Consider the following 56,105-nt stretch of genomic DNA (forward strand, 5'->3'; position numbering starts at 1 on the left):
AGGTTGCAGACCTTCTTGGCATTATTCAGACCATCGAAACTTCAGAGCCGCCGGTGCTGATGCTGCATCCTTCTGGTCCTTTGGGGGCGGCGCGTTCAGCGATGATGCTGGCGGAGGTGACACCGGGGGTGCAGGCGCGGGTGGATGCGCTGAAACGTGACCTTGATGAGGTGAAAACCCTGCGCCTCTTGCAGCAAAATGCGCTGGGCAGCCTGCAAGAGGGGCTGCAGGGTGTGCAGGACGCGCGTACCTCGCTATCAGAAGCCATTGCCGATCGTACTGATTTGCCGCGTCGTTTCACCGAGGATCCGGTGCGCACCGCGATCCTGATTTCATCAACCGAGACGCTTTCTGGCTTTGCTGATGGGCTGTCAGAAATCGCCGGTGGTGAGATCGCAGCTGAGACCGGTGACATCAGTGATCTGCGCGGAGAGCTGCCCTTGCCGGTGCAGGGGCTGGTGCTGCGGGGCTATGGTCAGCGCGATGCAGCGGGGATTGCGCGACCGGGGTTGTTGGTTGCAGCGCGGGCGCGGGCGCTGGTGGAAAGCCCCACCGCGGCCACGATTCGCTATCGCGGGCCGCTTTTGGATCTGGGCAATGTGGTGATTCTGGAGCCGCAGCCGGACACGTTGTTTGTGTTGTCGGGGCTTGCGGAAGTGTTTGGTGAGACCGGGCAGGTCATTCCTGCGGGCACGCCTGTGGGTTTGATGGGCGGGGAGCTGCTGCAAGCGGACGCTATTTTGTCACTAAGCGGTGAAGGGGCTGGAACTGATCGTTCAGAAACGCTCTATATAGAAGTGAGAATGGATAATAGTCCGGTGGACCCGGAAACCTGGTTCCAAACCGGCAAGAACGGATGACATTCATGAAGAAAATCGCGATGGCCGCCGTGGGCGGCACGTTGGCAGGGATCTTGGCAACCGGCTATGTGGCTGGCCCCTTGCTGGCACAAGAAGGCGCACGCGAAACCAGCGTCTATGAGCAGTTGGATCTGTTTGGTGACATTTTTGAGCGTATCCGCGTGCAATATGTCGAACAGGTTGAGGACGAAGAGCTGATTGAAGCGGCAATTTCTGGCATGCTGCAATCGCTGGATCCGCATTCCTCATATCTGCCGCCACAGGATGCCGAAGCCATGCGGGTACAGACCCGTGGTGAATTTGGCGGCCTTGGCATCGAAGTGACCCAGGAAGAGGGTTTTGTCAAAGTTGTCTCGCCAATCGATGGCACCCCAGCGGATGAAGCGGGCATCGAGGCGGGTGATTTTGTCACCCATGTGGATGGCGAAAGCGTGCTGGGCCTGTCGCTGGATCAGGCGGTTGAAATGATGCGCGGCCCGGTGGGGTCTGAGATTGTCATCACCGTTGTGCGCGAAGGCGAAGATGAGCCGTTTGATGTGTCGATCATTCGCGACACCATCAAGCTGACGGCGGTGCGGGCGCGTACCGAGGGTAAAACCGCGGTTCTGCGAGTGACCACCTTTAACGATCAGACTTTCCCCAACCTGAAAGCAGGTCTGGATGAGCAGATCGAAGCCGCCGGTGGTGTTGATAACGTCAATGGCATCGTGCTGGATCTGCGCAACAACCCGGGTGGTCTGTTGACGCAGGCGATCAAAGTGTCGGATGCTTTCCTTGAAAGCGGTGAGATTGTGTCCACCCGTGGCCGCAACCCGGAAGATGGGGAGCGGTTCAACGCAACACCTGGTGATCTGGCCGAAGGTCTGCCGATTGTGGTGCTGATCAACGGGGGCTCTGCCTCGGCGTCGGAAATTGTGGCGGGTGCGTTGCAAGATCACCGTCGTGCGATTGTGGTGGGCACCAAATCCTTTGGTAAGGGTTCGGTTCAGACCGTGATGCCGTTGCGCGGAAGTGGTGCCATGCGTCTGACCACCGCGCGCTATTACACCCCGTCGGGTCGTTCGATCCAGGCGCTGGGTGTTTCGCCTGACATCGTGGTTGAGCAGCCCCGCCGTCGCCCAGACGCCGAAGAGGAAGACGAGACCCGCAACCGTTTCCAGCGTTCAGAGGCGGATCTGCGTGGCAGTCTCAACAATGACAGCCTCACCGAGGATGAAGTGCGCCAGATCGAGGAAGATCGCGCCAAGGCCGAAGCGGCTGCGGAACTGCGGGAGCAGGATTACCAGCTGGCCTATGCCATCGATATCCTGACCGGTCTGACCGCGCTGGGGTCAGATAAGTAATCTGGGCATTAAACCGGGCAGCCCGATATAACATCAGCTGTGCACTGGCTGCACGAGACCACCCTTTGGGGTGGTCTTTTTTGTTGGAAAAGGCGCGCAAAAAAATGGTTGCCCGATTTTCGGCGTAGGAGATCCGCGGCTTGGGTTAGGGTTGGGCATGATGTTTGACCTGCCTGATTCTCAGATCCTGTATGAGGCCCTCCTGCGCCGCGACCCTGCTTATGAGGGGCGCGCCTGGGTGGGGGTGACTTCAACCGGGATCTTTTGCCGCCTGACCTGCAGCGCCCGTAAGCCGAAGTTCGAAAACACACGGTTTTATGGCTCTATTGCCGAATGCATTGATGCGGGGTTTCGTGATTGCAAACGCTGCAAACCGCTGCATCAGGCGGCGGGGGATCACCCGTTGGTCGCGCCATTGCTTGCGGCGCTGGAACGGTTTCCGGGGCGACGTTGGGGGGAGGCGGATATTGTCACCATGGGCTATGATCCATCGACCGTGCGGCGGGCCTTTAAGCGCCAGTTTGGCATGACATTTCTGGAAATGGCGCGGCAGCGGCGGCTGCGCGAAGGGTTTACCAGCCTGAAAGAAGGTGAGCCGGTGATTGCAGCGCAGATTGATGCGGGCTTTGACAGTGCCAGCGCCTTTCGCGCGGCCTTTGCCAAACGGGTGGGGCTCGCGCCCGGTGTGTTTCGCCAGGATGCGCTGCTCAAGGCGGAGTGGATCGACACGCCGCTTGGGGACATGGTCGCGATCAGCTGCGCCCATAAATTGCACCTGTTGGAGTTCTTTGATCGCAAGGCCTTACCCACCGAAGTCAAACGGTTGCAGGCCAGCCAACCCGGCGGGCTGGGGTTTGGCCGCACCGATGTCGGGGCGCAGATCAGCGAAGAGCTGCAGCGGTTCTTCAAAGGGAAGGGCGCGCGATTTGAAACGCCCTGCGCGCTGCATGGCACCCAATTTGAGCGCGAGGTCTGGCAGGTTCTGCAAGAGATCCCCGCCGGTGAAACCCGCAGTTATAGCGCCCTGGCCGAACAGATGGGCCGCCCCAATGCCACCCGTGCGGTGGCGCGCGCCAATGGGAAAAACCAGCTGGCGATCATTGTGCCCTGCCATCGGGTGCTTGCGGCCAATGGAGATCTCACCGGTTATGGCGGTGGGCTTTGGCGGAAGCGGCGGCTGATCGACGTGGAAAGAACTTATCAGGAAAGGAATGTCGCATGAGTTATGCGGATCGCGCAAAAACCTTTGCAGCCCTGCACCAACCGGGCGCGCCAGTGGTGATCTACAATATCTGGGATGCGGGCAGCGCGCGCGTCATTGCAGCGGCAGGTGCACAGGCGATTGCCAGTGGCAGCCACCCGTTGGCGGCGGCGCAGGGTTATGACGATGGGGAGAAAATCCCGCTGGAGCGCCTGTTGCAAACGGCAAAACAGATCGTCGACAGCACCGATCTGCCGGTGAGCATTGATTTTGAAGGTGGCTATGCCAGCGCCCCCGAAGAGCTGAGCCAAAACGTGGCTCGTCTGGCTGAAACCGGTGCAATTGGTCTGAATTTTGAAGATCAGATCGTGGGCGGCGCAGGGCTTTATGACATCAAAACCCAGCAGGCGCGGGTGGCGGCGGTGCGAGCAGGGCATAAAGACATTTTTATCAACGCCCGCACTGATCTGTTTTTGAAAGAACAAGACGTGGACAAACACGACGCCCTGGTTGGTGAGGCGTTGGAGCGTGCCGCAGCCTATAATGAGGCCGGGGCCAATTGTTTCTTTGTGCCGGGGCTGCGCAACCGGGATCTTTTGGCGAAACTCTGCGCCGAAAGCCCGCTGCCGGTGAATGCGTTTATGCGTGGTTTTTCACTTGAGCAGGCGCGCGACGCGGGGGCAGCGCGGGCAAGCTATGGCCCAATCCCCCATGCCAAGCTGATGGCCGTGCTTGAGGAGCATTTCAAAGCGCTGGATTAGAACACCGGATCAAAGCGCAGGCTTAGCTTGTTTCCAGACAATGGCGGCGAAACGCGCGTTTGAGCATATCAAGCTCGGCGCGCAGCAATTCCACCTCGGCCCGCAGATCATTGCTGGTCGGGGTGTCACCAATCAGGGCAAATTCACCCAGTTTGCTTTCGGTTGCTGTGTCATAAATCACAAATGTCTGCACGCCATCTGCAATGGCGTGGGGCGGGATCGGCACGTAGATGTTCCAGCTGTTGGCTTCGTCCCCTTCGGTGAGGCGCGCGTCTTTGACCAGTTCATCAAACAGGCGCACCTCAATATTGGGGCGGCCACCATAGGCGGGCTGCCCTTCGATCAGGCCTTCCCATTGGCCATTGGCAAAGCGGATTTTCTGCAGGCTGAGATCGCTCATGGCTGGCTCCGGTTAATAGGGGGCGCGCGGCAGGCGCAAAAAGGTCAGATCGCGCAGCACCACCTGATTGAGATCAGGGGTTTCAAAGATCAGATCAAGCCAGAGCTTTTCGATACGTTTTTCATTGATCTGGCTGTAGGCGAGTTCAAATTCGATGGTCTGATCTTTTTGGCCTGAATTGAATTCACGTACCAATTGTTCGGTGTTTGGGCCGTGCTGCACATTGAGACGGGCAAAGATTTCAATCGGTTGCTCGCTTTCGATGTTGCAGTTCATCCGGATCAGGTGATCGCGCGTCAGCCCGTTCGTGACATCTGCGGGCAGATCGATCACCAGGCTGAGGAAGGAGCCGCTGAATTGAAACACATCCATGCGCAGTGCAAAGGGGGCCAGATCGGCTTCGCGCAGGTTGCGCAGCTGGCGCAGGGTGATTTCGGAATTGGGGCAGTCGTGAAACAGCTGCACCTCTGAGCCCAGTTTGGCCTTGTTCTGCACCGATGACAGGCCCGGTTTCGCCAATGGGCCACGCCAGAGTTCCGGCCGCCAGGACCAGTCAGTGCCATGGGGTTTGGGAAAGCGGGTGGAGCCGATTTTGGGCAGGGCCAGACGGGATTCGCCAATGTGGATCACCTGATCCAGCTCCTGACGCAGACGATGCGCCTGAGACAGGTTGCGGCGCAGATCACCCACCGGTGCCTGACGCGCGGAGCGTGCAGCATTGCGCCAGAAACGCCAGCTTCTTTGGTGCAATATCCGGGAGAGCAACTGCCCCATCTCGACCTCAATCCGTTTTCAAATTGGGCGTTCTGCCCGGTTGGGGCCAATCTAACCAAGGTTGTGCGATGTGACAAACCACCAATCGCGCCCTAGGGGCGTCGTTTGGGGAATTTAGATGCGATATCAGAGCGTGTTTTGCGCGGGCGGCAGGCTGGGGCGCAACTTCGGGCGCAGCGCGGTTGGCAGGGGTGTACCTGCTGCGGCGGCTGTGTCTGGTTCGGAGCTGGGGCGCGAATTTGGGCCTGTTGCAGGTTGCAGCGCAGAGGTTTTGACCGGCGTTGTTGCGCGCGAGCGGGCGTGAGACTGGCGCGCCATGTCACGCAGCAATGCAGCCCCCGCACTGCCAAGGTAGTCGCTATCAGCCGGGGCATAAAGCGCCAGCGCAACCAGCCGGTCATTCAGGGCCAAAGCCCCGCGCCATTGGGTGCTGCTGGAGCCGGGAACAGCAGCGGCGGGCAGATCCAATTTGGCCAGCGGCAACAGGTTGTCGGGGTGTTTGGAAATTACCTCGGCGTTGGAAAACGCCCCAAGAATGAGATCGAGATCAGCAACCGGTGGTGTCTCCAGCGCATCCGAGATCGTGGCGGTGATCAGTGCGGTTTCGCCCGGTTCTGAACGGCGAAAAAACGAGCGCCGCTCCAACGGGTTGAGACTGTCGCAGCGCACCAGAAGCGCAAAGGCACCGCTATCGCTGCGTTCAAGGCTGCGCTGATCAAAACAAAAACCCTTGGGCGCGGCCAGAACCACGGGGCTGGCACCCAGGTTTGTGTTCAGGCGGATCTCTTTCAGCCCGTTCTGGGCGCTGCGTCCGAGATCCGCAGAACGCGACGCAAAAGACAGCCCATCAGCGGTTGAACAGCCCGCAACAGCGGCAATGGTCAGCAATGCAAACAGGCCTGTCAGTCGGCGGCGCAGGGTCTTGATCGATGCAAAAAATATAGCGCGCGCCACGTCGGTTGTCCTTCTGGTCAAATCCTTATGCCCTCTGCAATAGACGGCGGTTTGGCGCGGATCAAGCAACAGCTGCACCGGAACAAAGATCGCAGCGTCGTTTCGGCGCGGGCTTGCTCATTTGCAGCAGTTTGCGCTTGCATCAACGCGGGGATGTGGCCTTTCATGCGGGCATTATGGCTCCATCAATTTTGCTTCCCAGCCCTGAGGCCTATGCGCCCCACGAAGATCTTGTGGCCCCTGCGCGCCGTCAGCCTGCGCTGTGGCGTTTGCTGATCGGGCTGGTTCTGGTGGCGGCGATGTTGATGATCGGGGCCAATCTTTTATTTGTGCTGGCCCTATGGAGCGGTGCGGATCCGGTTACTCTGTCTGCGGGTCAAACGCCGGGCAGTATGCTTGCGGTGCTGGGTGGGTTTGCCTTTGTAAGCCTTGGGGTGATTTTTGCCGCCCGGCTGATGCAATGGCGCAGCGCGGTGAGCCTGCTGGGGCCGATGCCGCGGGTGCTGTATCAATTCCGCCGCACCTTGGTGTTTGTTGGGCTGTTGATGGTGGTGTTGATGGCGCTGCCGCCCTTTGGCATTGGCACCCCGCTAGAGCCTAATCTGCCGCTGGGGCAATGGTTGCACTATCTGCCGCTGGCGCTGATCTGTGTGCTGATACAGGTTGAGGCCGAAGAGCTGCTGTTTCGCGGCTATCTGCAACAGACATTGGCGGCGCGGTTCAATGCGCGCTGGGTCTGGATGGGGCTGCCCTCCATGCTGTTTGCCTATGGGCATTACCTGCCGCAGGAGGCGGGCGACAATGCGGTGCTGATTGCGGTTTGGGCCGGGATCTTTGGCCTGCTGATGGCAGATCTGACGGCGCGCGCGGGCAGTCTTGGCCCGGCGATCGCGGTGCATTTTGCCAACAATATCGTGGCGCTTTTGATCGTTGGCAGCCCCAGCAGCCTGGGCGGGCTGGCGCTTTATCTGCTCCCATATGAGATGAGTGACGCAGAACAGCTTCGCCCCTGGTTGATGGTGGACTTTGCGGTGATGCTGGTTTCTTGGCTGACAGCGCGTTTGGCGATCAGGGCCTGATTGCAATTGGTGCAAACTCACCTTATTTGATGGTCCAAACCGCCCCTTGTGAAGGCATGATATGAACTGGATCACCAACTACGTCCGGCCGCGGATCAATTCGATCTTCTCGCGCCGTGAAGTCCCTGAGAACCTGTGGAAGAAATGTGATGAATGCGGCGTGATGCTGTTTCATCGCGAGCTGAGCGACAACCAGATGGTCTGCACCAGCTGCAACCACCATATGCACATCACCCCGCGCGCGCGGTTTGAGGCGCTGTTTGATGGTGGTGTCTTCACCGAAGTTGAGGTGCCAGAGCCGGTTGCCGACCCGCTGAAATTCCGCGATCAGAAGAAATACCCTGATCGGATGAAAGCGGCGCAGAAAAAGACCGAAGAGACCGAGGCCATGTTGGTGGCGCGTGGTGAAATCGGGCGCACGCCAATTGTTGCCACGGCGCAGGACTTCTCGTTCATGGGTGGCTCTATGGGCATGTATGTGGGCAATGCGATCATTGCCGCTGCCGAAGAAGCCGTAAAGCTGAAGCGCCCGCTGGTGCTGTTTTCTGCTGCTGGTGGTGCGCGTATGCAGGAAGGCATCCTGTCGTTGATGCAGATGCCGCGCACAACGGTTGCAGTGCAGATGCTGAAAGAGGCCGGGCTGCCCTATATTGTGGTGCTGACCCACCCCACCACCGGGGGTGTGACCGCATCTTATGCGATGCTGGGTGACGTGCATATTTCTGAACCCAATGCGTTGATCTGTTTTGCCGGTCCGCGGGTGATTGAACAGACCATTCGTGAAAAACTGCCCGAAGGGTTCCAGCGCGCAGAATATCTGCTGGATCACGGCATGTTGGATCGGGTGATTTCACGCACCGCGATGCGCGATGAGCTGATCAAAATCATCCGTATGCTGATGAAACAGCCGCCGCAGGTGGTGGGAGATCTGCCCGCACCCACGCCAGATGAAGCGCAAAATGACGAAAGTGCAGCAGAAACTGCCGCCGACACGGCAGAACAGACCAGCTAGCGCGTCTAAACTGAGATGATTAAAGGGCCCGCCTGATTTTGGCGGGCTTTTTTGTAAGAAAGGCGGATTGCCATGACCAAACGTTCTGATGACATTCTGGCCCAGATGATGGCGCTGCACCCAAAGATCATTGATCTGACGCTGGATCGGGTCTGGCGGCTGCTGGGGGCCTTGGGTAATCCGCAGGAAAACCTGCCACCAGTGATCCATATTGCGGGCACCAATGGCAAAGGCTCCACTCAGGCGATGCTGCGCGCGGGGCTTGAGGGCTGGGGTAAATCGGTTCACGCCTATACGTCGCCGCATCTGGCGCGGTTTCACGAACGTATCCGCCTGGCGGGCACGCTGATTTCAGAGCCTGATCTGGTGGCAACGCTGGATGATTGCTACGCCGCCAATGCGGGTGAAAACATCACCTATTTCGAAATCACCACCGTGGCGGGCCTATTGGCGTTTTCACGTGTGGCTGCGGATTACACCCTGCTGGAAGTGGGGCTTGGTGGGCGATTGGATGCCACCAATGTGGTGACGCCCGAGGTTTCGGTGATCACGCCGGTCTCCATCGACCATGAGCAGTTTCTGGGCAATACGCTGGCCAAGATTGCCGCGGAAAAAGCAGGTATTATCAAACGCGGCGTGCCGGTTGTGGTTGGCCCGCAGCCGGATGAAGCCCTAGAGGTGATCGAGGCAGAGGCCGCGCGTCTTGGCGCGCCGGTGATTGCCTATGGTCAGCACTGGCACGTCTGGGAAGAGCGCGGCCGACTGGTGTTTCAAGATGATCGGGGTCTGCTGGATCTGCCTTTGCCTGCGCTTCTGGGCGCGCATCAGATCCAAAACGCCGGTGCGGCGCTGGCGGTGCTGCGCCATATGGGTGCGGATGACGTCGCCTGTGAGGCGGCGGTGGTGGGTGCCGTCTGGCCAGCGCGGATGCAGCGGTTGAAAACCGGCCCTCTTGTGGAGCGCACGGGTTCCGCTGAGCTGTGGCTGGATGGCGGCCATAACGCGGCCGCAGGCGACGCAATTGCGGCATTGTTGAAAACCCTGCCGAAACGACCGACCCATTTGATTTGTGGCATGCTCAATACCAAAGACACGGCAGGCTATATGCGCCCGCTGGCGGAGGTGGCGGAGAGCCTGATTGGTGTGTCTATTCCCGATGAGGTGAACACGCTGAGTGCAAAAGAAACCTGTGCTGCGGCGCAATCGGTTGGGTTGGACGCGCATGTGGCAGATTCTGTAGAAGACGCGCTTGCACAGATCACCGATCCTGAGGCGCGTGTCCTGATCTGCGGCTCTCTGTATCTTGCAGGCCATATTCTGCGCGAAAACGGATGACACGGGCAGGGGGAGCACTCCCGCCCGTCTTCGATCTAAAGATCTCATCCCGTTGGGCGTAGCGCCGCTTGCGCGGCGCGCCCCTCTTCACCTTTTCCGAAATACTCTGGGGTGAATTGGCGCAGCCAAGAGGGGCAAAGCCCCTTAAGCGTCCTGTCCCCAGTCCTTGTCCTGCATTTCGCGCAGACGACTGGCGGTGCGTTCAAATTCAAACACGCCTTCGCCTTCGCGGTACAGGAATTCAGGCTCGGAAGCGGCGGAACAGATTACCCGCACCCGTGCCTCGTAGAGCGCGTCGATCAGGGTAACAAAGCGTTTGACCTCATTGAAGTTTTCCCGCCCGAGGCTTGGGATGTCTTCGAGGATCAGTACTTTTACCTCAGCCGCAATGGCGAGATAATCGCCCGGGCCCAGCATTTTGCCGCACAGATCAAAGAAGCGCGCCCGTGCCACCCCATTGCGAAACGCCGGAAGTTCCACCAGACGGCCCTTAACCTCAAGCTGCAGCGGATCTGCGCTGCCGCCGCCGGACAGATCTTCCCAGATTGCCTGGATCTGCGCCCGTGCCGCGCCGTCGATCGGGGTAAAGTATACCTGCGATCCTGTAAGGCGATCCTGACGGTAGTCGGTGGGCGACACCATTTCCCAGACCTCAAGCTGTTGTTTGATCAGCTCAATGAAGGGCAAAAACAGCTGCCGGTTCAGCCCGTCCTTATAGAGATCATCGGGCACCCGGTTTGAGGTTGTTACCACCGTCACCCCGGCTTCAAACAGCGCTTCAAACAGGCGGCCCACAATCATCGCATCGGTAATATCGGTGATCTGCATCTCATCAAAGGCCAGAAGCCGCACCGATTGTGCCACTTCCCGCGCCACCGGGGCCAATGCATCTGCGGTGTTTTTCTGCCGCGCCACATGCATCTTGGCGTGGATTTCCTGCATGAAGGCATGGAAATGCACCCGGCGGCAGGGGATATCGCCCAGGCTTTCCACAAAGAGATCCATCAGCATGGATTTGCCGCGTCCAACCCCACCCCATAGGTAAAGGCCTTTTACCCTTTGCGGCTGTGCTTTGCGAAACAAGCCGCGTTTTACCGGGGTGGCTCTCAGCTCTTCGCCGATGCGATCAAACAGCGGAATAACGGCGGTCTGGGCTGGATCCGGGCGAATTTCGCCCGCGTCCAATTTGGACTGGTAGAGTGCATGAAATGTGGTCATGGCAGTGCCATAGCCTCTCGTTGCCGAGTTGAAAAGAAAGCGATGGGTTCGCGTAAGGAATTTTTAGATCACATCTTTATTTCAAAGAGGTTTAGCGTGCTAAATGTGCACAGAAGTGGGCAGCACAGACGGCAAAAGCTGCGGTGACGCGCGCATAATTGCGGCGGCACGCAGCGTCAGTTCAATTTTCCTGACTCTCACCCGCATTTTTTCTGATTTGACTGGCCGCATGTGCCGCTTAGTTTGAGCGCAAGCTTTGAAAGGACGCCAGATGACCCAATCTGCCAGCGCAGAGCGCGCCCCCTTGCCCCTGTTTACCCCGGTTTTGATCGTGGGCTGCATCATTATTATGGTCAGCTTTGCGGTGCGCGCCTCATTTGGAGTGTTTCAGATCCCCATTGCCGAGGAATTTGGCTGGGCGCGGGCAGAGTTTTCGCTGGCGATTGCCATTCAGAACCTCGCCTGGGGGATCGGCCAGCCCATTTTTGGCGCGCTGGCCGAGCGGATAGGAGACCGTAAGGCAATTGTACTGGGGGCGATTGTTTATGCAACTGGTCTGGTGCTGAGCGCAGGCGCCACCACGGCCGAGGCGATGCAGGCCTATGAATGGCTTGTGGGGTTTGGCATTGCGGGCACCGGGTTTGGCGTGGTGCTTGCGGTTGTTGGGCGCGCAAGTTCGGATGAGAACCGTTCGATGTCGCTGGCAATTGTAACTGCGGCCGGGTCTGCGGGGCAGATTTTTGGTGCGCCGACGGCGGAATGGCTGCTTTCGTTTCTCAGCTGGCAGATGGTGTTTATGATCTTTGCAACTGTTGTGCTTGCGCTCATTTTGACGCTGCCTTTGATGCGTGCACCTGCGATGGCGAGTAAGGCTGAGCTGGAAGAGAGCCTTGGCGGGATCCTGCGCAAGGCGATGAAGGATCCCAGCTATACGCTGATCTTTTTGGGGTTTTTCAGCTGTGGCTATCAGCTGGCGTTTATCACCGCCCATTTCCCGGCCTTTGTGACCGAGATGTGTGGGCCGATTTTGCCCGGAAGTATTCTGCATGGAATAGGGGTCACCAGCACCTCAGCGCTGGGGGCGGTGTCGATAGCGCTGATCGGGGCGGCCAATGTGGGTGGCACGCTGATGGCGGGCTGGGCCGGGAAGCGGTTTTCCAAGAAATACCTGTTGGCGGGGATCTATCTGGCGCGCACCGTGGTGGCGGGTGGCTTTATCCTGATGCCGATCACGCCGATGTCGGTTGTGGTGTTTTCGATCCTGATGGGATCACTGTGGTTGGCCACGGTGCCGCTGACCTCGGGGCTGATCGCGCATATCTACGGGCTGCGCTATATGGGCACGCTTTATGGGATCGTGTTTTTCAGCCATCAGCTTGGTGGGTTTTTGGGCGTGTGGCTCGGCGGGCGCATGTATGACACCTATGGCGATTACACCTTTGTGTGGTGGATTGGGGTGGCGGTTGGTGCCTTTAGCGCAATTGTGCATCTGCCGGTGCGCGAACGGCCGCTGCAGGCGGCGGCTGCGTAACGCCGGGGCGCTGCCCCGGACCCCGGAGTATTTTTAAAAAGGTGAAGAGGTTGCGTTTGCGCACAAAGTGGGCTGCGTCGCGCGAAGCGATCCCGGAACGGTTCGCCCGCGCCGCGTTAGCGGCGCGAGGCCCAACCAGATGAGATCTTCAGATCGAAAATGGGCGGGAGCACCTGGCCCTATTGCGCGTCCTCAGGGCTGAGCAGCCCTTCTGCAACCAGCCGATCCGCCCAACCTTTTGGGGTGGTGAACAGATGCGTGTGCCAGCCCCGCGCCGCGGCGGCGTCGATGTTTTCGGGGCGATCATCAGCAAAGATCAGCTCGGCACCGCGATAACCGCTGCCCTGTTCCAGATGGGCATAGATCTCAGCGTCGGGTTTGATGCATTTCAGATGGCCCGAGACATAGGCCTCGTCAAATTCAGATAGAAACTCATATTCCCCCTTGGCGATTTCAAAGGTCTCAACCCCAAAATTGGTCAGCGCCAGCACCGGAATACCCTTGGCTTTCAAGGCGCGCAGCAGGCGTACGGAATGCGGGATGCGCGGGCTGGCCATTTCCAGCCAGCGATCGTGCCACATGCGGATTTCGTCTGCCCATTTGGGGTGCGCCTCTGCCAGGGCGTAGATGGTTTCTTTCAGCGGTGCGCCACGATCCACGTCGAGATTGGCCTCATGAATGGGAACCTCGTCAAAAAACGCTGTGCGGCGTTCTTCGCCGATCTGGGTGTCATAGAATTGCTCCGGCTCCCAGGTGATCAGCACGCGGCCGAGGTCAAAGACCACCGCTTTAATTGTATCCGTCATCAAATGTCCTTTGATCGATCTGTCAGGCAGGTTGTGTTTGCCCGTGTTTGCTTTCGCGCCAGACTGAAACAAGTCCGGCGCCAATAATCAACAGCGCGCCGATCCAGACTTGCGGTTCGGGCCAGTCCTGAAACAGCAGCACCCCCCAGAGGATCGCCAGTGGCAGCGCAATATATTCAAACGGTGCAATCAGCCCGGCTTCGGCGGTTTTATAGGCGTGGCTGATCAGATAGCCGCCCATGGAGCCCGCAAGCCCCGCGCCAATAAACAGCGGCCATTCACCCGAACTGGGCCAGCTCCAGGCGCGCAGTAGAAACCCCGCGATCTCACCACCATCGCCCTGCCAGTGGCCATCACCAAACATGAGGCCGGCCAGCGCGCTCAGCAGCAAAAAGGCGCAGAGCGGATAAAATGACAGCGCCACGGTTGCATCCACCGGACCAATGCGGCGGCTGAGCACATGCATGCCCGCATAGCCGCAGGCCCCGATCAGCGGCAGCAGCGCGGCCCATTGGAAACTGTCCCCACCCGGGCGCATGATCACCAGCACGCCGAGAAACCCCACTGCAACCGCGCTCCAGCGCCAGGGGCCGACGTGTTCGCGCAGCACAAAGACCGACAGCACCGTGACAATCAGCGGGGTGGCAAAGCTGATCGCAACCGCTTCGGCCAGGGGCATGATCGCAAGCCCGGTGAAAAACGTCAGATTGGCCCCCAAAACCAGACCAGCCCGCAAAAGCTGCAGCCGGGGCCTACGGGTTCTGAGCTGGTTCATCCCGCCCGCGAGGGGTGTCAACACCATGAGCAGCAGTGCCATTGCCACCAGCGAGCGGATGAACACCACCTGATACAGCGGATAATCCGAAGACAGAAACTTGAACAGCATATCAATGATCGAAAAGCTGACCGCGCCGCCGACCGCTGCCAAAATGGCGATGAGTTTTCCTTGGTTTTCTGGGGCCATCGCAGCTGTCTTTCACCATAGGGGTGGTACACTTCATCGAAGTGGTAGGGGCTTTGCGGTGATGCATCAAGCCCTGTGAATGTGTGGGGCAAAGATCATCATTATTCCCGCGCGCCGGGTCGCTGTATCCTTGGCCCGTCAACAGCACAGAAAGACATGCGGCCATGATCACCTGTTACCTCACCTATGAGATCGACCCGGACAAACTGGCGAAATTCGAGATCTATGCAAAGGCCTGGATCCCGCTGGTGGCGCGGTTTGGCGGCACCCATCTTGGCTATTTTCTGCCCCATGAAGGTGCCAGTGATCTGGCGGTGGCCCTGTTCAGTTTTCCCTCGCTTGCGGCTTATGAAACCTATCGGGTGCAAAGCCTGCAGGACGCGGATTGCCAGGCGGCTTTTGCCTATGCGGCCCGCCATAAAATCATCCGCCGCTATGATCGGCAGTTTCTGCGTCCGGTGCTGGAGGGGGATCTACAGGCCCTGCGTGACGATCAGGATTGAGCCGCGCGCAATTCGCGTTCCAGCGCATCAAGAAACCGGGAGCGGTCGGCCTTGGTGAAACCTTTGCCACCGCCCTGTGTGCCCAAAGGGTTGGCGGCGCGCAGATCTGCCATCAGATCGCGCATCGCCAACTGCTGGCCGATATTGGCTGGCGTGAACCGTTCGCCATTGTGGCGCAGCACCCGCGCGCCTGTTTCAATGCATTTGGCCGCCAGCGGGATATCACCGGTGACAACCACATCCCCTGCGCCGCAGCGCTCAGCGATCCATTTGTCGGCCTCATCCGCGCCCTCTGACACAATCACTGTTTGCACCAATGGGTTTGGCGACGGGCGCAGCCCGCCGTTGGAGACCACATACATCTGGATCTTGTGGCGTGTGGCGACACGCTCTGCCTCGGCTTTCACCGGGCAGGCGTCCGCATCAATATAAAGCGCGCTCACTCAGCCGCCTTGGTGCTATCGGCAGCCGGTTTATCAGTGTCGCGCTTTGCATCTGATTTTTTGGCTGCGGCCTTTTTTGGCTTCGCTGCAGAGGGCACTTTGTATTCTTCCGGAATGGGCATCCGGTTGAACGCATCAAGGCCCGCGATTTTATAGGCTTCGGCCAGGGTGGGGTAGTTGAAGGTGTTTTGCACAAAGTAATCCACCGTGCCCTGCAGGTTCAGCACCGCCTGGGCAATGTGGATCAGCTCGGTTGCGCCTTCGCCAACGATCTGCACACCCAGCACTCGGCGGGTTTTGAGCGAGAACAGCATCTTCAACATGCCATGTTCCAGCCCCATGATGTGCCCGCGTGAGGTTTCGCGGAAACGGGCGATGCCCACTTCATAGGGTACATCGCGCTCTTTCAGCTCTTCTTCGGACATGCCGCAGGTGGACATTTCCGGAACCGAATAGATGCCATAAGGGAACCAGGGGCTTTCGGGGACGGTTGGGGTTTCCAGCGCGTGGCAGGCGGCAACCCGGCCCTGTTGCAGCGAGGTCGACGCCAGCGACGGGTGGCCGATCACATCCCCAGTGGCATAGATATGAGGCACTTTGGTTTGGTAGGTCTTGCGCTCTACTTCTAGGCGGCCGCGGTGATCTGTTTGCAGCCCGACCGCATCAAGGTTCAGCCGCTCGGTGTTGCCCATCCGGCCCGCTGCAAACAGCAGCATATCACCCCGGATATGGCGGCCATTGGCGAGCGTGATTTCAATATGGTCACCTTCGTCGTCAATCGATTCAATCGCAGAGCCCAGACGCAGATCCACGCCGTTTTCGCGGATCTGGTGGGTGAATTCTTCGATCAATGTGCGGTCGATGAAATCAAGGAAGGTCTCGCGCGGTTCAACCAGCGTGACGCGCACATCAAGCGCCGAGAACATGGTGGCATATTCCACCCCGATCACGCCGGCGCCCACAACAATCAACGAGCGTGGGATTTCGGCCATTTCGAGGAATTCATCCCCATCCACCACGGTTGTGCCGTTAAAGGGCACATAATCCGGGCGATAGGTGCGGGTGCCGGTGGCGATCAGGAATTTCTCGCCGGTGACACGGGTGGTGTCGCCCGCTTCGATTTCGACCTCAACCTCATTGGGCCCAACAAAATGCGCCATACCCGCAAGGGTTTCCACGTGATTGCGGTTGAACTGATGTTCCAGCACATCGACCTCATAGTCGAGCGTCATATGCAAACGCGCCTTGAGATCTTCGGCCTTGATCTGATCTTTCACCCGGTAGGAGCGGCCATAAAAGCTGCGCTCGCGCCAACCGGTGAGGTTCAATACGGTTTCGCGCAGGGTCTTTGACGGGATCGTGCCGGTGTGCACAGAAACCCCACCCAGACGATCTTTGCGGTCGATCACCAGCACCCGGCGTTTGAGCTTAGCCGCTTGAATGGCGGCGGTGCGCCCGGAAGGGCCGGAGCCGATGACAATCAGGTCGTAGTCAAAATCGCTCATATCAGGGGCTCCTTGTTAGCTGGCGTAGAGCGCGTCGGCGTGGAAGGCGACGTGCTCTTCGATAAAGGTGGATACAAAGTAATAGCTGTGGTCATAGCCCGGCTGCAGGCGCAAAGTTGCCTGTTGGCGACGGGTATTGACGGCTTCGGCCAAGGATTCAGGTTTCAGCAGATCCAGAAACTGATCCTCGGTGCCGGTATCAACCAGAACCGGCCCGGCAAAACCCTCGGTGCGCATTTGCAGCGTTGCATCATGGCGGGCCCATTTGCTTTCGTCGCTGCCAAGATAAGCGCTGAGCTGCTTGCGGCCCCAGTCGCTTGCGCTGGGGTTGCAGATTGGCGCAAAGGCAGAGACTGATTTGAACCGCCCCTTCAGGCCCATCGCCAGTGTCAGCGCACCATGTCCGCCCATCGAATGGCCGGTGATTGACTGACGCGTCATATCCAGCGCGAAATTCTCAGCAAGCAATGCAGGCAGATCCTCGGCGATATAGTCCCACATGTTGAAATGGGGGGCCCAGGGATCTTGGCTTGCGTTCACGTAAAACCCGGCGCCCTGGCCCAGATCATAGGCTTCATCATCGGCCACACCTTCGCCACGGGGCGAGGTGTCTGGAAATACAATTGCAATGCCTTGCTCGGCACACCAGGCCTGTGCGCCCGCTTTGGTCATGGCGTTTTCATGGGTGCAGGTCAGGCCCGACAGATACCAGAGCAGCGGCACCGGGCCATCGCGGGCTTCTTCGGGCAGAAACAAACCAAAGGTCATGTCGCAATTGGTGGCCGCGCTGCGGTGACGATAGACGCCCTGGGTGCCGCCAAATGCTTTGTTTTCTGAAAGGGTTTCCATGAATCGCCTCCTACCTTGGTGCCATACCGCTAACGGGCCAAAGGTGACCCGTCCAGCACATGCTTACTGACGCGGGGAGTTTTTGCGTGGAATGATTGCTTTTGTCTGAATTTGGCGGCTTAAAGCGCGGAAACCCAGGCGATCACCAGCGGCAATGTCACAATCGACGCGGCGGTTGAAAGGAAAATCGCAGCTGATGCGCGTTGTGGGGCAACGCCATAGTACTGCGCAATCATAAAGATATTGCCCGCCGCGGGCAGGGCGGCAGCGGCGATGGCAACCTGCGCCCGAAACGCGTCAACCGGAAACAGATATAGCACGCAGACCGCCATTGCGATTGGATGCACCACCAGTTTGCCAAAGCTGAGCCAGGCCGCGGTTTGCATGCGCTCGGTTGATTTCACCGCCAGCGACGCGCCAATGGCAAACAGCGCACCGGGGGTGGCGGCACCGGACATGATGTTCAGGAAATCCGCCATTGGCGCAGGCATCGGCAGCGCCCAGGCTGACCACATAAGCCCCGCGCTGATCGACACAATCAATGGGTTGGTCAACACACTGCGCAGAATGCGCCAGACCCCCGCAGGGCTGAAACTCTGCCCGCGTCCGATGGTGATCAGCACCACAATCAACGAGGAAAACACCACCATATCAATGCTGACAATCAGCATCATCGGGCCAATTGCGGCCTCTCCAAACAGGATCGCCATCATCGGCAGACCAAGAAACCCGGTGTTGCCGGTGGCAAAACACTGCGCTTCGACGGCGGCGACCGGCAGGCTGAGCTTGCGCCGATAGGCCACCAGCTGCGCCAGACCATAGGTGGCAAAGGTTGCCACCAGATAGGCCATCATCAATTCAACGTTGAAGATCTCATCAATGGATAGATTGGCCGCAAAGCGAAACAGCATCGCGGACAGGGGGAAGAAAAAAACAAATTTTGTCAGCACTGCGGTGGCCGACGCAGGCAGAAACCCGCTGCGCGCAGCCCCAAAACCCAATCCGATGATAATAAAAAAGGGCAGCGTTCTGAGAAAAACATCCAACATACCCGAGTGCTAGCGGCAAATGTGCAAAAGGCAAAGCGAGATCGTGAACTGGTTACAAAAAATGACCAATTCGGGTGAAAACACTGTGCGACCTATGCGTCTGTGCAACGCCAGAGGGGCAGAAAATAGCGATTTCAGGCTGCATCAATACAAGTTTCCTTGAGCCAGCTTGTCCCTTTTGCCTGCCTTGGCCTAAATTGGGAAAAAACGGATCAAAACGGAACACGCTATGGTCACTGACGACAGTACCCCCAGCCAGGCAGCCAAACAGGCACCATCCATCCAGCGACGGGGTCGCAAATTCGATCAGGTGCTAGAAGGCGCAAGTAAACTCTTTATGTCACAAGGGTTTGAGGCAACCAGCGTCGACGATATCGCGCGTGAAGCCTCGGTGTCCAAGGCAACGATCTATAGCTATTTCCCCGACAAGCGGCTGATGTTCAGCGAGGTCGTGCGCACCGAATGCCAGCGCCAGACCGAAGCCGCCGGTGAGCCGGTTGCACCGGGATCGCCGCCGGAAAAGGCGCTTTATCAGATCGCGCGCCAGATTATGGGCACATATATTTCAGAAGTATCGCAACAGATGTTTCGCATCTGCGTGGCAGAAGCCGCGCGGTTTCCCGAGCTGGGCAAGCTGTTTTACGAAAGCGGTCCCCTGTCTGTGCGGGCCGAGGTGCTGGCCTATCTGCAAGAGGCGCAGGCCGCGGGTCAGTTCACAATCGGCGACCTTGAATTGGCGGCGGAACAATTTGTGGAACTGTGCAAAGCGGATCTGCTGCTGAGGGCAGTGTTTCTGCATGAACGTGATTTTTCTGAAGAAGAACAAGACCGCGTGGCCCGTGCCGCAGTGGGAATGTTTCTGGCCCGTCACAGGCCAAACGCGGCGCTCTGAACTGGTGCGGTTTTGGGAAAAAGCTTGATTTATCGGCGCGGCCACCGCAGGCTAAGCATATGAGCTTTCAACAGATTGGAGCCTCTGCGCCGGATGCGCAGGTGGCCTTTGACAAGCGTGAACTGCAGGTCATTTTATCGCTCTACGGCCGGATGGTGGCCGCAGGTGAATGGCGTGATTACGGCATTTCAAACCTCAGGGATCTGGCGGTGTTTTCCGTGTTTCGCCGGACCGCTGAAACCCCACTTTACCGGATCGAGAAACGCCCCAGGCTGCGCCTGCGTCAGGGCCAGTATGCGGTGGTAGGTATGGATGGTCAGACCCTGAAACGTGGGCAGGATCTGCGCGCGGTGCTGCGGGTGCTGGAACGCAAACTCATTCGCGCGATCGACTGATCAACCAGCAGGCTGTCACGGTATAGATGATGCTGTGCATGGATGCTGGGGGGCGCGGGCCCGCAGGGCCCGCGCTGGTCGGATCGCGCAGCGATCCGAAACCCCTAAATCAGCGCAAACGGGCGAATATGCGACGTCACATCGCCATCGCCCTGCGTTTTGATGCGGGTGATTGCGGCCTCGACCCCTTCGATGGCTGTGGCCATGTGATACGCATTGGCGTGGATCAGCGTGGCTTGATCGCGCACCAGTGCCACATGGCCTTTCCAAAACAAGAGATCACCGCGCTGATATCCCTGCGTCGCGGCCGCGCCACAGGCCCGTTCCTGCTGATCACTGTCGCCCGGACAGGCCCAGCCACAGGAGAGATAGGCCGCCTGCACAAGGCCCGAACAATCGATGCCAAACCGGCTGTTGCCGCCCCAAAGATAAGGCGTGCCGAGAAAGCGCTCGGCTACTGCAACCGGATCCTGCTCTAGCGCGCTCAGCGGCCTGAGATGGGCGCGGGGCACATAGCCAAGGCTGGTCTCAACAAACCGTGCATCCGCATCATTCACCACAGTCAGCTGGCTACCAAAGCTCAGCGCCAGCTGTTCGCGGGTTTTGAAATCAGGCGCATCATAGACATGGGTCGCAGCCGCGCTGACGCAGTGGGTTGCGGCCGTATATGCGCCCAAAGTGTCCTCGCGCAGATAGCCCACATAGCTATCGCGCGCGGCCTGCACAAAGGCCCAGCCCGCGCGACGTTCATAGACGCAGACTTCTTCCCCGAGCAACAGCTGACGATCGCGCGCGCCATCAGGGTCGCGCAGCAGATCCGCCACCGGCACGCGCACGGTGGCGCGTGTGCCTGCCACGCGGGTCTGCGTGGTGATCAGCTCTTGCGGCAGCGCCGCCGCCGCCACCCGCGCGTTTCGCGGCAGCAGGCGGCGGTCTGTTATGGGCGCGCTCACAGTTTCAACATATCCGGCAGCGCGGCAAAGATCGCGCGCACCCCCTGGCCAAGCCCACCTTTAGCAAGGCCGGGCTTGGCGCTTGGGCACCAGCCATAGATATCAAAATGCATATAGCGCGCATCACCTGCAAACCGACGCAAAAACAGCGCCGCCGTGATCGAGCCCGCAAACCCACCAGCGGGCGCATTGTCGAGATCGGCAATCTGTGGCTCGATCATAGCCTCATATGGCGTGTGAAACGGCATCCGCCAGACCGGATCGCCCTGCAGGGGCGCGGCTTGTGCCAGCGCTGCTGCATCCGCATCACTATCGGTGTAAAACGGTGCCAGATCCGGACCAACGGCAACCCGCGCAGCGCCGGTCAATGTGGCCATTGAAATCACCAGATCACTGTCTTCTTCGCGGGCAAGCGCCAGTGCATCCGCCAGCACCAGACGGCCTTCGGCGTCGGTGTTGTTGATCTCAACCGTTTTGCCATCGCGCGCGGTCAAGACATCACCTGGGCGGAAAGCATTGCCTGCCACCGCATTTTCGACCGCAGGGATCAGCACCCGCAGCTGCACTGGCAGTTCTGAGGCCAGGATGAGATGCGCAAGCCCCAGCACATTGGCCGCGCCGCCCATATCCTTTTTCATCAGCCCCATGCTGCCACCGGGCTTGAGGTTGAGCCCGCCCGTGTCAAAACACACGCCCTTGCCCACCAGTGTGAGCTTGGGCCCGCTGTTGCCTTTGCGCAGTTCAATCAGCCGTGGCGCCTGTGCGGCTGCGCGCCCAACCGTGTGGATCATCGGGAAATTCTGCGCCAGCAGATCGTCCCCGGCCACCACGGATATGTCTGCCTGAAACTGATCGGCGAGCTTGCGCGCGGCTTCTTCCAACGCATCTGGCCCCATATCCGCTGCGGGCGTGTTGATCAGATCGCGGGTCAGGCATTCCGATTGCGCCTGACGTTCCACCGCCGCCGCATCCACCCCTTCGGGTACAACAAGACGGGCAGAGGTGCCGCTTTGATTCTTATAGCGATCAAAGGCATAGCCGGTCAGCAACCAGCCAAGCGATTCGCGCGCGGCATCTTCGGCGGGCAGGCCAGATTGGATCTGATAGCTGCCCGCAGGCAGTTTTGCGACCGCCGCCGCCAGGGTGAAACGCGCCCGCGCCCGGCTTTTGTCGCTGCCATAGCCCACCAGCGCCTGCGCAACTTCGCCATCTGCGTTTGACAGCAGCAGGGCCTGTCCCAACGCGCCGTTAAACCCATTGGTGGCGGCCCAGTTTTGCACCAGCTGCGGCTGGGTTTCGAGCCAGCTGGCACAGCCGTCTTGATCAACCACATGAAGCGGAATTGCGGAGGTTGCATCCGCGGCAAAGGCACAGGTCATAAAGAGGCTCCGGTCTGAAATTCTATTGCGCGCCAGAGTAACGTGCTGACGCCACGCCGCAAGGCCCCGCGGCCAGAGCCCGAGACACATCGCCGATCCCGGCGTTTTGGCGCAACCTCCCATGCCCTGACAGATGTCAGGGCGTCGGATTACCACAGTGTTTTGAATGTTACCCCACAGGGAAACGGTTTAGACCGACAGGTCGTGCTGATCCCAGATCGCGGTCAGGGAACGCTCCCCGACCCGGATCAGGCGGAACAGGGTTGCAGCCACCGCTGCCCCATCTTCGCTGTCAATCGCGCTGGTGACATCTGATGCAATGTTTGACATTGCGACCATGCCGACCTGCTCTGAAATTGCTATCAAAGAGCGCGCGCTTTTGCGCAGGTTTACCATATCATCATGCCGCCAAAGGCGTTCACAATGGGTCAGACGTACCGCCAGTTCCTCTATCGCACGGCAGACAACATCTTCTGCGCCGCGTGCTCCCAATTCCTTGTAGAGGTCTGACAGTTTGTCAGGATCTAAGTGCACATTTTCTGTGTGCACAACAGTGAGAATATTAGCCACCACATTTACCCCAAATTCATGTGCCCCCACGGCACGAAACCAATTTGGGCCTTAAGCGTTTGCAAAAGGTTTCTATCCACATGTGAAATCTTTCGAATTTACTGACAATGCACCTTATTGGAGCGGATGATTCCGATATGAAACCTCTTGCAAAGCAGCGGTTTTCTGTGCTGGCAGCGCTGAATTTTGGAATTTTGGGTTCCGTAAATTGAATGTATTACAGATACTTAGCCGGGGTTTTGCGGCGTGATCTGAACGCGGGCGCGCGCTTTCGTGCAGCACAATCAAACGGTTTGCGTGCCCGCGTCTGTTCCCATTGGTCACAAAGCTGAGACGGTGGCGCGCGCCCTCTCAGAGGCGCCGCAATGCGCGCGCCGCTTCGGCATATCCACCCGCAGCACCATCAACAAAGTGGATGTGATCATCGCGAAAGGCCGAGGGCACGATACAGGTCACCTGAGCTTCATCCTGTTCGTGCCAGCCAAATCGCACCACCCCGGCGTCACGCGCCTGATTGAGCAGCGCCTGCAGACGGTTGCGCGTCTCAAGGTCACAATCGAGCGTCATTTTCAGCCCATCGTCGAATTTGCGAAAATCTGCATTTAATGACAGCGTGCGCAGATAATGGGCAGGGTCAAAGCCTTTGACCGGCAGTTTGAACCGCAGCACAATCCAGGTGAAGATTGACACCAACAGCAGCCGCAGCTTGGCCCAAAGAAGCGGCACAGTCATGCGACTGATCCGCGCCTCAACCGACAACCCTTTGAGCGAGAACGCGATCTCTGGCCCTCGGCTGGGCAGCGGGTGGCCTTCGCGTTCCAGACCCCGCGCCAGCTCCAGCAGTTCGCTGGCTACCGCGCCAAATCGATCCGGATGCACGTCCTCTGCTGGCAGCACCAGCAGCGAAAGGATAACGCCATTGTGGGATTTGATCCGCTTCCAGCGGCAAGACAGTCCGCTAAGATCCGGTGCCTCAGCATCACCACTGGGGCGGATTTCATAGGCGCCCTGTTTCATCTGATGCTCAGCCCAGGCCAGACCGCCGCCGCGAAACATTGCGTATTCCACATGGGGCGTCACCGCATAGCGCGCCACCTGCACATCCTGGCCTTCGTCCCGGATCCATTTCACCGGCAACATGGCCGCGCGCAATGTGATGGCAAATTCCCGGTCGACCCAGGCGCGCAGTTTGGCCAAGGTTTCGTGCGCCAGATCCGCCTGATCCGGCGGCACTGCAAATGACGCGCCATCGCCGCCAAACACATAGGGAAACTGCACCGAGCTGAGCGCGTTTGTCATTGCGCTGATCACTGCCGCGCCTACGGTGTTGACGGTTTTATACTCTCCGCGCGCGCTTAAGCCGGTGCTGTCAACAATATCGCTGCAACAGATCACCCAATCATCGGGCAGGGGCGTATAGCTTGCGGCATCCGCCAGCGCATCAAAGGCGCGGATCGGCGGCAAATCTGCATAAAAGGATGAGGTGGGCTGTGGCATGGTAAAACCGGCTCAGTCAGGCGGATACAGTCAGGCGGATACAGTCAGGCGGAAACAATCAGGCGTATACTGTCGGGCGGATACAGGTGACAGGCGGCGAGACGCCCAGCGTGCTCCATTATAGTGGGGATCGTCCCCGCTGTCTGCCAAGAGTGGGAATCGCAGTTTTGCCAATTGTGTCGCGAAATGTGCCGTTTTATGTGTGGATTTCTGCATGCATTTGGTACGATTTGCCCAAAAGCGATACAATTATGTGTGCATACCCCGGTTTCCCCCCTGTGCGCACTCTTTAACTGCTGTTGGATTGTCAGTAAGACAAGCGCGCCGACCATGAGGTCGGGCATATCTGGAGAAACAAAATGGGTTATCGTATCGTTGTCGTAGGTGCCACAGGCAATGTGGGCCGCGAAATGCTGAACATTCTGGCCGAGCGCCAGTTTCCGGTCGAAGAAATTGCAGTTCTGGCGAGCCGCAGATCTTTGGGCACCGAAGTCACATTTGGCGAAACGACCCTAAAGACCCAGGATCTGGCGACCTTTGATTTCACCGGCTGGGACATGGCGCTGTTTGCTGTGGGCTCTGCTGCAACCAAGGAATTCGCGCCCAAAGCGGCTGCGGCTGGCTGCGTGGTGATCGATAACTCGTCGCTCTATCGCTACGATCCTGATATCCCGCTGATCGTGCCAGAAGTGAACCCCGAAGCGGTTCATGGCTACAAAAACAAAAACATCATCGCCAACCCCAACTGTTCAACCGCGCAGATGGTTGTGGCGCTGAAGCCGCTGCATGATCGCGCCAAGATCAAACGGGTTGTTGTCTCGACCTACCAGTCAGTGTCGGGCGGCGGCAAAGAAGCGATGGAAGAACTGTGGGAACAGACAAAAGCGGTTTATAACCCCACCAAAGATGTTCCGCCGACCAAGTTCACCAAAGAGATTGCGTTCAACGTGATCCCGCATATCGATGTGTTCCTGGATGATGGTTCCACCAAAGAAGAGTGGAAAATGGTCGCCGAGACCAAGAAGATCATCGACACCTCGATCAAAGTGACCGCAACCTGCGTGCGTGTCCCTGTGTTTGTGGGCCACTCAGAATCGGTGAACATCGAGACCGAAGAGTTCCTCGACGAAGACGAAGCGCGCGACATCCTGCGCGAAGCGCCGGGCATCATGGTGATCGACAAGCGCGAAGACGGTGGCTACGTCACCCCCAAAGAATGTGTGGGTGATTTTGCAACCTTTATCAGCCGCCTGCGTCAGGATTCGACCGTTGAAAACGGCCTGAACCTGTGGTGCGTCAGCGACAACCTGCGCAAAGGCGCGGCGCTGAATGCGGTACAGATCGCGGAACTCCTGGGCCGCGAAGTGCTGAAAAAAGGCTGATCTGGCGGCAAAGGCCAGCTCGACACAACCAAAAGGATAGGGGGCGCTCCAGAAGAGCCGCCCCCTCTTCTTTTGCGGATCTGTGTTTTCATCCGGGGGTCAGCCAAGGTGGGGTCATCAACGATCGGCTCAAACGGAGAAACGCAATGTTCAGCAACCTCGCCATCCTGGAACGCCCCTCAAAGGAATCCCATTCCATGCGCCAGACCGCCTATGCGGCAGCGCGGGTAGGCAATCGCCTGGATACCGAATTGGCCACACAGCTGCGTATCTACCTGCGAGCCGATTTTGAAAACGCTGACAGCTGGAGCGCTTTGCGTCGAGCCCTCCGCAATAAGGGTTTCAGCTTGAAGGTAGAGCAGGGTCGTCTGCGACTGGTGGACAGTTTGAGCCGCGTCGACATCTGCTCTACCGGGTTTCTTGGGTTTCCACTGGCCCAGCTAGAGCGCGAGTTTGGAGCCTCGCTCGAAAGCAATTTGTGGAACAGCTGGGTGATCGGCTAACTTCGCCAAACGCTCATATGTGCCGATCGTTGGGGAAAGGTGTCGCTTGCGGCACCTTTTTCTTTTTTGCCCAGTCGCTATCCTGCCCCCATAACAGGAGCGCGATTATGTTGAGATGTCTTGCTGCGATTTTGATGGCCTGGGCGGCAACCGCCGGGGCCGATGAATTTGAAACCCTAAGCACACCGCAGTCCGTGGTGCTGTTTCCCGGATTTGCCGAAATAACCCGCAGCGCCGAGATTGCGCTGCCTCAGGGGCGCCATCAGCTTGTTGTGTTGGGTCTGGCCGAAGAGGCGCAAGCGATGCGTGTTGATATTGGCGGCGCGGATCTTTTGACAATGCGCTGGGGGGCTGGCCTGCGTGCGGTGCCAGAAAGTGCGGCCTTGAGTGCGGCGCGTGAAAACCTGCAGCAGGCAGAAGAAAACATCGCGACCCTCACAGATGAAATTGCTGCCATACGTGCCATTGCCGAAGCTGCCGCAAGCCAAATGCGGTTTCTCGATCGTCTGGGGGAGGGGGTGGAAACGCCCGCCTTTGTGAGCGAAATCAGCGCGCTGGTGGGACGCGAGGCCACAGCGGCCCGCAGCCGTCAAATCAATGCTGAGGCGCAGGCGCGCACCCTGGCTGAAGGGTTGCCGGCATTGCAGCGCGCCCGCGAGGATGCGGCGCTGATTTTGCAGGAGGCGTCAAATGAACGCCGCCAGCGCGCCTATGTGGTGTTGGAACTTGATGTGGCGCAGGCGGGTCTTGTGTCTGTTGATCTGCGCTATTTTGATGACCGCGGCAGCTGGCAGCCAAGTTACGCGCTTGAGCTCAAAACAGAGCCTGAGGTGCAGCTGACCCTGAAACGCGGGGTGCGGGTTGAGCAAGATACCGGTGAAAACTGGCGCGATATTGCCCTGACCCTGTCAACCCAGCTGCCCGATGCGCAGAACGCGCCTTCACTACTTTATCCTCAGTTGCGCCGGTTTGAAGATCCGCAACAGGTTCGCAGTCTGAGCAAATACGCGGCTGATGCAATGGCGCCTGCTATGGCAGAACCGATCATTGTTGAAAGCGCAGAAGGCTTTGTCACCCAGCACAACAGCGTTGGCGTGACCTATCATCTGTCTCATCCTGTCAGCGTCCAAAGCGGCGGCGATCAGGTGGAGATTGCGATGGATACACGCGTCCTGCCCGCGCGCCTTAGTGCCGTGGCGGTGCCTTTGCGCGATGAAAAAGCCTACCGCGTGGTTGAGGTGGAAAACACCCTGGGTGAACATCTGCTGGCGGCGGATGAGGTTGGCTATTTTGTTGATGGATCGCTGGTGAGCTTTGCTGATTTTGCAGAACTTCCCGCGGGCGGCATCGCCAGCCTTGGCTTTGGGCCGATACATGGTCTCAGCCTGAAACGTGACGTGGTGCAGCAGACAGAGGGTGACCGTGGGGTGATTTCGCGCCAGAACCTGCAGGCGCAGCAGGTGGAGATTGAAGTGATCAACCAGACCGCGCGGGCCTGGGATCTGCGGGTGATTGATCGGGTGCCTTATGGCGAGCAGGAAGATCTGGAGATCAGCTGGCAGGCCGAGCCACCAGTGAGCGTTGAAAACCTGGACAAACAGCGCGGCATTCTGGCCTGGGATCTGGTGCTGAAGGCGGGGGAGCAGCAGCTGATCACGCTGGAGCACAGCCTGCGTTGGCCCGATGGCAAGGTGCTAAGATAAGGCAGGCGCTCCCGCCCGTTTTGGATCTGTGATCCAAAACCCTTGGGCCGGGCGCCGCCCCTAACGGGTCGGCGCGGTTGCATTTTGCCTAGCTGTACGTCAGCTCTGGCTGCGCGCAGCGGGGGCTATATTGGCCGGGCAGCAGTGCATCTGTTGTTCCTTGTTGCGCAATTTGGCCTTTGCGCAGCAGCACAACGTGATCCGCTACGGCGCGGGCCACATCCAGCGGCGGGCCAAGCAGCAGCAAAACGCGGTTGCAACGTGTCTTGAGCGCCTTGAGCAGTGACACCACCACCGAGCGATCTTCTGGCCCCAGATCCCGGGTGGGATCATCAAGCATGTAAACCAGCGGATCCAGCGTTAGCAGCATTGCCAGCTCTGACTTACGCTGCTCGGCTTGTGACAGTTCTGAAACCCTGACATTGCGCCTGTCACGCAGCTGAAGCTGCTCAAGCAACTGATTGGCACGGGCAACCATGGCCTTGTGATGGCTCGTCTGGCGCCACATGCAGGCATGGGGCAACGACCGCGCCTGCATCATCAGGTGCAGATTGTCCCAAAGTGAAAGTTCAGCCACCATTGCCCCCGGTGCCCGCATGATCCCCGCCCGCCTGCGCAGCGATGCGGGCAGCGGGCTCAGATCACGTCCTGCAAGGCAGATACGGCCCGCACTGGCGCGCCGTTCACCGGAAATCAGCCGAAACAGGGTCTCTTTCCCGGCCCCCTCTGGCCCCAGAACCGCCGTCACACTGCCCACCGGAAACTCACAACTGATCTGGTTCAAAGAGACATGCTCGCCAAACCGCGCTGTAAGTTTATTGATGCTGAGCAGTGCTGAAGTCATGGGGTCTCCTTCTGAGACGCTGCGCAGAGTAGGCTTTATTCTACGCGCAATTTTATTGCGGTATTGGCGGGTTAGGCGAAAATGGGCGTTGTGAAACGCGTTGGGTTTTTAATGGTGGTTTTGTCTGCGCGCTCATTTGGAGCGTTGTTTTGCCTTCTGGTGAAGTTCTGAAATTGGCTTTTGCTTTTGCAGTTTACTTTGAATTGGAAGCTTCTATGTGGGATTTTCCCGGAGGGAGTTTACTGAAAGGAATGTTCGCGACATGCTCCGCAAAACGTAATGTGTCCTCCAGAAAGATGCGCGGTGTTGGCAAGGTTGGGTCGTTTGATACTGATATTGCGCCATAATTTCCGGCCGTGATCGCCGTTGATCTGTTGTGGTCCGGCGAGGTTCAAACGTGTCGCTTTGCGTATTATTGCTTCTGTTAGTGTGATTATTATCAAGGGTTGATTTTTGATCTTTACTTTCAATCAGATTAGAAGGGCTGCGAACATAGGGTCAATTGCGCGAAAATACGTAGTTAAAATTTTATTATCAGTTTGTTTTGTTGGTTTTGGAAATGGCGCATTTTGGATTTGGGTTTAATTAAGGGGGGTGGTCAAAAAAGTATCGACACGGTGTTTAATTGAATTGCCATTGCCGAACAAACTGGCAATAATTACCTATGCCTCATCGTTTACCCCGTACGTCCCGATCACTTCCCATTGCTTTGTTGCGCGCACGTGAACATGTGATGGGACCGATGCGCGCCATTTTGAACAGTTCAGGTGTCACCGAACAGCAGTGGCGCGTTTTACGCGTTGTTGAAGAGAATGCAGCAATTGACCCGACGCAGATTTCTGAACGGGCCTGCCTCTTGATGCCAAGCTTGACCAGGATCTTGCAGAAGCTGGAAGAAAAACATCTAATCACGCGTGAGAAACACAACGTCGATCGCCGCCGTCAGATGATCAGCATCACTGATGAAGGGCGCGCGTTGATCGCCGAGAATATCGATGCGGCGCTCGCGCTTGCAGCTGAGAGCAAACAAAAGCTTGGCCCCAAACGCTATGATCTGCTGCTGGATCTGCTCAATGAGCTTTATGAAGAGCCAGAGGGCGAGCATTAAATAGCCCGCGTTTCAAACGAGGCACCGCTCGTGCCCCGTTGGGGCACAGATCGTTTCTGTATCTTAGTCGGGCAGGCGTAGGAAAATCTGCAGATCTGCCACATTGGTTCCGGTGCCGCCAGTTATCACCAGCGCACGTGCGGCAGCCAGTGCTGCATTGCTGTCATTATTGTCCAAAAGCGCCTCGGGATCCTGACCTGCATCTTTGATGTTTTGCCAGCTGCGCCGGGTGACAATACCGCCGGCCGCATCGGTTGGACCATCGCGGCCATCGGTGCCCGCCGACAGAAACACCCAGTTGCCCGGAATTAGATCTGCGCCCATCTGCGCCACCCGCAGCGCCAGCTCCTGATTGCGGCCACCCAGCCCGGTGCCACGCAGCTGCACCGTTGTTTCGCCACCCCACAGCAGGGCGATTGGGCGGTTTTCGGGGCTGTTCTGGGCCGCCTTTACAATCTCGCGCGCCGCATCCTTCACATCGCCCTCCAATGCATGAGAAACGATTGTGGTCTCCCAATTGGCACGTGCCGCTGATGCCACCGCCTCCAGGCTGAAACGGTTGCTCCCCACCAGCATATTGCGTGCGCTGGGGCGGAGCGCGCTGCCCACGGGGGCAGATAGATGTGCGCAAACAGCCTCTGGCGTGTCATTCCAAAGGTCAGCACGTTCCAGCAAATCGCGCGCGGCCTGGCGATCCGCAATCGCCGCCACCGTGGGGCCCGAGGCAATAGCGCGCAGATCATCACCCACCACATCCGATAGAATATAGGCCGTCACCGGCGCGGGTGCGGCCTGGCGCAGCAAGCCGCCGCCTTTCAGCTCCGAAAGCTGCTGACGCACCAGGTTCATCTGGGTGATATCAAGACCCGCCCCCAGCAAGAGCCGGTTGACGATGGATTTATCTTCAAGCGTCAGCCCGGCGCTAGGAGCCACCGCCAGCGCAGAGCCGCCGCCGGAAATCAGCGCAATCACCCGATCCTGTGCACGGGCGCGGCCAACAAAATCCAGCACCGCGCGCCCGGCGCACGCGCTGGTTTCATCCGGCACCGGATGATTGCCCAGCAAGACCTCAGCGCCGTCGATCTCTTGGTTGTTTTCCGGATTGGTCACCACCAGCGCCTGCACCTCGGTGGTGATTTGGCTTAGTGCTTCGCGCATCATGGGGGCCGCGGCCTTGCCGATGGCCACCACAAAAAGGCATCCGCCCTCATCCGGCTGCGGCAGCGGTTCATGGATAAGCTGCTGACGCAGGGCCCGGGCGGGATCGGCGCGGTCAACACCTACCTGAAACAGATCAAGCGCAGATTGTTTGAGATCGGTCATCTTGCCCTCTTGGAAATACGATCGCTTGCAACTCATCAACGGGATTGCAGGTCCACTCAGATGTTGGAGCGATAGCGCTCCCGGAGCGCTTGGCCTGAGCTATGCATGTTTTTGCGAGACGTGAAAGCATAAGATTGCAAATGATCACCTGTCTGCCTGCGAGCGGTCACAGCTCAGGCGGGTTTCACCCGACCAAAGACAGCGGGCAATAGCCCCAATCCTGCCCTTTGGGTAAGGCGTCGGTGATGAAATGGTCAACAGAGGTAAAATCGCCGACACGGTTGCTCGCCTTATTGTCCCATTTGCTGCTGTCCGCCACCAGAATGGTTTTGCGCGCCGCCGCGCGGATGGTGTTGCTGACCTCTGCGTCAAATTGCTTGTAGTCCAGAATGCCATAATCCGGGTCCAGCGCACCGCAGCTGATAATGCCAAAATCCGCAACAAAGCGGCGATAGCCTTCCAATGTGCTTGCGCCGACCAGATCACGATCTTCCAGCCTGAGTTGGCCACCCACCACATGGGCTTCACAGTGGTCCACGCTGCAGGCCAATGTGGCCACTTCCAGATTATTGGTCACCAGCGTGATGTCAGCAGTATTGAGCAGCGCCTCAGCCGTATATTGCACCGTGGTGCCAATCCCCAGCAGGACCGTGGCCCCCGGCGGGATCATCTGCGCGGTTGCCGTGGCAATGCGACGTTTGGGGTCTTCATTCAGGATCGAACGGGCGCGAAAATTCAGATTGACCGGGTTGGCAGGCGGCGCAACACCGCCGTGTACCCGTCGCGCAAGTCCCTGATCACACAGGTCATTGATATCGCGCCGGATGGTCTGCGTGGCCACGCCAAAATATTCAGCAAGCTGGTTGATCGACTGCTGGCCCGAGCTCCGCAACCGTTCCACAATTTCGCGCTGTCTGTCGTTCATCTCCGCCATAGCGCGCCTTCTACGTGTTTTCTGCCCCTGAGGCTAGATCGAGGGGGCAATCCAATCCGGGCTGATGCCGCTTTGGGTGATAAAGGGTCTCACATCCAGCCCGGCAAACAGCCCGTGATCGCAGATCAACACGCTGCCCCAGCCGCGCGCCTGTGCGCCCAAAACATCGGTGTGAAGCGTGTCGCCAATCATTGCGATACGCGCGGGCGGAATGCCCGCGAGCCGCCGTTCAACCTCATCATAGACCGAGGGAAACGGCTTGCCGTGAAACTGTGGGTCCAGCCCCAGCGTATCTGCCACCGCATGGGCGTAAAATCCGGGCTCTAGCGTCAGGCCAGTTTCGCGCGGGGCCACCAGATCGGGATTTGCCACCACCAGCGGGCGCGGCGCGGATCTCAGGCTTTGCACCAGCAAGGTTTGGCGCGCTGCTGTCCACTCTGCGCTGGACAGCAGCAAGAACCCATCCACATCCGCATAAATGGCCGCGTCATCACCCAGGGTTTCGGCCTCCACCGGCAGATCGGATGGGTCAAACCCCGCAGGCGCGGCCACGCCCCAGCGAGCAACCCCATTCACCGCGCCCAGATGCTGTTCACAAACGGCGCGGCTTGAAATGATCTCATCGGCGCTGAAGTCAAAACCAAGCTTTTGAAACTTTTCCAGCGTCTCAGCGCGGTTGAAACTGGCGGCATTGGTCAGCACCAGCACATGTTTTCCTTGCGCACGCAGCGCATCCACCCGGTCTCGGGCGCCTGCCACCGGGCGCTCCCCTACGTTGAGCACCCCATAGGCATCAAACACAAAGGCATCATATTCGGCGCTCACCGCGCCCAGATCTGCCACCGATGTTGCCGCACCGGGTGCCGCTGCCTTTGGCAGGCGGTGGCGGATGGCCTCATAACGATCAAATGCCTGGCTGGGGGAGAGCGAGCTGGGTAAGGGGGTGCACATCGCGTAATATTCCCGCGTTAAAGCGTCAAGGCCGTCTTGGGGTCATCGGTGACAATCCCATCAACGCCGCGCTGAATATCCGCCGTGATGGCTGCTGTATCATTCACGGTCCAGGTCATCACCCGCAGCCCATTGTCATGGGCGATGCGCAGACTTTCTGCGTCCAGATCCTTGTAATGCGGGCACCACAACGCCGCACCACGTGCCGCCAGCGCAGGCAGCAGTGTTGCTGGTTCATGCGGCAACCCATCCAGCCAGGGAGAACCGCGATACAGTGATCCATCCGGATAGATCGCAGGCGAACAGCTCAGGTATGAGCGTCGCCAATCCGGCGCGATTTCTGCCGCCGCTGACAGAATTTGCCAGTTGAACGCATGTACATAGCTTTTTTCAATCAAGCCGTGCTGCGCCACCAGCGCGGCAATCTTGGCCACAAATTCTTTGGCGCACAGCGTGTCATCGGGGGTGTGTTTCAGCTCTACCAGGATCTCAACCGGGTGATCTGCGATCAGTTCCAGCACCGCTGCCAATGTGGGCACTGGGGTAAAACCCAATGTCTCCTGATGTGGGTGCTTTGTCGCGTGTGGCCCCTCAGGATGGCAGCCGCCCACGTCAAAGCGTTGCAGCTCATCCAGGGTCAGATCCGCAATTGCGGGCCCTGTCCCTTCAAGCCAGCACCCGTCTGGCCCGCGGGTGGTGTCCGCCAGAAGATGCGCATTATGGGTCACCACCGGCACGCCGTCGCGGGTCAGGAACACATCCAGCTCAATGCCATCGGCCCCCACGTCAATTGCGTGCTGAAACCCGGCCAATGTGTTTTCCGGCAGGGCCGCGGGCGCACCGCGATGGCCAAAGATCAAAGGCTTGTTCATCTTGCCGTCAACCGTTCGCCGCTGTTGCTGTCAAACAGATGCAGATGTTCTGCGCTTGACGCCAGCGACAGCACCGATCCTGCATCCGGCGCGTGAATGCCGCTCAGCCGCAGCGCCAGCGTGGTGTCTGCACCGTTCTGCATCCCATGCACCACTGTGTCCGCGCCAAGTTGTTCGACAAAATCAACCTTCAGCTGGAACTGTGCTGCCTCAGCCGCAACCGCTTCCAGGTGTTCTGGGCGCACGCCCACATCAACCATCGTGCCTGCAGCGGCATCCGCTACCATTGGCAGGCGCAGCGACGACCCATCGGTCAGGGTAACAGACTGCTGCTCCGCATCCAGCGTACCTTGTAGGATATTCATCGCCGGGCTGCCGATGAAGTCCGCCACAAACCGGGACGCCGGGCGCAGATAGAGATCCATCGGGGTGCCGATCTGTTCGATCTTGCCTGCGCTCATGATGATGATGCGATCGGCAAGGCTCATGGCTTCAACCTGATCGTGGGTCACATAAACAAATGTTGCCCCCAGACGTTTGTGCAGCGCTTTCAGCTCTGCGCGCAGCTGGGTGCGCAGCTTTGCGTCCAGGTTGGACAGCGGCTCATCAAACAGGAAGACCTTGGGATGGCGCACAATGGCGCGGCCCATGGCAACGCGCTGGCGCTGACCACCCGACAATTGGCCAGGCTTGCGATCAAGATATTCCTCAAGACGCAGGGTGCGTGCCGCTGCTGTGATGCGCGCATCAATCTCAGACTTGGCCATGCGCTGGTTTTTCAATCCATAGGCCATGTTCTGGCGCACGCTCATATGCGGATAAAGCGCGTAGTTCTGAAACACCATTGCAATATCGCGGCGCGCCGGATCCACATCGTTGACCACCACGTCATCGATCAGAATGTCGCCTTCGGTGACATCTTCCAGCCCGGCGATCATCCGCAAGAGGGTGGATTTACCGCAGCCCGACGGGCCAACCAGCACGATGAATTCGCCATCCTGGATCTGAAAATCCGCCCCATGCACGGCCTTATAGCCATTGGGATATGTCTTGCGAACGGTGTCGAGTGTGACATTTGCCATTTCACAGGGTCCTTACTTATCAGATTCCGTCAGGCCCTTCACGAACCAGCTCTGGAAGAAAATCACGATGGCAACCGGCGGTGTCATGGCGATGATCGCCAAGGCCATCGCAAGGCCATAATCAGGGATATTGGCGCCGATCCAGACCTGCATAATCTGTTTGATCCCGCGCACCAGGGTGAACATGCTCTCATCGGTGGTCATCAATGTGGGCCACAGATACTGGTTCCAGCCAAAGACAAACATGATGATAAACATCGCCGCAATCATGGTCTGGCTCAGCGGCACCAGAATATCGACAAAGAATTTCAGCGGCCCCGCGCCATCAATGCGCGCAGCCTCCAACAGCTCCTCGGGCACCGATTTAAAGAACTGGCGGAAGTAGAATGTGCCAGTGGCCGAGGCAATCAGCGGAATGATCAGGCCAGGAAACGTGTTCAGCATGCCCAGCGATTGCACCACCTCATAGGAGGGCAGAATGCGCACTTCCAGCGGCAGCAGCAGCGTGGTGAAAATCATCCAAAACGCAATGGTGCCAAAGCGGAAGCGGAAATAGACAATCGCATAGGCCGCCATCATCGAAATCACGATCTTGCCCACGGCAAATCCAATGCCAAGAATGAAAGAATTCATCAGCATCCGCGCGCCATCAACGGTCTTGGTAAAGCCACCTTTTTCAAACATGGCTTTGTCGTAGTTCTCCAACAGCTTGTCACCAAAGAAGAACTGGATGCCTTCTTTGTGGATGGTCACATTGTCAAAGCTTGAGGTGGTCAGCACCATCAACACCGGCAACAGCATCAAAAGCGAGCCGGCAATCAGGATGGCATGATCGCCCACCAGCCGCCATTTGATCGCTCTTTTGCGGCGCCGAGGGGTGGTGGTATGTGTCTCTATTACAGTCATTTCTACACGCCTCAGTTATAGTGGACTCTGCGTTCCATAAATCGGAACTGGAACACGGTGAGCACCAAAACAAGCACCATCAAGATAACCGACTGCGCCGAGGATCCACCCAGATCATTGCCGCGGAACCCATCCAAAAACACCTTGTAGACCAGCGTGATCGGGTTGTTGCCCGGCTCGCCCTTCAACACGATGTCGATGATGCCAAACGTGTCAAACAGCGCGTAGGTGATATTGATGATCAGCAGGAAAAAACCGGTTGGCGCCAGCAGCGGGAAGGTGATCGAAAAGAACCGGCTTACCGATGAGGGATCATCAATGATCGCCGCTTCGCGCACGCTGCGCGGGATCGACTGCAGCCCCGCAAGGAAGAAGATGAAATTGATCGGGATCTGTTTCCACACCGAGATCATAATGATCGCCGTGGCGGTATCCCAGTAATCCACGCCAATTTTCAGATCCCAGCCAAAGAAACCCGCCAGATGGGTAAGCGGCCCAAGGCTTTGGTCAAACAGCAAGATCCCCATCAGCCCCGCAACCGGGGGCGCAATGGCGTAAACCCACATCAAAAAGATCCGATAGGATTTGGCCCCGCGAATGATGTTATCGGCCTTCACCGCCAAAAGCAGCGCTAAGGCCAGCGAAAAGAACGCCACCAATACTGTGAAAATCAGGGTGAACTGGGCGATATTGCCATATTCAGAGCCTGAAACCACATCGCGGTAATTGTCGAACCCCACAAAGGTGGAGCCAAATCCAAACGGGTCTTCCAGATAAAACGACGATCGGATCGCCTCGGCCGCAGGCCAGTAAAAGAACAACATGATGATCGACAGCTGCGGTATCAGCAACAGATACGGAAACAGCGGTCGAGAGAATTGCACACGCTTCATTCTTGTCTCCCTAAGGGGCAGGCGCTTTACAAAAAAACGACGGACCATTGCTGGTCCGCCGCGTGGGGGTGGGGCTTAAATTAGCCCTGGGTTTTGGCAAAACGTGCCAAGAGCTTGTTGGCGTCTTCCTCGATGGTTTTGAACGCATCTTCTACAGATGTTTCACCAGCCAGGATCTTGCCATATTCACGGTTCATCACGTCACGCACCTGAACATAGAAACCCATGCGGTAACCTTTGGTGTTTTCACCAGAAGGCAGGGTTAGCTGTTTGATGCCGATTTCAGCAGCAGGCGCGCGGTCATAGTGGCCGTCGGTTTTTGCCAGCTCATAGGCAGCGTTGGTGATCGGCACATAACCGGTTTCTTTGTGCCAGTAATACTGGGTCTCAGGCGAGGTCAGGAAGCGGAAGAATTCAGCGGTTGCTTTGTTTTCTTCAGCCGATTTGCCAGCCATCGCAAACAGCGCCGCGCCACCGATAAAGGTGTTGGTTGGCTCTGCGTTTACACCTTCCCAATAGGGCAGGTAGGTCGCGGAGAAGGGGAACTCAACGGTTTTGGCCAGACCACCAAAAGAACCGGAAGAGCCGAGCCACATGGCAACGTCACCCTGCTCGAATGGTTTCTGGTTGTCGCCCCAGCCGGTGCCGTAATAGCCAAACAGGCCATCGTCGAGCCAGGATTTAACTGCGGTGAAGTGGGACTTGATCGCGTCGTTGTTCACCAGGATCTTGGTCTCACCGTCGCCATAGCCGTTGTCGTTGGTTGCAAACGGCAGGTTGTGGCGCGACATGAAGTTTTCGGTAAAGATCCATGGCAGGTGCGACTGTGCCAGCGGCGTGTAGCCAGCTTCTTTCAGCGCGGGCGCGGTCACAGACTGGAACTCTTCCCAGGTCTTAGGCGCCGATACGCCAGCTTTTTTCAGCGCGTCTTCGTTGAAATAAAGGATCGGCGTGGATGAGTTGAACGGCATGCCAACCATCTTGCCTTCGGTGTCCGCATAGAAGTTGCGCACGCCAGAGATATAGTCGTTGGCGTCAAACGCTACGCCATTGTTGACCAGCAGATCCTGTGCCGGGATCACCGCGCCTTTTGCGCCGATGATGGTGGCGGCGCCAGCGTCAAACACCTGGATGATGTCAGGCTGTTCACCCGCACGGAAGGCTGCGATGCCTGCGGTCAGGGTTTCTTCATAGTTGCCTTTGTAGACAGGAACCAAGGAATAGTCGTCCTGGGAGGCGTTAAAATCGGTTGCGATTTCGTTCACAACCTCACCCAGACGACCGCCCATGGCGTGCCAGAATTCGATTTCGGTTTTGTCAGCAAATGCTGCGGTGCTCACGAAAGTGAAGACGGAGGCCGTCAGTACGGACTTCAGATTCATTTCTATCTCCTTCGACCAGGCTGGGCGAGCGGCCGCAGCGGTCCCCTGTGACAATTGGTGTGGTGTTTGCGTCACCTACAAAACGGCCCATTAAGCAACTTGTGTGACGTTCATGTGAAGTTATGTGCCGCTCACTTGGACATTTTTTAAGTAAACCGTCAAGTCTGGTTGGAATTTCGCCCAAAAGTTACGTTGGGACTGAATTTTACCAATTGGTCAAAGCTCTGCGTATGAAGGAAAAAAATCGAAAACAACTGTGATCGAATTGGTGATTCTATTCTTCTAAATGGCGCAGAGTACGCGTTATTTCGGTTCATTTGCCAAAGTTGATGTCGATCCTTCGAATCGTCTCTGTTGGTTTGCGAATGATGGGCTGGGATCTCAGCCTGGATACGCCGTTGAAATTGCGTGGTTGATAAGTGTGCCTATGTTCATATGAGCAATAGTGAACATTTCCGCACATCTGCTGCGCGAGGCATATGTGAATTTTTTGTGTTAACGTCCCCGTGAACGCGAAGTGCTGATTGTTGTCGCCGCAGGTCTATTATGAGATGTGCAGGCTGTTCGCGTTCGGCGCGTAGTAAACTGTGAACGGGTCACAAGGACGAGGGAGCCAAGGGATGCAGCAGCAAGCCCATCAGCTGGAAGACGCCGTGCGGGTGCAGTCAGTGATCACCTGGTTGGTGGATCGTGGTCTCAAAGGCGCCAGTCAGGAAGAGCTGCTGCAGGGTTATTGCGACCGCATGGTGGATCTTGGTGTGCCGCTCTGGCGCTTTTTCCTGGGTCAGCGCGCCTATCACCCGCGCTACGGCAATATCGGCTTCAACTGGATGGCAGATGAGGGCGTCACCTCGCAGGTGTTTGAATATACGGAAACCCCGTCGGATGACTGGCTGCAAAGCCCGCTCTACCATCTCATTGAGCGCGGTCTGTATGATCTGCGCTTTGATCTGGAGCAGGGCAGCGAATACCGTGATTTCCCGCTGCTTGTGTCATTGCACGATCGCGGCGCCACCGACTATCTGGTGAAGCGGCTCAAATTCTCTGATGAGGTCTGGACGCTTGAGACCACCAAAACCATCGCCGAAGGTGTGCTGCTCAGCCTTTCGACCAATCGCAGCGGTGGGTTCTCCGATTCCGACATGAGCCTGATCGAACTCAGCCTGCCGCATCTGGGGCTGGCGCTGAAATCCTCGGCCAACCGGCGCATGGCCAGTGATCTGCTCAAGGTCTATCTGGGGCGTGATGCCGGGCAGCGGGTGCTTTCGGGAGAGATCCAGCGCGGCTCCTCGCGCGAAATCAATGCGGTGATCTGCCTGTTTGATCTGCGCGATTTCACCGGCTTGGCCGAACAGATCCCAGGCCCCGCGCTGATTGAGATGCTCAATGACTACTTCGGCCTCGCGGTTGCCGCGATTCAGGCCAAGGGCGGCAATATCCTCAAATTCATGGGCGATGGCATTATGGCGATCTTTGATCTTGGCGATCTGGAGGCAGATGCCAAGGCCGCGCTCGATGCTGCAACCACCCTTGGGGCCGAGGTGCGCCAACGCAATCAGGAACGCAGCAATGACGGGCTGCCGGTCACCGATTTCACCCTGGCGCTGCACGCGGGCAGTATTCACTACGGCAATATCGGCGCGGACAACCGGCTTGATTTCACCGTGATTGGCCCGGCGGTGAACCTCACCGCACGCCTCTCTGACATGCACACCTCGGTTGGGCGCAATATTATTGTCTCAGAAGATGTGCAGCGCGTGGCAGGTGACAGCCCCCATGATCTGGTGTCGCTGGGGCGCTATATGCTGCGCGGGGTCTCCAAACCGATTGAGCTTTATACCATCTACTGCCCCGACCAGTGTGAGTGACGCGCGCTGCGCCTTGGGCCATGCACGCGCAGCATCTGCGACCATTTGGGTATCGCAGCGGGGTTCCAATCGCCGCTATGGTGGCGCAACGAATCCTACGCTGTATCTGGGAGAGGGCCCGTGGTCCGCTATATCTATCTGCTGCTGTTCAGCCTGCTGGCTGTGTGCGCCCAGGCTGACCCTCTGGCTGACCCCAAGGCCGCAATACCGGTCACGCCGCAGGACGCAGATCTGCGGGTCATTGTGGAACGCAGCGATCAAGAGCTTTCGTTCTTTCTTGCACTGCCGGTGGATCAGATGGAGCCGCTGCTGGGCACCGATCTCAGCATTATCTTCAGCGATGATGGCAAGCTGCCACTGGATGATTTCCAGCGTGATGGCAGCTTTGAGCTGGCCGATGATGTCTTTGCTGCCGTCAGCGGCGCAGTGGGTGGTACCGCAGCCATCTTTGATCCCATGTCGATGATGCTGCACCCCAACGCCTCGGCCTTGCCGTTTTCAGATCCGTTTGATGGCATACTCTCCACCTCGGTGTGCGGCGTGTTTATTGCCCCCGAAGATCAGGTGCCCGAACGCATGACCGCCTATTACGGTGGGATTTTCCTCAATGTGGCGCCCAATGCCCCGGTGCAGCTGGATTTCCCCAAAACCGGCCGTAGCGCGATCACGGTCAAGCTGCGCCAATATGATGACAGCGGCTTTGTGGGGGAAACAACGGTTGCGTTGCCCGATGGCGGCGCGCTGGTTCTGTTTGAACCCTGGTTCAGCCGGTCACAGGTCGCGCTGGCCTATCTGTTGGGGCTGGTGATTGTGCTGCTGGCAGGGTTTCGTTTCCGTCAGGCTTCACGGCGCGCGGCGCTGTGTTGACGGCAGCGTTTAGGTGAATTCAGCCGCGATCGCTGTCACCCCAAATTCCACAGGTCCTTCTTCGCAGCCGGGGCCAAAACAGGCCGCGGTGATCGGCTGATCCAGATCCGGGAAATGATAGACGGCGTTTACGCAAAACGGCCCCGCGCCGGAATGCCCCATCACCCGGCCAAGCCCGTTGACCGTTCCCGCCATGAGCCCCAACCCATAACCACATTCTGCCCAGGGTCGCCCCGGCAATGGGCCACCCAAAGGGGTGGTGCGCGTCATTTGCATCACTGTGTCTGGCTGCAACAACCGGCCACGAAACAGCGCATCCAGCAGCCGACAGGCATCTGCGGCGGTGCCGACCAGACAGCCGTGATAGACCCAGTTCGGATCATAATCTGCGGCCTCAGGCCAATGCAGCCTGACAAATTGTGCTTGGGTTTCAGCAAATTCCACGCTTTTCAGTGCAAGCGGTTCGGTGATCTCTTGCTGGATTACGTCACCAATAGGTTGCCCGCATGTCGCCTCAATCAGCTCACGCAGGAACATGTAGCCCACGTTGGAATAAGACCAGCCATCACCGGGTTCAAACAACATCCCCCGCGACCGCGCCACATCCAGCATCTGTTGCCGGGGCCAGGCCGGGCCACCTGCGCGCACCGCCGCGCCATATTCGGGAAACTGGCCATAATCAGGCAGCCCCGCCGAATGGTTGATCAGCTGACGCAGGCTATAGCGTTGCCCCACCAGCGGCGCATCCAGCTCAAGCTTGCCACGCTCCACCAGCCTCAACGCGCAGATCGCCAGCACGGTTTTGGTAAAGCTCCAATAGGGAAACAGCGCATCAGGGCAGTCAGAGCGCACCGCCTCACCGGTTTCTGTGATCAGAAAGGCGTGATGCGCGACCATGTATCCCTCGTGCAGATTAGATGTCGATCTTAACCTCTGGCAGCTCCAGAGCCTTAAGCATATCACGCAGCTCCTGACGTGCTGCCACATTGGAGATATTGAGCTGTTTGACGCCGATGTCTTTTAGATCCAGCAGGGTCAGCCCGCGTGGGAACAGCTCGCGGAAGATCACCCGCTCGGAAAAGCCCGGCGCAACCCGAAAGCCGATGCGTTTTGACAGCATCTTTACTGCGCGTTCCATCTTTTCCTTGTTGACCATGCGCTGGGTGCCAACCCGGTTGCGTATCACGATCCAGTCGATCGGTTTTAGCCCCGCCTGCGATCGCAGCTGGCGCGCGTTCCACACCATTTCGGAATAGACCGACGGGCCAAGGATCTTTTCGCCTTTTTGGTCGGTGCGGGCCAGCAGGTCGAAATCCACAAAACTGTCATTCAATGGGGTGATCAGCGTGTCCGCCAATGAGTGCGCCACCTGGCTGAGCCGGGTATGAGAGCCGGGGCAGTCGATCAGGATGAAATCAACCCGTGGCTCCAGCTCGGAAATGGCGGCGGACAGGCGGTGATCATAAGCGTTTTCGCCGGGGCCAAGGGTGGTTTCGTCGATTTCCGGCAGCTCATGCATTTCAATCAAAGGCAGATCGATGCCGGTGTCCGCGATGAAAGCCTTGCGGTTTTCCAGATAGCGCCCCAGCGAACGCTGCCGCAGATCCATGTCGAGCGCCGCCACCGAATGCCCCGCGCGCGCCAGTGCTGTGGCCACATGCATAGACACGGTTGATTTGCCGGCACCGCCCTTTTCGTTCCCCACAACGATGATATGCGCCATGACTGCCCCGTTACCCCAGATATTGCAGAAACTTTGTTGTGACCAACCATAGCTTGTTGTGAATCAAAGGGGAAGATTGCAGGCGAAAACTACGGTGGATTATTGATCGGATCGTAATCATCTGCCCACAAACGAAAAACGCCGCCCCAAAGGGAGCGACGTTTCGATGCGAAACCATAAGGTCGGCTGATTAGAAGCCCAGACCTTCGTATTTCTTTTTGAACTTGGATACGCGGCCACCGGCGTCCATCAGACGGGTGGAGCCACCGGTCCAGGCCGGGTGTACCGAAGGATCGATGTCGAGCGCCAGCTGGTCGCCTTCGGCGCCCCAGGTGGATTTCATTTTGACGATGGTGCCATCGGTCATTTTGACGTCGATGAAGTGGTAGTCGGGATGTGTATCGGCTTTCATTGAACCACTCCTTAGGCTTTTTTGGGCTTGTAGTTGGTGTCTTCAGCAATACGTGCGGATTTACCACGGCGCGAACGCAGGTAGTAAAGCTTCGCACGACGGACGCGACCACGGCGTACAACGGTGATGCTGTCGATGTTGGTGGAGTGCAGCGGGAATACGCGCTCTACGCCTTCACCAAAAGAAATCTTGCGAACGGTGAACGAGCCAGCGATGCCAGAACCGTTTTTACGAGAGATGCAGACACCTTCGTAGTTCTGAACACGCGAACGCGAACCTTCGGTTACTTTGTAGCCGACGCGAATGGTGTCACCGGCTTTGAAATCGGGGATCTCGTTCCCCAGGGCGGCAATTTGTTCCGCCTCAAGCTGTGCGATCAGATCCATCTGACCTTCTCCTATTTTGCTCGTGGTTTTTCCACGAAGGTGATTTTTCGTCCCAGAGCTCTGCGCCTTCACCGGGTCCACGGGTTTCGCATCGAAACCGTGCCCGCCAGAGATGATCCGAATTCTTTATCTCGGCCTTCTGCGTTCTATCCCCATCGAAAGAAATGGAGCATGGCGAATACAAAAAGATCCGGGCGACTCATCACAAGCCCCGGATGGGCGGTGTTTAGGCGTAAAAGCCCAAGTTTGCAAGGAGGTTTCGCAGCGAAACGGTTGCCGATGCCGCGCGCGCAGAATGGGAAAATCTTAACCAATCGCACCGCAGGAAACATAGGGCTGCGCGTAGTGTCCGCGCTGAGCAGCTATCACATTCGCGTAAGCTCTGTTGCAGCAACTTGTCTGTGCCAGATGGGATGAATAGAGATCTAACCGTTAAATGCAGCCTTAGTGGGTTACTTGTGCGTGCAAACAAAGATGGCGGAGCAGCTCCGCATCTTGGTCAAAGCCGCACGCTGGCCGCCCAAATGGGGCGGTTGTGACCTGCAGCGCGCCAATTTGAGGCGCGTGTGGTTGCTGTTTTGACCGGGAAGGTGGGTGTGACGGCCTTTCTGCAATTTGAGAGCTTTCTTGTTGGGGCCGCGTTGCGCCAACCCAGATCCTGCGGAGACTAGAATGAAATTTTTCAACTTCCTGTTTGGCAAACGCGAAGCGGCGCCAACTGTGGCCACCAAGGCTGATGTAAAAAAGATCCTGCATATTGTGGCGTCGCCGCGTGGTGCGGATTCGCAATCGTCCAAGCTGGCCGAGGCCTATCTGCAAGCGGCAAAGGCAGAAAACCCCAATGTTGTGGTGGATGTGCTGAACCTGTGGGACGAAGACCTGCCAGAGTTTGATGGTGATAAAGCTGCTGCCAAGATGACGTTTTTTGGCGTCGGCGAAATGGATGGCCAGCGCCAGAGCGCCTGGGATCAGATCGTGGCAATCACCCAGCGTTTCACCGAAGCTGATGAATATGTGCTGTCGGTGCCGATGTGGAATGGCGGCATTCCCTACCGTCTGAAGCAATATATCGACATTATCACCCAGCCGGGTCTGACCTTTGGTTTTACACCAGAGAGCGGCTATGGCGGGCTGCTGCAGGAAAAACGCGCGCGGGTGTTTTACACTGCGGGTGTTTATGCGCCGGGCGCGGATCCAAAATACGGCGATGATTACCACTCGGCCTATCTGCGGTGGTGGCTTGAGCTTGTGGGTGTCACCGACATTGAAGTTGTCCGGTTCCAGCCATCGTTGATGACTGCGGATCAGGCTGGGGATCAGAACGCGGCTGCGGCGCGCTCTGCTGCGCTTGCGCGCCAATAAGAAGACTAAAACCCGGTAAAAGAGCACAGATCAGGCGGGGAAACCGGCCTGATCTTTTTTATTGGCACCGCGCGCGCGTTTTTTATCGGCACCGCACGCGCGGTGGGTGGTGTGAGGGGGCTACCCTTTTGAGGTCTTGGCCTCATGGGCCTGCCACAGATCCGGGCGGCGTTCCTGGGTGATTCGCTCACTCATCTCGCGGCGCCATTTTTCCACATTGCCGTGGTGGCCCGACATCAAAACATCAGGGATGTCGCGGCCCTTCCAGCTGGCGGGGCGGGTGTATTGCGGGTGTTCCAAAAGACCTGAGGAAAAGCTTTCTTCCTCGGTTGAGGCCTGATTGCCCAAAACACCGGGAATAAGACGCACGGTGGCGTCAATCAGCGCCTGCGCGGCCAGTTCGCCGCCGGTCATGACAAAATCGCCCAGCGAGACTTCTTGGATGCCGTAATGTTCAAGCACCCGTTCATCGACGCCTTCAAAGCGGCCACAAAGCAGGGTGATGCCATCACAGCGCGCCAGGTTCTGCATCATCGCCTGATCCATGCGACGGCCGCGCGGCGACAGGTAGATCAGCGGCCAGTTGCCGCTGGTGCCCGCCATTGTGTGTTCAATCGCATTGCCCAAAACATCCGGGCGCAGCACCATGCCCGCACCGCCGCCTGCGGGGGTGTCATCGACATTGCGGTGTTTTCCCACCCCAAACTGGCGCAGATCGGTGGTTTCGAGCTGCCATAAACCTTGTTGTAAGGCTTTACCGGTCAGGCTTTCACCCAGCACACCGGGAAAGGCTGTGGGAAACAATGTCATCACCTTGGCTTTCCACACGCCCACCAGATCCGGCGTTGGCGTGATCAGCTCTCGCGGTTTCAAAGTGGGGCGAATGGTCTTGCGACCGTGGGATTTATTTGGTGAGGTCATGGCATGCTGTTTAATTCAAACCGGCGCATGCGCAATAGAAAGCTTTGATTTGTGAGTACGGACGTTTCTCCTGATTCTGCGCCATTGAGCCCCTGGGAAGAGGTTCAGGCCACCACCCAAACCTATTGGCCAGGCATTGCCCGCGATCTTGAGCTGCCGGTGGAGGGGGTAAAATTTCAGCGCCTTGGGGTGAACCTGTTTGCCGATCATCAGCGTTGTGTCTTGTTGGTGAGCTTGCCCGATCAGCGCCGCTATGTGTTGCGCGCAGAGTTCAGCGGTGTGCGTGCCGCGCGTGAGCAGCGGGTGCTGAAGCGGATGCGGCGTGATGCCGAAGCGCTGAAGGCGGCAGCGGGCGTTATGGTGCCCGAAATCCTGTGGCAGCATGAGAGCGAGGCCATTGTGCTGATGGAGCTGTGCCCGGGCACCACCATGCATCAGGAGCTGACCTATTGTGATCTTGGCTTGGGCAACCGTGCCAAAGTGGTGGAGCGGGTGGGCGCGGCGCTGTATCAGCTGCATCAGGCGTCGGGATTTGAGGAGCAGCAGTTCTGGCCCCGGGTGCATCTGGATCAGGTCCGGGCCAAGGCGGAAGATCTGCGCAGCCAATCCTGCGAGATCCGCAGGCAGCCAAAGTTTCTAGGGCTTAGTGCTTATCTGCATCGGGCGGGACGGCGCGCGCGGGGGCTGAGCTATCAGAGCGCTTTGGAGCATGGGGATTTGCACATGTACAATGTGCTGATCTCTGACGAGCAGATTTCATTCATCGATTTCAACAACACCCACGCACGTATGCCCTATCACGACATTGCGCGCATGTGGCTGCAGAATTGCCCGGATCATCTGGCCCCGCGTGGCACAGAAGAAGGGCTGGGGGCGGTGGCCGCAGAAGACTGGGACGCGTTTTCGCGCGGCTATGGCGTGGATCTGCAAAATGATCCGGTGTTTCAGTTCTGCTTTGCCCTAAGGATCTGGCGGCAATGGCAAGCCTTGCCGGAGCCAGATGAGGCATTCCCAACAGCCGAACAGGCGAAGGAAAAGGGGCTTTTGCGCGCGTTCAACTGGCTGATCGCGCATGAAGTGGATGACCCAGATTGATCAGAACAGCCCTTCGGGGGGATCTGCGATAATGCGGCCCTGGTCCAGATCTACGGTGGGCACTGCCGCCAGGGTAAAGGGCAGGAGCACGGTGGTTTTCAGCCCCGGGCCCTGCAGTTCCAGCAGATCGCTGGCACCGTGGTTCAAGACGGCTTTGACGGTGCCCAAAAGCGCGCCGCCGGTGTCGTAGACTTCAAGCCCGATGAGATCAGTATGGTAGTATTCATCATCGGGCAGTTTGGGCATGCGCGCGCGTTCAATGAACAGGCGCAGGCCTTTGATGGCATCCGCGTCTTCTTTGGTTTCTACACCGCTGATGCGGGCGGAAAAGCCGTTTTTGATCGCGCGGCTCAGGGTGAGCGTATAGCTCTGGCTGCCATCTTCGCTGGAAAGCGGGGAGTAGTCGAAGATCTCTTCGGGGATGGTGCAGAAGCTTTTGATACGGATTTCACCGCGTACCCCAAAGGAGCCAGCCACCGCGCCCACACAGATCAGATCGCTCATCGTTTTATTTCCCAACACAATAGCCCGCAGGGCCCCATTGGCCGCCGCTTTGGTTACATAGGTCGCGTTGGTGATAACGTTCAAACAGGATGCCTGCAACAAAGGCCACCCCAATCAGGATGATCAGGCGGAACATACGGAAAAAGATCATCGGATTTCGATCGGTAGCTCGCCCAGGCGTTCTTCCCAGCCGACCTGTTGCAATTCAGGGGTGAGTGCAACGCGTTCGGGATAGCCAATGCAGAAATACCCGATGAGTTTCCAGTCTTCGGGCACGTCGAGATCGCGGTTCATCTGTTCGGGGTCCAAAATGGAAACCCAGCCCAGACCCAGCCCTTCGGCGCGCAGCGCCAACCAGAACAGGGTGATCGCAGTGACCACGGAATAGCGGCGCATCTCAGGCATGGTTTTGGCACCAAGACCGCTGCCCTGCTGGGTGCCATCATCGCAATAGACCGCAATCTGCTCGGGCGCGTTTTGCATGCCGGAGAGTTTCAGACCGGCATAAAGCGCAGCCTTTTCACCGCTGTAGCCAGACAGCGCCTCGTCATTGGCGGATTGAAAATTCTTGAGGGCGGCTGCGCGGGCGGGGGCGCTTTGCACCCGGATTACGCGCCAGGGTTCGCTGAGCCCCACGGATGGGGCCATTTGAAACGTGTTGAGGCAGCGCAAAAACGCTGCCTCATCAATTGGATCCGTAAGAAAACGGCGAACATCACGCCGGAGCAGCATCAACAGCTCCAGCTGGCTGCGGAAGTCGTCTGTAAACTCAGTCCTCTCCCGCAGATCCATGTGATTACTCCGCTGCTGCTTCTTCGGTGGCTTCAGCTGCTTCTGCGGCTTTAGCTGCTTTTTCTTCTGCGCGCTCTTGTGCTTTCTTGCCAGGAACCGCTTTTTCAGGGTTGTTGCGCTCTTTTTTGGCAACAACACCAGCAGCTTCGAGGAAGCGGGATACACGATCGGTTGGCTGTGCGCCCTGGTCCATCCAGTATTTGATGCGTTCCAGGTCCAGTTTCACGCGCTCTTCGCTGTCTTTCGGCAGGAGCGGGTTGTAGGTGCCCAGCTTCTCGATGAAACGGCCGTCACGCGGCATGCGGCTGTCAGCAGCAACAACGCGGTAGAAGGGGCGTTTTTTGGAGCCACCACGGGCCAGACGGATTTTCATTGCCATTGTTTCGTTCTCCTTAGGCATATTACAACTTATAGGCGCGTAGCCGACAAGCTGTTTTCTTGAGTTTTGTGTTTTGGGTTTGTGGCAGTGTCTGCCTCACCGCAGGCCTTGGGGAAGCGGGCTTCCTTTGGGCGCAGCATGAGGGATGCGTGATGCATGTCCCCATATGTGGAAAGCTGGGAAATTGCGGTGATCTCTCCCAAACCACGAAATTCGACAACACCTTGGGGGGAGGCCCCGTTGGTGTGGTCCAACTTCCAAATGTCACCACCGCAGCCCGCCATGCAAACAGCGCGCGACAGGGCTGTCGCGGTCTGTGCCGCGGCCAAAGACGGCACGGCTGCAAAGGAATGGGGGTGCGGTTGCAACATTTTATTCCTGATGTTTTTTGTGGTGCTGAATGACTTCAGCAATGATGAAGTTGAGGAAGTTTTTGGCAAACTCCGGGTTCAGATCGGCGCGTTTTGCCAGATCTTCGAGCCGGGCGATTTGTTTTTCCTCACGCGCAGGGTCAGAGGGGGGCAGATCATGTTCTGCCTTCAGCTTGCCCACGGCCTGTGTGTGTTTGAACCGCTCGCCCAGAGTGTACACCAAAATGGCGTCCAGCCGGTCGATGCTTTCACGATATTCTTTCAGCAGCTCCGCTGCGCGGGCCACATCTGTGGGTGCAGGATTAGTCAAGAGCCCATCCTTTTGGTTTGAACAGCGGGTCGGCGTAATGGCCGATTTCCATTTCGATGCCATGTGCCAGCTGGCTGTTGTTGAGTTCAGCCGGGCTGGGGTGACGGTAAACCGCGTCATTGCCATCAACGGTGGCGGCGTCATGGTCTTTCACCGCGCCGAGCCGTTCCGCGAGGCGGATTGAATCGAGGTTTTTAGGGTCGAGATAGCTGACAGCGGTGTTCCAGCCTTGGGATTTGTAGAAATAATCCCGTGCGGCATGGGTGGCTTCCAGCGCGTAGCCCTTACCTGCGGCGCCGGGCCAGATGATCCAGGCGATTTCCGCTTCGGGCCAGCCTGCGGGCTGCCAGCCACCGGCCATGCCGTAGGTTTCATCTGTAGCCTTGTCGTGGATCATCCACATGCCAAAACCACGCACCTGCCAATGGCCGATTTCGGCGGCAAACAGCATCCAGCTTTCATACGGGTTGAGCGGGCCACCCATAAAACGCGACCGATATGAGGCAAATGTGGCCTCAAAATTCGGATAGCCCTCGGCGGTGGGGCCGCGCAGGATCAGGCGTTTGGTTTCCAGGGTCGGGATGGTGGTTGTCATTGCGCCACCCCCTGTTTTGGATGCCGCCAGATCTGGCAGGGTTTTTCAAAAAACTCCCGGTCACGTTCATGGGTTGCGCCCAGGCGCTGAGCCAATGCGGCAGAGCGGGTGTTGTCTGGGTCGATATATGAGATCACCCCATCAAGACCAAGATGTGCAGCCCCATAGGCGCGCGCAGCTGAGGCGGCTTCAAAGGCGATGCCTTTGCCTTCGGCGGCACGGTAAACATGCCAGCCCAGTTCCGGCTCATCCCAGCTTTCGTGATAGATATGGCCCACGCGCCCCAGCGGGGTGCCATCGGATTTATCCGCAACCAGCCACATGCCATAGCCCCGGATAGCCCAATGGCCGATGGTGCTGGTGAAGCCACGCCAGGCCTGAAAGCGATCCTGCGGCCCACCGATGAATTTGGCCCGATCAGAGGCCATGAATTCCGCGTGGGCGTCAAAATCAGATTCCTGCGGCGCGCGCAGGATAAGGCGATCGGTTTCCACTGTGGGGATCATCAGCTTCATGCGTAGGCCTCCACCGATCCATCCGTGGCGGGGAAATGGCGGTAGACCAGATCTTCGGGGTCTTCGCCCTGCGCATTCGAATCCAGTTCAGCGCCAAGGCGTTTTGCCAGCGCAATGGAACGCGCGTTTTCGGGATCGATATAGCTGACGAGGGTTTGCAGGCCGAGGGTTTCAAAACCCCAGTCGCGCGCGGCCTCAGCCGCTTCAAAGGCGTAGCCCTTGCCCTCATGGGGGGGGAAGATGGTCCAGCCCAGTTCGATTTCGGGGAAACGTGGCGGCTTGTTGATGCCGACCTGGCCGATCAGTTCACCACTGTCACGCAGTTCAACCGCCCAGGAGCCAAAGCCCAGCCAGTCCCAACTGATGGTTTCCGCGGCGATCCAGCGAAACAGTTCGTCATGGCTGATAGGCCCACCCATATACTGCGCCCAGTCGGATGCGAAATGGGGCGCCATCGCGGTGACATCCGTCATCACGTGATGGCGCAGTCGCAGGCGCTGGGTTTCTATGGTGGGCGCGGTGGTCATTCGGAGACCTCACGCAGCATGTAAGTTACTGCATTTGGCAGCCATTCAGGGGCAGCCGCATCAGAGAGATTTGCCCCCAAACCTTCGGCCAATGCACGTGATTTGCGGTTTTCCGCCTCGATGCGAATGATGAACTCAGGCCAATGCGCATCAATGAGGAAGTGCTGGGCTACGGCCCGCGCAGCCTCCAGAGCAAAGCCCTGACCTTCGGCCTCATCAGACCAGAGAGTCCAGGTCATTTCTGGGGGCTCATTGCGATCCATCGCCATCGGGCCAACATGACCAATGGGCGCGCCGCCATGTTCGATCACATAACGACCGAACCCGCGCAGTGTCCAATGGCCGATGATTGCGGCGAATTTGTTGAACGCGCTGACCGCATTAAAAGGCCCGCCCACAAACCGCGCGCGGTCTGATGCACAATAGGCCTCATAGGCGGGGAGGTCCCCGGCCTGAGGCTTGCGCAACGTCAGCCGTGCAGTGGTTATGATGGCGGGAGCCTGAATCACTTACTTTTTCTTTCCAAATCCAGCGAGACCGCCGGGCAGGCCCATGCCGCCGCCGAGGCCGGGCAGACCACCGGGGAGACCGCCTTTGCCGCCCATTGCTTTGGCGGCTGCTTCGAGCGCTTTGGGGTCCATTTGGCTGGGATCCATGCCACCCATATCAGGCATGCCACCTTTGCCGCCGAGCATGCCCTTCATGGCCTGCTTCATCATCTTGCCCTTGCCCATTTTGGACATCTTTTTCATGACGTCCGACATCTGGCGGTGCATTTTCAGCAGTTTGTTCAGATCCGCGACCTGCATGCCCGCACCGGCTGCGATGCGTTTCTTGCGGCTTGCCTGCAACAGCGCGGGGTTGGCGCGTTCTTTTTTGGTCATGGAGTGGATGAGCGCGATCTGGCGTTTGATGACGTTGTCGTCAAAGCCCGCTTCATCGACCTGTTTGGCCATTTTACCCATGCCAGGCATCATCTGCATCATGCCCTGCATGCCGCCCATCTGCTGCATCTGTTCCAGCTGCATGCGCAGGTCATTCATATTGAAATGACCTTTCATCATGCGCTTCATCATCTTTTCGGCTTTTTCAGCCTCGATGGTTTCCTGCGCCTTTTCCACCAGGGCAACAATGTCACCCATGCCGAGGATCCGGCCGGCAATACGGTCGGGCTCAAAGGTTTCAATGGCGTCCATCTTCTCGCCGAGACCAACAAAGCGGATCGGCTTACCGGTGACTGCACGCATCGACAGCGCCGCACCACCACGGCCGTCACCATCCATACGGGTCAGAACCACGCCGGAGATGCCAACCTTGGCGTCAAATTCTTCGGCCACTTCAACCGCAACCTGACCGGTGAGCCCGTCGACCACCAGAAGGGTTTCGCGTGGCTCAACCGCGTTGCGGACCTGTTCGACCTCATCCATCAGCACTTCGTCGATGTGCAGACGACCGGCAGTGTCGAGCATGTAAACGTCATAGCCACCCAGCATGGCCTGCTGTTTGGCGCGTTTGGCGATATCAACCGGTTTTTGGCCCTGAACAATCGGCAATGTGTCGACGCCGATCTGGGTGCCAAGCACCGCCAGCTGATCCATCGCCGCCGGGCGATAGATGTCGAGCGAGGCCATCAGGACCTTTTTGCCTTCTTTTTCTTTCAGGCGTTTGGCGAGCTTACCGGTGGTGGTGGTTTTACCAGAACCCTGCAGACCCACCATCAGGATCGGGGCAGGCGGGTTGTCGATTTTTAGTGCGCCGGGATCATCGGCACCGCGCAGCGTATCCACCAGCGCGTCATGCACGATTTTAACAACTTGCTGACCGGGGGTGATGGATTTGGTGACGGCCTGGCCGGTGGCCTGTTCCTGCACCTTTTTGATAAATTCGCGTGCAACCGGCAGCGAGACGTCAGCCTCAAGCAGGGCAACGCGGACTTCGCGCAGGGCGGTTTTGACGTCATCCTCAGAAAGGGCGCCCTGTTTCGTCAGCCGATCGAAGACGCTGGATAGGCGTTCGGATAGATTTTCAAACATGCCCGCGGCCTCCTTTGCCGGTTCTTTGTTGTGCCCCCAAATGTAGGGAGCGGATGGATCAGACGCAATCGCCAGCACCCAGATGCGCCATGATAACGCGCCAAGCACAAGCGCCCCCACGGGCGTAACACGCTGGTGGGGGGCGATCCCTGGCGAAAGCCTGGGACCGGAAGACTCAACAGACTCCCGGATAGTTAGGGGCGGGGTACGGGTTTTACGTGTCAGAGTCAAGCGAAGGAGCCAGCCACGCGTTCATCTGTGTCGCGGAATTGTGTAGTGATAGCGGGCGCGGCCTGCGCATAGGTTAGGCTGTTTTACTGATCGATATGGGGTGAGCGCCCGACGCCTTATCAGCGAAGGCCCCGATTTTTGGGTTTGCGCCGCACCGCAGGGCGAAGATTTTTGAATTTGGACGTTTGAAACTATGCAGAGATTTTGGGGCTTTTGCCGTTTTGCTTTTCAGGCCTTGTGGCCGTCATTTGTTTTGGCGGGTGGTTTGCTTGCGGTTTATTTCATGGCGCTTTCGGTGGGGATGGAGACCATTGGAGCGACGTTTCTGCTTGGATTTCCGATTGTCGCGAGCTTTGTCATTTTGAAGCTGCGCCCAAAGGGGCAAGCGCAGACCCTGTTGGGGGTCATTGCCTATATGTTCGGGATAATGATCTTGTCGATTATTGGCGCTTATGTGTTTGGGCTTGAAGGGTTGCTTTGCATTGTGATGGCCGTTGCCCCCTTGTTGTTTGGCACGCTGTTGGGGGGGATGATCTATGTTTTGTATCTGCGCATGAAAGACGCGAAACGCGGCGGGGCAAAGCTGGTTGTTGTTATGCCGCTGCTTGCTTTGATGGCGCTGGATGGTGGGTTGAAAAGCCTGGATCCCAAGGTCCATTCGATTTCAAATCATGTGGTGATCGCGGCGCCGCCTGAGGTGGTGTTTGGCATGCTGAAATCGATTCCTGATATTCGCCCGGAAGAAGTTGCCACACGGTTTTCGCATCTTTTGGGTGTGCCCAAACCGACCGAGGCGCGTTGGGTCATCGGTGCTGATGGGGCGGTTGTGCGGCATTCCCATTGGGGGCCTGAAGTGCATTTTCAGGAACGTATTGTTGAGGTGGTTGAGAACCAGAAGATTGCCTGGGAGTTCGAATTTCCCGAAGGCTGGGTCTCGGAGCGGATCGAAGACCCGCATGTGCGCGTTGGGGGGCAGTATTTTGATGTGCTCTCGGGTGGTTACGTGTTGCAGGATCTGGGCCAGCAGACCCGTTTGACCCTAACAACCCGGACCTGGGATCATTCCGGTTTGGGGTTTTATGCAACGTTCTGGCACCATTTCTTCATTGAGGACTTTCATGAGGTGGTGCTCGGCTTGGTCAAGGCGCGCGTCGAAGCGCTGTAGCCTTTTTGCGCCGAAAACGAGCGGCGTTGATGTGTGGGGTGCAGGCTTGGCCCTTGACGAGACCGGGCGGGTTGCGCGTAACATGGCAGATAGGGCCCGGCTGTCTAAGCGCGACAATAGCCGCGTTGACCCACAGCCCCCGGGCCGGGGCAGAAGACCCGTCAGGCAAGGTGTTTGGACCAGTGCGTCCTCCTATCAGCATGGGAGTGAGCAACAGGAGGCACCATAGCATATGCGCGTATTTACGGTAATGGGCCCGTCTCAGGCGGGGAAGACGACCCTTGTTCGGGCCATGGCAGGTCTGGACGGGGACGCTGGACAAAAACAAGAGGCTGCGGGTGTTGTGACCTTGCAGCCTTTTTCTTTCATGGAGGAAGACTGGGCCGCACTTGAGGTGACAGGCGGTGCAGAAAACCTGGCGCAGGCGGGGCCCGCATTGGCAGCAAGCGATGCGGCGGTGGTCTGTGTGCCATCAGATCCCAATCAGGCGGTTTTGGCCGCGCCCTATCTGCGCAAGGTCGAAGAGGCCGGACTGCCAGTGTTTTTATTCATCAACCGGATGGATCAGGCGCGGGAACGGGTGGCTGATATTCTAAGCGGCTTGCAGACCTATTGCGCCCATAATCTGGTGCTGCGTCAGGTGCCGATGCGCCGTGAGGGGCAGGTTGTTGGCGCGGTGGATCTGATTTCAGAACGCGCCTGGCAGTATCAGGATGGCAAACCATCCGCCCTGGTGAAAGTGCCGACAGAGATGCAGGCGCGCGAACAGGCAGCGCGGGCAGATCTGTTGGAAGTGATGGCGGATTTTGATGATGCGCTGTTGGAAGAGCTGGTTGAAGATCATGAAATCCTGGCCGCTGACGCCTATGATGTGGCGCGCAAACTGTTGCAGCATAGTGACGTGATTCCGGTGTTTTTAGGCATGGCTGAACAGTGCAACGGGGTGATGCGGCTGATGAAATCTTTGCGCCATGAGGCGCCATCGGTGGAACAGACGCTGGAGCGCATTTCGCCCAATGGCAATGTGGTGGCGGTGGGCTGTCTGGCGCAATCGGTCAAACATCTGGGCAAATCGGTGGTGTTGCGCGCGATGGGTGCGCCCTGCAGCAGCGGCAGCGCGGTGGCGGGTGAAGCGCTGGGCGGCCTGTCGATGGTTGCGCGCGGCGGCAATGGCACGTTGATGTCGGGTGATCTGGGCAAAGTGGTGAAATCGGATCATCTCAATATGGGCTACGCCTATCTGCGCGATGGGGCGCGGGCATTGCCGGATTGGGCGCAGCCCCGCCCGGCCACCTATCGTCGCCTGATCACCCCAATGCACCGCCGTGATGAAACCCGGCTGTCGGCGGCACTGGTGCGGCTGGGGGAGGTCGATCCTGCGATGCAGGTGGCGCAGGATGAGGCCACGGGGCAAACGATGCTGAACCTGCAGGGGCCGCAGCATTTGCGCCGGGTGATGGGATCGTTGCAGGATGAATTTGGCATTGAGGTCGAGGCGGAAAACGTGCCGCCCGCGCTGCGCGAAACCATCACCAAGCCGGTTGAAATCCATCACCGCCATCGCAAACAATCCGGCGGCGCGGGCCAGTTCGCCGATGTGGTGATGCAGATCAAACCAATGCCTCGGGGCAACGGGGTGAGTTTTGAGGAATGTGTCAAAGGCGGTGCAGTGCCAAAAAACTATATCCCCGCGGTGGAGGTCGGCGCACGCGAGGCGTTGCAGCAGGGGTTGAACGGACATCCCATTGTGGATGTGGCGATCACCTTGAAAGATGGCAAACACCACTCAGTCGATAGTTCTGATTTTGCCTTTCGTACGGCTGGTAAAAACGCCATGCGCGAGGCCCTTGCAGAGGCGGGCGTTGTATTGCTGCAGCCGATTGTAAAGGTGGC

59 protein-coding genes (2 of these 59 cut by a window edge) are annotated in these 56,105 nt (G+C 58.1%); 21 read left to right on the top strand and 38 right to left on the bottom strand.

The window, feature by feature from the left end; translation table 11 throughout:
* The 4 genes from GG681_RS05480 to GG681_RS05495 form a co-directional block, all read left to right on the top strand.
* Positions 1–860: the 3' portion of a murein hydrolase activator EnvC family protein gene (locus tag GG681_RS05480; RefSeq protein WP_408057653.1), read on the top strand. 289 nt of this gene lie to the left of the window's left edge; 860 of the gene's 1,149 nt are visible here — the last part of the coding sequence; the start codon falls outside the window, past its left edge; the stop codon is at positions 858–860.
* Positions 861–865: 5 nt separating this feature from the next.
* Complete coding sequence (locus tag GG681_RS05485) at positions 866–2,203, top strand: S41 family peptidase (RefSeq protein ID WP_153545895.1); 1,338 nt, start codon at positions 866–868, stop codon at positions 2,201–2,203.
* 157 nt (positions 2,204–2,360) lie between these two features.
* Positions 2,361–3,425 carry a bifunctional transcriptional activator/DNA repair enzyme AdaA gene (locus GG681_RS05490; protein WP_153545897.1) on the top strand — a complete coding sequence of 355 codons (1,065 nt, stop codon included), beginning with the start codon at positions 2,361–2,363 and terminating at the stop codon, positions 3,423–3,425.
* Positions 3,422–4,165 carry an isocitrate lyase/PEP mutase family protein gene (locus GG681_RS05495; protein ID WP_153545899.1) on the top strand — a complete coding sequence of 248 codons (744 nt, stop codon included), beginning with the start codon at positions 3,422–3,424 and terminating at the stop codon, positions 4,163–4,165. The genes GG681_RS05490 and GG681_RS05495 overlap by 4 nt, the downstream gene beginning before the upstream one ends.
* Before the next feature lie 22 nt (positions 4,166–4,187).
* Here GG681_RS05495 and GG681_RS05500 read toward each other — a convergent pair whose 3' ends face one another.
* From GG681_RS05500 to GG681_RS05510, 3 genes are all read right to left on the bottom strand, one after another.
* A complete protein-coding gene (locus GG681_RS05500) occupies positions 4,188–4,565 on the bottom strand; it encodes a hypothetical protein (protein ID WP_153545901.1) in 378 nt (125 codons plus the stop codon).
* Positions 4,566–4,577: 12 nt separating this feature from the next.
* Positions 4,578–5,339, bottom strand: a complete 762-nt coding sequence (locus tag GG681_RS05505) for a DUF6478 family protein (RefSeq protein WP_153545904.1) — start codon at positions 5,337–5,339, stop codon at positions 4,578–4,580.
* Positions 5,340–5,465: 126 nt separating this feature from the next.
* A complete protein-coding gene (locus GG681_RS05510; RefSeq protein WP_153545906.1) occupies positions 5,466–6,293 on the bottom strand; it encodes a hypothetical protein in 828 nt (275 codons plus the stop codon).
* 176 nt (positions 6,294–6,469) lie between these two features.
* Between GG681_RS05510 and GG681_RS05515 the strand changes: the two genes are divergently transcribed.
* The 3 genes from GG681_RS05515 (at position 6,470) to GG681_RS05525 (ending at position 9,719) form a co-directional block, all read left to right on the top strand.
* Positions 6,470–7,372: a CPBP family intramembrane glutamic endopeptidase gene (locus GG681_RS05515; protein WP_153545908.1), complete on the top strand. Its 903-nt coding sequence runs from the start codon at positions 6,470–6,472 to the stop codon at positions 7,370–7,372.
* A 61-nt stretch (positions 7,373–7,433) separates the two neighbouring features.
* Positions 7,434–8,384: an acetyl-CoA carboxylase, carboxyltransferase subunit beta gene (gene accD, locus GG681_RS05520; RefSeq protein WP_153545910.1), complete on the top strand. Its 951-nt coding sequence runs from the start codon at positions 7,434–7,436 to the stop codon at positions 8,382–8,384.
* 72 nt (positions 8,385–8,456) lie between these two features.
* Positions 8,457–9,719, top strand: coding sequence for a bifunctional folylpolyglutamate synthase/dihydrofolate synthase (locus GG681_RS05525; protein ID WP_153545912.1), 1,263 nt, complete (start codon positions 8,457–8,459; stop codon positions 9,717–9,719).
* 144 nt (positions 9,720–9,863) lie between these two features.
* Here GG681_RS05525 and zapE read toward each other — a convergent pair whose 3' ends face one another.
* Positions 9,864–10,937 carry a cell division protein ZapE gene (zapE, locus tag GG681_RS05530; protein ID WP_153545914.1) on the bottom strand — a complete coding sequence of 358 codons (1,074 nt, stop codon included), beginning with the start codon at positions 10,935–10,937 and terminating at the stop codon, positions 9,864–9,866.
* A 271-nt stretch (positions 10,938–11,208) separates the two neighbouring features.
* Here zapE and GG681_RS05535 point away from each other — a divergent pair, with 271 nt between their 5' ends.
* Complete coding sequence (locus GG681_RS05535) at positions 11,209–12,468, top strand: MFS transporter (RefSeq protein ID WP_153545916.1); 1,260 nt, start codon at positions 11,209–11,211, stop codon at positions 12,466–12,468.
* 179 nt (positions 12,469–12,647) lie between these two features.
* On the opposite strand, the gene GG681_RS05540 is transcribed toward GG681_RS05535, so the two are convergent.
* A complete protein-coding gene (locus tag GG681_RS05540; protein WP_153545918.1) occupies positions 12,648–13,274 on the bottom strand; it encodes an HAD family hydrolase in 627 nt (208 codons plus the stop codon).
* A gap of 22 nt (positions 13,275–13,296) precedes the next feature.
* Positions 13,297–14,238 carry a DMT family transporter gene (locus GG681_RS05545; RefSeq protein WP_153545920.1) on the bottom strand — a complete coding sequence of 314 codons (942 nt, stop codon included), beginning with the start codon at positions 14,236–14,238 and terminating at the stop codon, positions 13,297–13,299.
* Positions 14,239–14,402: 164 nt separating this feature from the next.
* Here GG681_RS05545 and GG681_RS05550 point away from each other — a divergent pair, with 164 nt between their 5' ends.
* Positions 14,403–14,741, top strand: a complete 339-nt coding sequence (locus tag GG681_RS05550) for an NIPSNAP family protein (RefSeq protein WP_153545922.1) — start codon at positions 14,403–14,405, stop codon at positions 14,739–14,741.
* Here GG681_RS05550 and GG681_RS05555 read toward each other — a convergent pair.
* From GG681_RS05555 to GG681_RS05570, 4 genes are all read right to left on the bottom strand, one after another.
* The gene (locus tag GG681_RS05555; RefSeq protein ID WP_328593275.1) at positions 14,732–15,184 is read right to left on the bottom strand and encodes a YaiI/YqxD family protein; all 453 of its coding nucleotides are present in this window, start codon (positions 15,182–15,184) and stop codon (positions 14,732–14,734) included. The two genes, GG681_RS05550 and GG681_RS05555, sit on opposite strands and share 10 nt — an antisense overlap.
* Positions 15,181–16,689, bottom strand: coding sequence for a Si-specific NAD(P)(+) transhydrogenase (gene sthA, locus GG681_RS05560; RefSeq protein ID WP_153545924.1), 1,509 nt, complete (start codon positions 16,687–16,689; stop codon positions 15,181–15,183). Before sthA ends, GG681_RS05555 begins: the two co-directional genes overlap by 4 nt.
* A gap of 15 nt (positions 16,690–16,704) precedes the next feature.
* Positions 16,705–17,538: an S-formylglutathione hydrolase gene (fghA, locus tag GG681_RS05565; protein ID WP_153545926.1), complete on the bottom strand. Its 834-nt coding sequence runs from the start codon at positions 17,536–17,538 to the stop codon at positions 16,705–16,707.
* Between the two features lie 119 nt (positions 17,539–17,657).
* Entirely contained in the window at positions 17,658–18,587 is a 930-nt protein-coding gene (locus GG681_RS05570) for an AEC family transporter (RefSeq protein ID WP_153545928.1), read from the bottom strand.
* Positions 18,588–18,816: 229 nt separating this feature from the next.
* On the opposite strand from GG681_RS05570, the gene GG681_RS05575 reads away from it, so the two are divergent.
* Both GG681_RS05575 and GG681_RS05580 read left to right on the top strand, forming a co-directional pair.
* Positions 18,817–19,479 carry a TetR/AcrR family transcriptional regulator gene (locus tag GG681_RS05575; protein ID WP_153545930.1) on the top strand — a complete coding sequence of 221 codons (663 nt, stop codon included), beginning with the start codon at positions 18,817–18,819 and terminating at the stop codon, positions 19,477–19,479.
* Between the two features lie 59 nt (positions 19,480–19,538).
* Positions 19,539–19,874 carry a DUF2794 domain-containing protein gene (locus GG681_RS05580; RefSeq protein ID WP_153545932.1) on the top strand — a complete coding sequence of 112 codons (336 nt, stop codon included), beginning with the start codon at positions 19,539–19,541 and terminating at the stop codon, positions 19,872–19,874.
* A 104-nt stretch (positions 19,875–19,978) separates the two neighbouring features.
* Here the strand turns inward: GG681_RS05580 and GG681_RS05585 are convergent, their stop codons facing one another.
* The 4 genes from GG681_RS05585 to GG681_RS05600 form a co-directional block, all read right to left on the bottom strand.
* Positions 19,979–20,815 carry a C40 family peptidase gene (locus GG681_RS05585; protein ID WP_408057655.1) on the bottom strand — a complete coding sequence of 279 codons (837 nt, stop codon included), beginning with the start codon at positions 20,813–20,815 and terminating at the stop codon, positions 19,979–19,981.
* A gap of 8 nt (positions 20,816–20,823) precedes the next feature.
* Positions 20,824–22,206: a leucyl aminopeptidase family protein gene (locus GG681_RS05590; protein ID WP_153545934.1), complete on the bottom strand. Its 1,383-nt coding sequence runs from the start codon at positions 22,204–22,206 to the stop codon at positions 20,824–20,826.
* Between the two features lie 189 nt (positions 22,207–22,395).
* Positions 22,396–22,776: a hypothetical protein gene (locus GG681_RS05595; RefSeq protein WP_328593277.1), complete on the bottom strand. Its 381-nt coding sequence runs from the start codon at positions 22,774–22,776 to the stop codon at positions 22,396–22,398.
* A gap of 351 nt (positions 22,777–23,127) precedes the next feature.
* Positions 23,128–24,273, bottom strand: a complete 1,146-nt coding sequence (locus tag GG681_RS05600) for a DUF3095 domain-containing protein (protein WP_153545936.1) — start codon at positions 24,271–24,273, stop codon at positions 23,128–23,130.
* 359 nt (positions 24,274–24,632) lie between these two features.
* Here GG681_RS05600 and GG681_RS05605 point away from each other — a divergent pair, with 359 nt between their 5' ends.
* The 3 genes from GG681_RS05605 (at position 24,633) to GG681_RS05615 (ending at position 27,861) form a co-directional block, all read left to right on the top strand.
* Positions 24,633–25,655, top strand: coding sequence for an aspartate-semialdehyde dehydrogenase (locus GG681_RS05605; RefSeq protein ID WP_153545938.1), 1,023 nt, complete (start codon positions 24,633–24,635; stop codon positions 25,653–25,655).
* A gap of 146 nt (positions 25,656–25,801) precedes the next feature.
* A complete protein-coding gene (locus tag GG681_RS05610; RefSeq protein ID WP_235899734.1) occupies positions 25,802–26,158 on the top strand; it encodes a hypothetical protein in 357 nt (118 codons plus the stop codon).
* Positions 26,159–26,265: 107 nt separating this feature from the next.
* Positions 26,266–27,861, top strand: coding sequence for a DUF4139 domain-containing protein (locus tag GG681_RS05615; RefSeq protein WP_194287140.1), 1,596 nt, complete (start codon positions 26,266–26,268; stop codon positions 27,859–27,861).
* An 88-nt stretch (positions 27,862–27,949) separates the two neighbouring features.
* Here the strand turns inward: GG681_RS05615 and GG681_RS05620 are convergent, their stop codons facing one another.
* Positions 27,950–28,705 (bottom strand): ATP-binding cassette domain-containing protein, encoded by a 756-nt coding sequence (locus GG681_RS05620; RefSeq protein WP_153545942.1) that lies wholly within the window; start codon positions 28,703–28,705, stop codon positions 27,950–27,952.
* Positions 28,706–29,369: 664 nt separating this feature from the next.
* On the opposite strand from GG681_RS05620, the gene hpaR reads away from it, so the two are divergent.
* Positions 29,370–29,813 (top strand): homoprotocatechuate degradation operon regulator HpaR, encoded by a 444-nt coding sequence (hpaR, locus tag GG681_RS05625; protein WP_153545944.1) that lies wholly within the window; start codon positions 29,370–29,372, stop codon positions 29,811–29,813.
* 63 nt (positions 29,814–29,876) lie between these two features.
* Here the strand turns inward: hpaR and GG681_RS05630 are convergent, their stop codons facing one another.
* The 8 genes from GG681_RS05630 to GG681_RS05665 form a co-directional block, all read right to left on the bottom strand.
* Positions 29,877–31,136, bottom strand: a complete 1,260-nt coding sequence (locus GG681_RS05630; protein WP_153545946.1) for a glycerate kinase type-2 family protein — start codon at positions 31,134–31,136, stop codon at positions 29,877–29,879.
* Positions 31,137–31,320: 184 nt separating this feature from the next.
* Positions 31,321–32,070 (bottom strand): DeoR/GlpR family DNA-binding transcription regulator, encoded by a 750-nt coding sequence (locus tag GG681_RS05635; protein ID WP_153545948.1) that lies wholly within the window; start codon positions 32,068–32,070, stop codon positions 31,321–31,323.
* Positions 32,071–32,103: 33 nt separating this feature from the next.
* Positions 32,104–33,021, bottom strand: coding sequence for an HAD-IIA family hydrolase (locus GG681_RS05640; protein ID WP_153545950.1), 918 nt, complete (start codon positions 33,019–33,021; stop codon positions 32,104–32,106).
* Between the two features lie 17 nt (positions 33,022–33,038).
* Positions 33,039–33,893 (bottom strand): glycerophosphodiester phosphodiesterase family protein, encoded by an 855-nt coding sequence (locus GG681_RS05645; RefSeq protein ID WP_153545952.1) that lies wholly within the window; start codon positions 33,891–33,893, stop codon positions 33,039–33,041.
* Positions 33,890–34,975, bottom strand: coding sequence for a sn-glycerol-3-phosphate ABC transporter ATP-binding protein UgpC (gene ugpC / locus GG681_RS05650; protein ID WP_153545954.1), 1,086 nt, complete (start codon positions 34,973–34,975; stop codon positions 33,890–33,892). The genes GG681_RS05645 and ugpC overlap by 4 nt, the downstream gene beginning before the upstream one ends.
* 12 nt (positions 34,976–34,987) lie before the next feature.
* Positions 34,988–35,881, bottom strand: coding sequence for an ABC transporter permease subunit (locus tag GG681_RS05655; protein WP_153545956.1), 894 nt, complete (start codon positions 35,879–35,881; stop codon positions 34,988–34,990).
* A gap of 11 nt (positions 35,882–35,892) precedes the next feature.
* Entirely contained in the window at positions 35,893–36,774 is an 882-nt protein-coding gene (locus GG681_RS05660; RefSeq protein ID WP_153545958.1) for an ABC transporter permease subunit, read from the bottom strand.
* A gap of 80 nt (positions 36,775–36,854) precedes the next feature.
* Positions 36,855–38,156, bottom strand: coding sequence for an extracellular solute-binding protein (locus GG681_RS05665; RefSeq protein WP_153545960.1), 1,302 nt, complete (start codon positions 38,154–38,156; stop codon positions 36,855–36,857).
* A gap of 620 nt (positions 38,157–38,776) precedes the next feature.
* On the opposite strand from GG681_RS05665, the gene GG681_RS05670 reads away from it, so the two are divergent.
* Both GG681_RS05670 and GG681_RS05675 read left to right on the top strand, forming a co-directional pair.
* Complete coding sequence (locus GG681_RS05670) at positions 38,777–40,024, top strand: adenylate/guanylate cyclase domain-containing protein (protein ID WP_153545962.1); 1,248 nt, start codon at positions 38,777–38,779, stop codon at positions 40,022–40,024.
* Positions 40,025–40,144: 120 nt separating this feature from the next.
* The gene (locus tag GG681_RS05675) at positions 40,145–40,891 is read left to right on the top strand and encodes a hypothetical protein (RefSeq protein ID WP_153545964.1); all 747 of its coding nucleotides are present in this window, start codon (positions 40,145–40,147) and stop codon (positions 40,889–40,891) included.
* A gap of 9 nt (positions 40,892–40,900) precedes the next feature.
* On the opposite strand, the gene GG681_RS05680 is transcribed toward GG681_RS05675, so the two are convergent.
* From GG681_RS05680 to rplS, 4 genes are all read right to left on the bottom strand, one after another.
* Positions 40,901–41,788, bottom strand: a complete 888-nt coding sequence (locus tag GG681_RS05680) for a serine hydrolase domain-containing protein (RefSeq protein ID WP_153545966.1) — start codon at positions 41,786–41,788, stop codon at positions 40,901–40,903.
* A gap of 16 nt (positions 41,789–41,804) precedes the next feature.
* Entirely contained in the window at positions 41,805–42,614 is an 810-nt protein-coding gene (locus GG681_RS05685; RefSeq protein WP_153545968.1) for a division plane positioning ATPase MipZ, read from the bottom strand.
* 190 nt (positions 42,615–42,804) lie between these two features.
* The gene (gene rpmE / locus GG681_RS05690) at positions 42,805–43,026 is read right to left on the bottom strand and encodes a 50S ribosomal protein L31 (RefSeq protein WP_153545970.1); all 222 of its coding nucleotides are present in this window, start codon (positions 43,024–43,026) and stop codon (positions 42,805–42,807) included.
* Between the two features lie 11 nt (positions 43,027–43,037).
* Positions 43,038–43,412 (bottom strand): 50S ribosomal protein L19, encoded by a 375-nt coding sequence (rplS, locus tag GG681_RS05695; protein ID WP_153545972.1) that lies wholly within the window; start codon positions 43,410–43,412, stop codon positions 43,038–43,040.
* Between the two features lie 672 nt (positions 43,413–44,084).
* Here rplS and GG681_RS05700 point away from each other — a divergent pair.
* Complete coding sequence (locus GG681_RS05700) at positions 44,085–44,774, top strand: FMN-dependent NADH-azoreductase (RefSeq protein WP_153545974.1); 690 nt, start codon at positions 44,085–44,087, stop codon at positions 44,772–44,774.
* A 120-nt stretch (positions 44,775–44,894) separates the two neighbouring features.
* On the opposite strand, the gene trmD is transcribed toward GG681_RS05700, so the two are convergent.
* Positions 44,895–45,695, bottom strand: coding sequence for a tRNA (guanosine(37)-N1)-methyltransferase TrmD (trmD, locus tag GG681_RS05705; RefSeq protein ID WP_153545976.1), 801 nt, complete (start codon positions 45,693–45,695; stop codon positions 44,895–44,897).
* Positions 45,696–45,746: 51 nt separating this feature from the next.
* On the opposite strand from trmD, the gene GG681_RS05710 reads away from it, so the two are divergent.
* The gene (locus tag GG681_RS05710) at positions 45,747–46,790 is read left to right on the top strand and encodes a phosphotransferase family protein (RefSeq protein ID WP_153545978.1); all 1,044 of its coding nucleotides are present in this window, start codon (positions 45,747–45,749) and stop codon (positions 46,788–46,790) included.
* Here the strand turns inward: GG681_RS05710 and rimM are convergent, their stop codons facing one another.
* The 10 genes from rimM to ffh all read right to left on the bottom strand — a co-directional run bounded on the left by rimM (position 46,791) and on the right by ffh (position 52,816).
* On the bottom strand, positions 46,791–47,294 hold the full coding sequence (gene rimM / locus GG681_RS05715; protein ID WP_153545980.1) for a ribosome maturation factor RimM: 504 nt from the start codon (positions 47,292–47,294) through the stop codon (positions 46,791–46,793).
* A gap of 4 nt (positions 47,295–47,298) precedes the next feature.
* Complete coding sequence (locus GG681_RS17670; RefSeq protein WP_194287141.1) at positions 47,299–47,445, bottom strand: hypothetical protein; 147 nt, start codon at positions 47,443–47,445, stop codon at positions 47,299–47,301.
* Positions 47,442–48,086: a 5,6-dimethylbenzimidazole synthase gene (gene bluB, locus GG681_RS05720; RefSeq protein WP_153545982.1), complete on the bottom strand. Its 645-nt coding sequence runs from the start codon at positions 48,084–48,086 to the stop codon at positions 47,442–47,444. The genes GG681_RS17670 and bluB overlap by 4 nt, the downstream gene beginning before the upstream one ends.
* A 4-nt stretch (positions 48,087–48,090) precedes the next feature.
* A complete protein-coding gene (gene rpsP, locus GG681_RS05725) occupies positions 48,091–48,465 on the bottom strand; it encodes a 30S ribosomal protein S16 (RefSeq protein WP_153545984.1) in 375 nt (124 codons plus the stop codon).
* A 372-nt stretch (positions 48,466–48,837) separates the two neighbouring features.
* Positions 48,838–49,146 carry a chorismate mutase gene (locus tag GG681_RS05730; protein ID WP_235899736.1) on the bottom strand — a complete coding sequence of 103 codons (309 nt, stop codon included), beginning with the start codon at positions 49,144–49,146 and terminating at the stop codon, positions 48,838–48,840.
* Complete coding sequence (locus tag GG681_RS05735; protein WP_153545988.1) at positions 49,139–49,741, bottom strand: GNAT family N-acetyltransferase; 603 nt, start codon at positions 49,739–49,741, stop codon at positions 49,139–49,141. Before GG681_RS05735 ends, GG681_RS05730 begins: the two co-directional genes overlap by 8 nt.
* A complete protein-coding gene (locus tag GG681_RS05740; protein WP_153545990.1) occupies positions 49,738–50,256 on the bottom strand; it encodes a GNAT family N-acetyltransferase in 519 nt (172 codons plus the stop codon). The genes GG681_RS05735 and GG681_RS05740 overlap by 4 nt, the downstream gene beginning before the upstream one ends.
* On the bottom strand, positions 50,253–50,783 hold the full coding sequence (locus tag GG681_RS05745) for a GNAT family N-acetyltransferase (protein WP_153545992.1): 531 nt from the start codon (positions 50,781–50,783) through the stop codon (positions 50,253–50,255). Before GG681_RS05745 ends, GG681_RS05740 begins: the two co-directional genes overlap by 4 nt.
* Positions 50,780–51,292 (bottom strand): GNAT family N-acetyltransferase, encoded by a 513-nt coding sequence (locus GG681_RS05750; RefSeq protein ID WP_153545993.1) that lies wholly within the window; start codon positions 51,290–51,292, stop codon positions 50,780–50,782. The genes GG681_RS05745 and GG681_RS05750 overlap by 4 nt, the downstream gene beginning before the upstream one ends.
* The gene (gene ffh, locus GG681_RS05755; RefSeq protein ID WP_153545995.1) at positions 51,293–52,816 is read right to left on the bottom strand and encodes a signal recognition particle protein; all 1,524 of its coding nucleotides are present in this window, start codon (positions 52,814–52,816) and stop codon (positions 51,293–51,295) included.
* 424 nt (positions 52,817–53,240) lie between these two features.
* On the opposite strand from ffh, the gene GG681_RS05760 reads away from it, so the two are divergent.
* Positions 53,241–54,212, top strand: coding sequence for an SRPBCC family protein (locus GG681_RS05760; RefSeq protein WP_235899737.1), 972 nt, complete (start codon positions 53,241–53,243; stop codon positions 54,210–54,212).
* A 232-nt stretch (positions 54,213–54,444) separates the two neighbouring features.
* On the top strand, positions 54,445–56,105 hold the 5' portion of the coding sequence (locus GG681_RS05765; protein ID WP_153545997.1) for an elongation factor G. The gene runs 232 nt beyond the window's last position; the window shows 1,661 of its 1,893 coding nt (coding positions 1–1,661); it begins with the start codon at positions 54,445–54,447; its stop codon lies off the right edge, out of view.

Source organism: Tritonibacter aquimaris (genome assembly GCF_009617595.1).
Lineage (GTDB): Bacteria > Pseudomonadota > Alphaproteobacteria > Rhodobacterales > Rhodobacteraceae > Epibacterium > Epibacterium aquimaris.

Coding starts and splice junctions, on each gene's coding strand:
- GG681_RS05485 (WP_153545895.1), top strand. CDS start 866: ATGAAGAAAATCGCGATGGCCGCCGTGGGCGGCACGTTGGCAGGGATC.
- GG681_RS05490 (WP_153545897.1), top strand. CDS start 2,361: ATGATGTTTGACCTGCCTGATTCTCAGATCCTGTATGAGGCCCTCCTG.
- GG681_RS05495 (WP_153545899.1), top strand. CDS start 3,422: ATGAGTTATGCGGATCGCGCAAAAACCTTTGCAGCCCTGCACCAACCG.
- GG681_RS05500 (WP_153545901.1), bottom strand. CDS start 4,565: ATGAGCGATCTCAGCCTGCAGAAAATCCGCTTTGCCAATGGCCAATGG.
- GG681_RS05505 (WP_153545904.1), bottom strand. CDS start 5,339: ATGGGGCAGTTGCTCTCCCGGATATTGCACCAAAGAAGCTGGCGTTTC.
- GG681_RS05515 (WP_153545908.1), top strand. CDS start 6,470: ATGGCTCCATCAATTTTGCTTCCCAGCCCTGAGGCCTATGCGCCCCAC.
- accD (WP_153545910.1), top strand. CDS start 7,434: ATGAACTGGATCACCAACTACGTCCGGCCGCGGATCAATTCGATCTTC.
- GG681_RS05525 (WP_153545912.1), top strand. CDS start 8,457: ATGACCAAACGTTCTGATGACATTCTGGCCCAGATGATGGCGCTGCAC.
- zapE (WP_153545914.1), bottom strand. CDS start 10,937: ATGACCACATTTCATGCACTCTACCAGTCCAAATTGGACGCGGGCGAA.
- GG681_RS05535 (WP_153545916.1), top strand. CDS start 11,209: ATGACCCAATCTGCCAGCGCAGAGCGCGCCCCCTTGCCCCTGTTTACC.
- GG681_RS05540 (WP_153545918.1), bottom strand. CDS start 13,274: ATGACGGATACAATTAAAGCGGTGGTCTTTGACCTCGGCCGCGTGCTG.
- GG681_RS05545 (WP_153545920.1), bottom strand. CDS start 14,238: ATGGCCCCAGAAAACCAAGGAAAACTCATCGCCATTTTGGCAGCGGTC.
- GG681_RS05550 (WP_153545922.1), top strand. CDS start 14,403: ATGATCACCTGTTACCTCACCTATGAGATCGACCCGGACAAACTGGCG.
- sthA (WP_153545924.1), bottom strand. CDS start 16,689: ATGAGCGATTTTGACTACGACCTGATTGTCATCGGCTCCGGCCCTTCC.
- fghA (WP_153545926.1), bottom strand. CDS start 17,538: ATGGAAACCCTTTCAGAAAACAAAGCATTTGGCGGCACCCAGGGCGTC.
- GG681_RS05570 (WP_153545928.1), bottom strand. CDS start 18,587: ATGTTGGATGTTTTTCTCAGAACGCTGCCCTTTTTTATTATCATCGGA.
- GG681_RS05575 (WP_153545930.1), top strand. CDS start 18,817: ATGGTCACTGACGACAGTACCCCCAGCCAGGCAGCCAAACAGGCACCA.
- GG681_RS05580 (WP_153545932.1), top strand. CDS start 19,539: ATGAGCTTTCAACAGATTGGAGCCTCTGCGCCGGATGCGCAGGTGGCC.
- GG681_RS05590 (WP_153545934.1), bottom strand. CDS start 22,206: ATGACCTGTGCCTTTGCCGCGGATGCAACCTCCGCAATTCCGCTTCAT.
- GG681_RS05600 (WP_153545936.1), bottom strand. CDS start 24,273: ATGCCACAGCCCACCTCATCCTTTTATGCAGATTTGCCGCCGATCCGC.
- GG681_RS05605 (WP_153545938.1), top strand. CDS start 24,633: ATGGGTTATCGTATCGTTGTCGTAGGTGCCACAGGCAATGTGGGCCGC.
- GG681_RS05610 (WP_235899734.1), top strand. CDS start 25,802: ATGTTCAGCAACCTCGCCATCCTGGAACGCCCCTCAAAGGAATCCCAT.
- GG681_RS05615 (WP_194287140.1), top strand. CDS start 26,266: ATGTTGAGATGTCTTGCTGCGATTTTGATGGCCTGGGCGGCAACCGCC.
- GG681_RS05620 (WP_153545942.1), bottom strand. CDS start 28,705: ATGACTTCAGCACTGCTCAGCATCAATAAACTTACAGCGCGGTTTGGC.
- hpaR (WP_153545944.1), top strand. CDS start 29,370: ATGCCTCATCGTTTACCCCGTACGTCCCGATCACTTCCCATTGCTTTG.
- GG681_RS05630 (WP_153545946.1), bottom strand. CDS start 31,136: ATGACCGATCTCAAACAATCTGCGCTTGATCTGTTTCAGGTAGGTGTT.
- GG681_RS05635 (WP_153545948.1), bottom strand. CDS start 32,070: ATGGCGGAGATGAACGACAGACAGCGCGAAATTGTGGAACGGTTGCGG.
- GG681_RS05640 (WP_153545950.1), bottom strand. CDS start 33,021: ATGTGCACCCCCTTACCCAGCTCGCTCTCCCCCAGCCAGGCATTTGAT.
- GG681_RS05645 (WP_153545952.1), bottom strand. CDS start 33,893: ATGAACAAGCCTTTGATCTTTGGCCATCGCGGTGCGCCCGCGGCCCTG.
- ugpC (WP_153545954.1), bottom strand. CDS start 34,975: ATGGCAAATGTCACACTCGACACCGTTCGCAAGACATATCCCAATGGC.
- GG681_RS05655 (WP_153545956.1), bottom strand. CDS start 35,881: ATGACTGTAATAGAGACACATACCACCACCCCTCGGCGCCGCAAAAGA.
- GG681_RS05660 (WP_153545958.1), bottom strand. CDS start 36,774: ATGAAGCGTGTGCAATTCTCTCGACCGCTGTTTCCGTATCTGTTGCTG.
- GG681_RS05665 (WP_153545960.1), bottom strand. CDS start 38,156: ATGAATCTGAAGTCCGTACTGACGGCCTCCGTCTTCACTTTCGTGAGC.
- GG681_RS05670 (WP_153545962.1), top strand. CDS start 38,777: ATGCAGCAGCAAGCCCATCAGCTGGAAGACGCCGTGCGGGTGCAGTCA.
- GG681_RS05680 (WP_153545966.1), bottom strand. CDS start 41,788: ATGGTCGCGCATCACGCCTTTCTGATCACAGAAACCGGTGAGGCGGTG.
- GG681_RS05685 (WP_153545968.1), bottom strand. CDS start 42,614: ATGGCGCATATCATCGTTGTGGGGAACGAAAAGGGCGGTGCCGGCAAA.
- rpmE (WP_153545970.1), bottom strand. CDS start 43,026: ATGAAAGCCGATACACATCCCGACTACCACTTCATCGACGTCAAAATG.
- rplS (WP_153545972.1), bottom strand. CDS start 43,412: ATGGATCTGATCGCACAGCTTGAGGCGGAACAAATTGCCGCCCTGGGG.
- GG681_RS05700 (WP_153545974.1), top strand. CDS start 44,085: ATGAAATTTTTCAACTTCCTGTTTGGCAAACGCGAAGCGGCGCCAACT.
- trmD (WP_153545976.1), bottom strand. CDS start 45,695: ATGACCTCACCAAATAAATCCCACGGTCGCAAGACCATTCGCCCCACT.
- rimM (WP_153545980.1), bottom strand. CDS start 47,294: ATGAGCGATCTGATCTGTGTGGGCGCGGTGGCTGGCTCCTTTGGGGTA.
- GG681_RS17670 (WP_194287141.1), bottom strand. CDS start 47,445: ATGATCTTTTTCCGTATGTTCCGCCTGATCATCCTGATTGGGGTGGCC.
- bluB (WP_153545982.1), bottom strand. CDS start 48,086: ATGGATCTGCGGGAGAGGACTGAGTTTACAGACGACTTCCGCAGCCAG.
- rpsP (WP_153545984.1), bottom strand. CDS start 48,465: ATGGCAATGAAAATCCGTCTGGCCCGTGGTGGCTCCAAAAAACGCCCC.
- GG681_RS05735 (WP_153545988.1), bottom strand. CDS start 49,741: ATGACAACCACCATCCCGACCCTGGAAACCAAACGCCTGATCCTGCGC.
- GG681_RS05740 (WP_153545990.1), bottom strand. CDS start 50,256: ATGAAGCTGATGATCCCCACAGTGGAAACCGATCGCCTTATCCTGCGC.
- GG681_RS05745 (WP_153545992.1), bottom strand. CDS start 50,783: ATGACCACCGCGCCCACCATAGAAACCCAGCGCCTGCGACTGCGCCAT.
- ffh (WP_153545995.1), bottom strand. CDS start 52,816: ATGTTTGAAAATCTATCCGAACGCCTATCCAGCGTCTTCGATCGGCTG.
- GG681_RS05760 (WP_235899737.1), top strand. CDS start 53,241: ATGCAGAGATTTTGGGGCTTTTGCCGTTTTGCTTTTCAGGCCTTGTGG.